This is a genomic window from Luteimonas yanweni (assembly GCF_039548475.1).
GTDB lineage: Bacteria > Pseudomonadota > Gammaproteobacteria > Xanthomonadales > Xanthomonadaceae > Luteimonas.
The window spans coordinates 220,218-276,002 of record NZ_JBCLVC010000014.1; the positions used below are offsets into that span (position 1 = coordinate 220,218).

General features: G+C 71.6%; 52 protein-coding genes and 1 pseudogene (2 of these 53 running past the window's edge). 40 read left to right on the plus strand and 13 right to left on the minus strand.

Translation table 11 applies throughout. The features are described 5' to 3' along the window. The 10 genes from WCE39_RS11195 to WCE39_RS11240 form a co-directional block, all read left to right on the plus strand. Positions 1-178 carry the 3' portion of a DUF58 domain-containing protein gene (locus WCE39_RS11195; RefSeq protein ID WP_452299594.1) on the plus strand. It extends 800 nt beyond the left edge of the window, so only the last 178 of its 978 coding nucleotides appear in the window; the start codon falls outside the window, past its left edge; its stop codon occupies positions 176-178. Beyond that, entirely contained in the window at positions 178-633 is a 456-nt protein-coding gene (locus WCE39_RS11200) for a DUF4381 family protein (RefSeq protein ID WP_343276755.1), read from the plus strand. The genes WCE39_RS11195 and WCE39_RS11200 overlap by 1 nt, the downstream gene beginning before the upstream one ends. Continuing rightward, positions 630-1,643 carry a vWA domain-containing protein gene (locus WCE39_RS11205; RefSeq protein ID WP_343276756.1) on the plus strand — a complete coding sequence of 338 codons (1,014 nt, stop codon included), beginning with the start codon at positions 630-632 and terminating at the stop codon, positions 1,641-1,643. Before WCE39_RS11200 ends, WCE39_RS11205 begins: the two co-directional genes overlap by 4 nt. Further along, complete coding sequence (locus WCE39_RS11210) at positions 1,640-3,442, plus strand: VWA domain-containing protein (RefSeq protein ID WP_343276757.1); 1,803 nt, start codon at positions 1,640-1,642, stop codon at positions 3,440-3,442. The genes WCE39_RS11205 and WCE39_RS11210 overlap by 4 nt, the downstream gene beginning before the upstream one ends. 4 nt (positions 3,443-3,446) lie before the next feature. Then, complete coding sequence (locus WCE39_RS11215) at positions 3,447-5,123, plus strand: BatD family protein (protein WP_343276758.1); 1,677 nt, start codon at positions 3,447-3,449, stop codon at positions 5,121-5,123. Between the two features lie 60 nt (positions 5,124-5,183). Further along, positions 5,184-6,521: a dicarboxylate/amino acid:cation symporter gene (locus tag WCE39_RS11220; protein WP_343276759.1), complete on the plus strand. Its 1,338-nt coding sequence runs from the start codon at positions 5,184-5,186 to the stop codon at positions 6,519-6,521. Positions 6,522-6,765: 244 nt separating this feature from the next. Beyond that, complete coding sequence (gene tkt / locus WCE39_RS11225) at positions 6,766-8,754, plus strand: transketolase (protein WP_343276760.1); 1,989 nt, start codon at positions 6,766-6,768, stop codon at positions 8,752-8,754. 22 nt (positions 8,755-8,776) lie between these two features. Next, on the plus strand, positions 8,777-9,883 hold the full coding sequence (locus WCE39_RS11230) for a PLP-dependent cysteine synthase family protein (RefSeq protein WP_343276761.1): 1,107 nt from the start codon (positions 8,777-8,779) through the stop codon (positions 9,881-9,883). Between the two features lie 150 nt (positions 9,884-10,033). After that, positions 10,034-10,402 (plus strand): BlaI/MecI/CopY family transcriptional regulator, encoded by a 369-nt coding sequence (locus tag WCE39_RS11235; RefSeq protein WP_343276762.1) that lies wholly within the window; start codon positions 10,034-10,036, stop codon positions 10,400-10,402. Beyond that, positions 10,392-11,777 (plus strand): TonB family protein, encoded by a 1,386-nt coding sequence (locus WCE39_RS11240; protein WP_343276763.1) that lies wholly within the window; start codon positions 10,392-10,394, stop codon positions 11,775-11,777. The genes WCE39_RS11235 and WCE39_RS11240 overlap by 11 nt, the downstream gene beginning before the upstream one ends. Before the next feature lie 102 nt (positions 11,778-11,879). On the opposite strand, the gene modC is transcribed toward WCE39_RS11240, so the two are convergent. The 5 genes from modC to WCE39_RS11265 form a co-directional block, all read right to left on the minus strand. Continuing rightward, positions 11,880-12,500: a molybdenum ABC transporter ATP-binding protein gene (gene modC / locus WCE39_RS11245; protein ID WP_343276764.1), complete on the minus strand. Its 621-nt coding sequence runs from the start codon at positions 12,498-12,500 to the stop codon at positions 11,880-11,882. A gap of 91 nt (positions 12,501-12,591) precedes the next feature. Beyond that, positions 12,592-13,296 (minus strand): molybdate ABC transporter permease subunit, encoded by a 705-nt coding sequence (modB, locus tag WCE39_RS11250; RefSeq protein WP_343276765.1) that lies wholly within the window; start codon positions 13,294-13,296, stop codon positions 12,592-12,594. Between the two features lie 31 nt (positions 13,297-13,327). Next, positions 13,328-14,116 carry a molybdate ABC transporter substrate-binding protein gene (modA, locus tag WCE39_RS11255; RefSeq protein WP_452299586.1) on the minus strand — a complete coding sequence of 263 codons (789 nt, stop codon included), beginning with the start codon at positions 14,114-14,116 and terminating at the stop codon, positions 13,328-13,330. Between the two features lie 94 nt (positions 14,117-14,210). Continuing rightward, positions 14,211-15,026 (minus strand): S1/P1 nuclease, encoded by an 816-nt coding sequence (locus tag WCE39_RS11260; protein WP_343276766.1) that lies wholly within the window; start codon positions 15,024-15,026, stop codon positions 14,211-14,213. A gap of 69 nt (positions 15,027-15,095) precedes the next feature. Beyond that, positions 15,096-15,734, minus strand: a complete 639-nt coding sequence (locus WCE39_RS11265; protein ID WP_343276767.1) for an OmpW/AlkL family protein — start codon at positions 15,732-15,734, stop codon at positions 15,096-15,098. A gap of 170 nt (positions 15,735-15,904) precedes the next feature. Here WCE39_RS11265 and gap point away from each other — a divergent pair, with 170 nt between their 5' ends. Further along, positions 15,905-16,909, plus strand: a complete 1,005-nt coding sequence (gap, locus tag WCE39_RS11270; protein WP_343276768.1) for a type I glyceraldehyde-3-phosphate dehydrogenase — start codon at positions 15,905-15,907, stop codon at positions 16,907-16,909. Positions 16,910-17,240: 331 nt separating this feature from the next. Then, the gene (locus tag WCE39_RS11275; RefSeq protein ID WP_343276769.1) at positions 17,241-20,000 is read left to right on the plus strand and encodes a DUF2339 domain-containing protein; all 2,760 of its coding nucleotides are present in this window, start codon (positions 17,241-17,243) and stop codon (positions 19,998-20,000) included. Positions 20,001-20,052: 52 nt separating this feature from the next. Here the strand turns inward: WCE39_RS11275 and WCE39_RS11280 are convergent, their stop codons facing one another. Further along, a complete protein-coding gene (locus WCE39_RS11280; RefSeq protein WP_343276770.1) occupies positions 20,053-20,742 on the minus strand; it encodes a DsbA family oxidoreductase in 690 nt (229 codons plus the stop codon). Positions 20,743-20,747: 5 nt separating this feature from the next. Then, positions 20,748-21,251 (minus strand): RDD family protein, encoded by a 504-nt coding sequence (locus tag WCE39_RS11285; RefSeq protein ID WP_343276771.1) that lies wholly within the window; start codon positions 21,249-21,251, stop codon positions 20,748-20,750. A 46-nt stretch (positions 21,252-21,297) separates the two neighbouring features. Between WCE39_RS11285 and xerD the strand changes: the two genes are divergently transcribed. The 3 genes from xerD to purL all read left to right on the plus strand — a co-directional run bounded on the left by xerD (position 21,298) and on the right by purL (position 27,413). Next, positions 21,298-22,266, plus strand: a complete 969-nt coding sequence (gene xerD, locus WCE39_RS11290) for a site-specific tyrosine recombinase XerD (RefSeq protein ID WP_343276772.1) — start codon at positions 21,298-21,300, stop codon at positions 22,264-22,266. A 179-nt stretch (positions 22,267-22,445) separates the two neighbouring features. Further along, positions 22,446-23,306, plus strand: a complete 861-nt coding sequence (locus WCE39_RS11295) for a DsbC family protein (protein ID WP_343276773.1) — start codon at positions 22,446-22,448, stop codon at positions 23,304-23,306. Positions 23,307-23,393: 87 nt separating this feature from the next. Next, a complete protein-coding gene (gene purL, locus WCE39_RS11300) occupies positions 23,394-27,413 on the plus strand; it encodes a phosphoribosylformylglycinamidine synthase (RefSeq protein WP_343276774.1) in 4,020 nt (1,339 codons plus the stop codon). A gap of 98 nt (positions 27,414-27,511) precedes the next feature. On the opposite strand, the gene WCE39_RS11305 is transcribed toward purL, so the two are convergent. After that, a complete protein-coding gene (locus tag WCE39_RS11305) occupies positions 27,512-28,039 on the minus strand; it encodes a hypothetical protein (protein WP_343276775.1) in 528 nt (175 codons plus the stop codon). Between the two features lie 173 nt (positions 28,040-28,212). Here WCE39_RS11305 and gspE point away from each other — a divergent pair, with 173 nt between their 5' ends. The 14 genes and pseudogenes from gspE to pncB all read left to right on the plus strand — a co-directional run bounded on the left by gspE (position 28,213) and on the right by pncB (position 41,929). After that, positions 28,213-29,919: a type II secretion system ATPase GspE gene (gene gspE, locus WCE39_RS11310; protein ID WP_343276776.1), complete on the plus strand. Its 1,707-nt coding sequence runs from the start codon at positions 28,213-28,215 to the stop codon at positions 29,917-29,919. 2 nt (positions 29,920-29,921) lie between these two features. Then, entirely contained in the window at positions 29,922-31,139 is a 1,218-nt protein-coding gene (xpsF, locus tag WCE39_RS11315; protein WP_343276777.1) for a type II secretion system protein XpsF, read from the plus strand. A 49-nt stretch (positions 31,140-31,188) separates the two neighbouring features. Next, on the plus strand, positions 31,189-31,617 hold the full coding sequence (gene gspG / locus WCE39_RS11320) for a type II secretion system major pseudopilin GspG (RefSeq protein WP_343276778.1): 429 nt from the start codon (positions 31,189-31,191) through the stop codon (positions 31,615-31,617). A gap of 12 nt (positions 31,618-31,629) precedes the next feature. Then, complete coding sequence (xpsH, locus tag WCE39_RS11325) at positions 31,630-32,103, plus strand: type II secretion system protein XpsH (RefSeq protein WP_343276779.1); 474 nt, start codon at positions 31,630-31,632, stop codon at positions 32,101-32,103. Next, positions 32,100-32,537 (plus strand): type II secretion system protein XpsI, encoded by a 438-nt coding sequence (xpsI, locus tag WCE39_RS11330; protein ID WP_343276780.1) that lies wholly within the window; start codon positions 32,100-32,102, stop codon positions 32,535-32,537. Before xpsH ends, xpsI begins: the two co-directional genes overlap by 4 nt. Beyond that, positions 32,534-33,151 (plus strand): annotated as a pseudogene (locus WCE39_RS11335) (prepilin-type N-terminal cleavage/methylation domain-containing protein); the annotation flags it as partial. The gene xpsI and the pseudogene WCE39_RS11335, both read left to right, overlap by 4 nt. A gap of 134 nt (positions 33,152-33,285) precedes the next feature. After that, entirely contained in the window at positions 33,286-34,134 is an 849-nt protein-coding gene (locus WCE39_RS11340; RefSeq protein WP_343276781.1) for a type II secretion system minor pseudopilin, read from the plus strand. Then, a complete protein-coding gene (locus tag WCE39_RS11345) occupies positions 34,134-35,306 on the plus strand; it encodes a PilN domain-containing protein (RefSeq protein ID WP_343276782.1) in 1,173 nt (390 codons plus the stop codon). Before WCE39_RS11340 ends, WCE39_RS11345 begins: the two co-directional genes overlap by 1 nt. Next, the gene (gspM, locus tag WCE39_RS11350; RefSeq protein ID WP_343276783.1) at positions 35,287-35,916 is read left to right on the plus strand and encodes a type II secretion system protein GspM; all 630 of its coding nucleotides are present in this window, start codon (positions 35,287-35,289) and stop codon (positions 35,914-35,916) included. The genes WCE39_RS11345 and gspM overlap by 20 nt, the downstream gene beginning before the upstream one ends. Next, positions 35,906-36,718 carry a hypothetical protein gene (locus WCE39_RS11355; protein ID WP_343276784.1) on the plus strand — a complete coding sequence of 271 codons (813 nt, stop codon included), beginning with the start codon at positions 35,906-35,908 and terminating at the stop codon, positions 36,716-36,718. Before gspM ends, WCE39_RS11355 begins: the two co-directional genes overlap by 11 nt. Positions 36,719-36,745: 27 nt before the next feature. Continuing rightward, positions 36,746-38,971, plus strand: coding sequence for a type II secretion system secretin GspD (gene gspD / locus WCE39_RS11360; protein ID WP_343276983.1), 2,226 nt, complete (start codon positions 36,746-36,748; stop codon positions 38,969-38,971). Between the two features lie 2 nt (positions 38,972-38,973). Then, on the plus strand, positions 38,974-39,861 hold the full coding sequence (locus tag WCE39_RS11365) for a glycosyltransferase (RefSeq protein ID WP_343276785.1): 888 nt from the start codon (positions 38,974-38,976) through the stop codon (positions 39,859-39,861). 20 nt (positions 39,862-39,881) lie between these two features. After that, positions 39,882-40,751 (plus strand): glycosyltransferase family 2 protein, encoded by an 870-nt coding sequence (locus tag WCE39_RS11370; RefSeq protein WP_343276984.1) that lies wholly within the window; start codon positions 39,882-39,884, stop codon positions 40,749-40,751. Continuing rightward, positions 40,748-41,929: a nicotinate phosphoribosyltransferase gene (gene pncB, locus WCE39_RS11375; RefSeq protein WP_343276786.1), complete on the plus strand. Its 1,182-nt coding sequence runs from the start codon at positions 40,748-40,750 to the stop codon at positions 41,927-41,929. Before WCE39_RS11370 ends, pncB begins: the two co-directional genes overlap by 4 nt. Positions 41,930-41,956: 27 nt before the next feature. Here the strand turns inward: pncB and WCE39_RS11380 are convergent, their stop codons facing one another. The 3 genes from WCE39_RS11380 to ettA form a co-directional block, all read right to left on the minus strand. Next, positions 41,957-42,619, minus strand: coding sequence for an RAD23 family protein (locus tag WCE39_RS11380; RefSeq protein WP_343276787.1), 663 nt, complete (start codon positions 42,617-42,619; stop codon positions 41,957-41,959). An 82-nt stretch (positions 42,620-42,701) separates the two neighbouring features. Continuing rightward, entirely contained in the window at positions 42,702-43,520 is an 819-nt protein-coding gene (gene pyrF, locus WCE39_RS11385; RefSeq protein WP_343276788.1) for an orotidine-5'-phosphate decarboxylase, read from the minus strand. Positions 43,521-43,538: 18 nt separating this feature from the next. Further along, complete coding sequence (gene ettA / locus WCE39_RS11390) at positions 43,539-45,200, minus strand: energy-dependent translational throttle protein EttA (RefSeq protein WP_343276789.1); 1,662 nt, start codon at positions 45,198-45,200, stop codon at positions 43,539-43,541. 214 nt (positions 45,201-45,414) lie between these two features. Between ettA and WCE39_RS14305 the strand changes: the two genes are divergently transcribed. From WCE39_RS14305 to WCE39_RS11450, 11 genes are all read left to right on the plus strand, one after another. After that, positions 45,415-45,897, plus strand: a complete 483-nt coding sequence (locus tag WCE39_RS14305) for an RcnB family protein (protein WP_452299587.1) — start codon at positions 45,415-45,417, stop codon at positions 45,895-45,897. Between the two features lie 87 nt (positions 45,898-45,984). Beyond that, positions 45,985-47,268, plus strand: a complete 1,284-nt coding sequence (gene glyA, locus WCE39_RS11405) for a serine hydroxymethyltransferase (RefSeq protein WP_343276792.1) — start codon at positions 45,985-45,987, stop codon at positions 47,266-47,268. Positions 47,269-47,351: 83 nt separating this feature from the next. After that, the gene (nrdR, locus tag WCE39_RS11410; protein ID WP_343276793.1) at positions 47,352-47,885 is read left to right on the plus strand and encodes a transcriptional regulator NrdR; all 534 of its coding nucleotides are present in this window, start codon (positions 47,352-47,354) and stop codon (positions 47,883-47,885) included. Between the two features lie 56 nt (positions 47,886-47,941). Then, positions 47,942-48,610, plus strand: coding sequence for a DUF4272 domain-containing protein (locus WCE39_RS11415; protein ID WP_343276794.1), 669 nt, complete (start codon positions 47,942-47,944; stop codon positions 48,608-48,610). Beyond that, positions 48,610-49,728 carry a bifunctional diaminohydroxyphosphoribosylaminopyrimidine deaminase/5-amino-6-(5-phosphoribosylamino)uracil reductase RibD gene (gene ribD / locus WCE39_RS11420; protein WP_343276795.1) on the plus strand — a complete coding sequence of 373 codons (1,119 nt, stop codon included), beginning with the start codon at positions 48,610-48,612 and terminating at the stop codon, positions 49,726-49,728. The genes WCE39_RS11415 and ribD overlap by 1 nt, the downstream gene beginning before the upstream one ends. 10 nt (positions 49,729-49,738) lie before the next feature. Then, the gene (locus tag WCE39_RS11425) at positions 49,739-50,332 is read left to right on the plus strand and encodes a riboflavin synthase (protein WP_343276796.1); all 594 of its coding nucleotides are present in this window, start codon (positions 49,739-49,741) and stop codon (positions 50,330-50,332) included. A 118-nt stretch (positions 50,333-50,450) separates the two neighbouring features. After that, positions 50,451-51,587: a 3,4-dihydroxy-2-butanone-4-phosphate synthase gene (gene ribB / locus WCE39_RS11430; RefSeq protein ID WP_343276797.1), complete on the plus strand. Its 1,137-nt coding sequence runs from the start codon at positions 50,451-50,453 to the stop codon at positions 51,585-51,587. 106 nt (positions 51,588-51,693) lie between these two features. After that, on the plus strand, positions 51,694-52,161 hold the full coding sequence (gene ribH, locus WCE39_RS11435) for a 6,7-dimethyl-8-ribityllumazine synthase (protein ID WP_343276798.1): 468 nt from the start codon (positions 51,694-51,696) through the stop codon (positions 52,159-52,161). Then, positions 52,158-52,637 (plus strand): transcription antitermination factor NusB, encoded by a 480-nt coding sequence (gene nusB / locus WCE39_RS11440; RefSeq protein WP_343276799.1) that lies wholly within the window; start codon positions 52,158-52,160, stop codon positions 52,635-52,637. The genes ribH and nusB overlap by 4 nt, the downstream gene beginning before the upstream one ends. Before the next feature lie 16 nt (positions 52,638-52,653). Beyond that, a complete protein-coding gene (thiL, locus tag WCE39_RS11445) occupies positions 52,654-53,613 on the plus strand; it encodes a thiamine-phosphate kinase (protein ID WP_343276800.1) in 960 nt (319 codons plus the stop codon). Between the two features lie 36 nt (positions 53,614-53,649). After that, positions 53,650-54,735 (plus strand): phytanoyl-CoA dioxygenase family protein, encoded by a 1,086-nt coding sequence (locus WCE39_RS11450; protein ID WP_343276801.1) that lies wholly within the window; start codon positions 53,650-53,652, stop codon positions 54,733-54,735. Here WCE39_RS11450 and WCE39_RS11455 read toward each other — a convergent pair. Both WCE39_RS11455 and WCE39_RS11460 read right to left on the minus strand, forming a co-directional pair. Beyond that, positions 54,732-55,100 (minus strand): YraN family protein, encoded by a 369-nt coding sequence (locus WCE39_RS11455; protein ID WP_343276802.1) that lies wholly within the window; start codon positions 55,098-55,100, stop codon positions 54,732-54,734. The genes WCE39_RS11450 and WCE39_RS11455 overlap by 4 nt on opposite strands. Further along, positions 55,097-55,785: the 3' portion of a penicillin-binding protein activator gene (locus WCE39_RS11460; RefSeq protein ID WP_343276803.1), read on the minus strand. Its footprint extends 493 nt past the window's final position; 689 of the gene's 1,182 nt are visible here — the last part of the coding sequence; the start codon falls outside the window, past its right edge; it ends in the stop codon at positions 55,097-55,099. The genes WCE39_RS11455 and WCE39_RS11460 overlap by 4 nt, the downstream gene beginning before the upstream one ends.

The following is a 55,785-nucleotide window of genomic DNA, read 5'->3' on the forward strand; positions in this document are numbered from 1 at the left end:
GGACCTGGCGGCCGATGTCCAGCGCAGGCGATGGCAGGAGGCGTTCACCGGTGGCGTTTCCGCCACGATCGCGAACCTGGCGGCGCGCGGGGTGCACGCGGTGCCGCTGTCCTCCGACGCCCCCAGCGACGCCTGGCTCGCGGGACCGGGCACGATAACGGGCGCAGGGCGCGGCTGATGGACGACGGCCTGGTCCTGCGCGACATCCACCTGTCGACGGCACCCCCCTGGTGGCCCCCGGCACCGGGATGGTGGCTGCTGGCGGTGGCGCTGCTGCTCGGGCTTGCCGCGCTTGTCGGCTGGCGCTGGTGGCGGGCCAGCCGTCGCCGCCGGCTGCAGATCCTGTTCGATACCGAAGTGGACGCCGCGCAAGGCCCCGCCGGCTCGGTCGCGGCGATCTCGGCCCTGCTGCGCCGCGCGGCGCGGTTGCGCGATCCCGCGGCGGATCGCCTGCAGGGCCAAGCCTGGATCGCATTCCTGGATGCCGGCCGCGACGCCCCGCGTTTTGACGCGTCACGCGCGGAGCTTCTGCTTGAAGGCCCGTTCCGCCGTGATGCCGACCCCGTCGCGGTAGCCGGGCTCCGCCAGGCCGCCCGGGAGCGCTTCGTCGAATGGATGGAGGAGCGCAGGTGAATGCCGCGGCCGCCACCTGGCCGACGTTCGCCGGCTTCGCCTGGCCTTGGCTGTTGCTTGCGCTGCCGCTGCCCCTGCTGCTGCGCGCCGTCCTGCCACCGCTGCGCGATGCGGGCCCCGCGCTGCGCGTGCCCTGGGCCTCGCGGCTGGCCTCGATCGTCGCCCCGTCCGGTCTGCGCCCCAGTGCGGCGGGGCAGCCCTGGCTGGCCTGGATCGGCTGGGCGCTGCTGTGCCTGGCCGCGGCCCGCCCTTTGGCCTGGGGCGAGGTCGTTCAGCCACCGCACGCCGCACGCGAGCTGATGCTTGCCGTCGATCTCTCCGCGAGCATGGGCGAACGCGACATGCTGCTCGGCAACGAGGTGGTCGACCGGCTGGCCGCGGCCAAGGCCGTGATCGCCGATTTCCTGGACCGGCGCGAGGGCGACCGCGTCGGCCTGCTGGTGTTTGGTCGCGGCGCCTACGTGCTGGCGCCGGCCACGGCCGACCTCGATACGGTACGCGAACAGCTGCTCGCGACCGAGGTCTCGCTGGCGGGCCGTGAAACCGCCATCGGCGATGCGATCGGGCTCGGGGTCAAGCGCCTGCAGGCCCAGCGCGACGGCGACCGCGTGCTGGTGCTGCTGACCGATGGCGTCAACACCGCCGGCGCCCTGGATCCGCTGAAGGCCGCCGAAATCGCCCGCGATGAGGGCGTGCGCGTCCACACCATCGCTTTTGGCGGCAGTGGAGAGCAGCTGTCGGTGTTCGGCTTCCGGATGCCCTCGGGCGGAAGCGAGATCGACGAGGAGTCGCTGGCACGGATCGCGGAGATGACCGGCGGGCGCAGCTTCCGTGCCCGCGACACGGACGCGCTGGCCGGCATCTACGCCGAAATCGACCGCATCGAACCGGTCGAGGCGCCGGGCGAGGCGATGCGCCCGCGGCTGGAGCGCTATCACTGGCCGCTGGCCCTGGCGCTGCTCGCCGGCCTGCTTGCAGCGGCGCTCGCCTGGCGCAGGGACGGACGATGACCCTGCCGATCGCCGACCTCCAGTTCCTGCGCCCGGCCTGGCTGCTGGCGCTGCTGCTCCTGCCGCTGCTGGCCTGGGCCTGGAAGCAGCGCGCGCGCCGCCGCAGCGGCTGGCGCACGGCGGTCGATGCGCACCTGCTGCCCCACCTGCTTGATGCGCGCAGCGGCGGGCGCGGCCACTCGCTCGCCGGCGCCGCCACGCTCGCGGGCCTCGCCCTGGCGATCGTCGCCCTGGCCGGACCCGGCTGGCGCGACGTGCCGCAGCCCCTGCAGGAAGGAGGTGGTGCCCTGGTCATCGTCCTCGACCTGTCCAGCGCAAGCCTGGCCAACGACCTGCAGCCGTCGCGCCTGGCGCAGGCCCGCGCCAGGATCGACGCCCTGCTGCATGCGCACGCCGGCGAGGTTGCGCTGGTGGCCTACGCCGACGATGCCTTCGTGGTGTCGCCGGTCACGTCAGATCCCGACAACGTCGCCGTTTTCCTGGATGCGCTCGCGCCGGACGTCATGCCCGTGGATGGCCAGCGGGCCGGGCGCGGCATCGACCGCGCGCGCGAGCTGCTGGCCCGGGCTGGCCATGCCCGCGGCGACATCCTGCTGCTGGCTCCCGGGGCCGGTCGCGACGCGGTGCGCGCGGCCACCCGCGCCGCCGCGGAGGGCTACCGCGTCTCGGCGCTGGCGATGGGCACTGAAGCCGGTGCCGGCTATCGCGGCCGCGACGGCGAGATCCACCGCAGCGCGCTCGATCCCGGGTCCCTGCGCGCGCTGGCGGCGGCCGGGGGCGGCGGCATCCATGCCTGGAACGAACCACCGGCCCGGCTCGTCGCCACGCTGGACGGTGGCGGTGCCGCGGGTGCCGGCGCGGGCACCACGGCCGCCAATGCGTCGCGTGGCCTGGTGCGCGAGGACGGCGGCTACTGGCTGCTCCCCCTGGCGATGGTTCTGTTGCTGGCCGCCTTCCGGCGCGGTAGCGTGCTCGCGGTGCTGGCGCTGTGCATGGTGCTGCCGACGCAACCCGGCTTCGCGGCCGGCGCGGGACCGCCCGTGGCCGATGCCTGGCGCCGTGCGGACCAGGCCGCGCATGCGCGCAGCGTTGAAGCCGAAGCCGCCTATCGCGAAGGCGATTTCGCGGCCGCCGCCCGAGGCTTCGAGGGACTCCCCGGCGCCGACGCCGCGTACAACCGCGGCAACGCCCTCGCCCGCGCGGGCCGCTATGAAGAGGCGATCGCCGCCTACGACAAAGCCCTGGGTGAAGCCCCGGGCATGCCCGATGCGCTGGCCAACCGCGCCGCCGTCGAAGCGGTGCTGGCCCGCGACCCGCCCGGCGGGGGTGCCGGCGGCGGCGAAATGCCTCCCGATGGAGGCGAGGGCGGTCGTGGCGCCGGCGACGCGGCGGGCGACCGGGGCGACGATGGACGCGCGCCGCCGGATGCCGATGCGGGGAAGGAGGCTGGCGAGGACCCGCCTTCGCCCCCGCCGCAGCCGCCGGAACCCGGTGACGACGCCGGCCCGCCGCCCGCGGCCGACCAGGCCGGCGACGCCGGGGCCCGGGCCCGCCAGCAGGCCGCGGACGAGGCCCAACGCGAGGCGATGCAGCGCGCCATCGATGCCGGGGCCGCGCGGGACGGTGGCAGCGAGCCCGGTGACGCACGCGATGCGTCCGAGCGCACGGATTCCACCGCCGCCGCCGAACGCGAGCAGGCCAACGCCGCATGGCTGCGCCGCGTGCCCGACGACCCCGGGGCGCTGCTGCGTGCCCGCTTCCGCAACGAACACCTGCGCCGCCGCGCCGGGGAGCGCTGAACGCATGTCCACCCTGTCCAACGCCTTCCACCGGCCGCTCGCGGTTCTCCTGCTGCTGGCCATGCTCGTCCCGGGCCTTGCCCGCGGCGAGGTCCGCGCCTGGCTGGACCGCGACCGCATCGAGCTCGGCGAAACCGTCACCCTCAACGTCGAGACCGACGGCGGCGGCCGCCCCGACTACGCGCCGCTCGAGGACGACTTCCGCATTGAGCAGCGCAGCAGCCGCCAGTCCTTCGGGCAGCAGGGCGGACAGGCGGTGGCGCGCACGCTGTACGCGGTGGCGTTGCAGCCGGACCGCGAGGGCAGGATCACGATTCCGCCGCTGCGGGTCGGCAGCGAACGCACCGCGCCCATCGTGCTCACGGTCACCGCCGCGCGGACGGCGCCGGTGCGCGCCCGCGGACCCGCCTACATCGAAGCCGAGGTCGACGACTCCACGCCCTACGTCCAGCAGGCCGTGGGGCTGCGCCTGCGCCTCTACTACTCGGCCCAGCTGGTGTCCGGACAGCTGGATCAACCGAAGCCCGATGGTGCCGCCCTGCAGCGCGTCGGCAGCGACCTGCAGTACACGCGCGAGGTCGACGGCCGCCGCTTCCACGTGGTCGAACGCAACTACCTGCTGGTGCCCGAGCGCAGCGGCCGGATCGAACTGCCGCCGGCGCGCTTCCGCGGCCGCGGCGTGGGCGGCTGGCTCGACGACCTGTTCGGCGACGGGCAGCGTGCACTGTCCGCGGACGGTCCCGCGATCGCGCTGGACACGAAGCCGGTTCCCGACGCCGCTGCACGTCCCTGGCTGCCGCTGCACGGGCTGCGGCTGCGCTGGCTGGAGACGCCCACCGCCGCGCGCGCGGGCGATGCGTTCACGGTCGAGCTCGAGCTCGTCGCCGACGGCGCCATCGCCGCCCAGATCGAGCCGCCGGTGCTCGGCGTCGACCAGGGCGCACAGGTCTTCCCCGAGCCCGCCCAGCACGACGAGACCGTCGAGGACGGGCGGCCACGCGTGCGCATGGTGCGCCGCTTCTCGATCCTGCCTGCGCGCGATGGTCGCGTCCGTATCGAGGCGCCGCGCCTGCAGTGGTGGGACGTGGATGCAGATCGCGCCCGCGTCGCGACGTTGCCGCCGCTGGAGCTCGATGTCGCTGCATCGGCATCGGCATCGGCAGTCGGCGGTGGCGTCACCACCGCGTCGCCGCGCGACGGGGGATGGATGCGCGTGCCCGGTGTGCAGGGCGAAGTGCGCACCTGGGCGCTGGCGACGGTGGCGTTCGCCCTGTTGTGGCTGCTGACCCTTGGTTGGGCGCTGCATTGGCGGCAGCGCGCCATCAGCGGCGGCGCGGATGCGGGAAGCCGAGCGGCCGTCGGCGACGCCCCGTCCCGCCGTTCGGCGCCATCGCCGGCCCTGCGCAAGGCGCTCGACACCGGGGACCTCGGCGACGTCGCCACCGCCCTGTGTGCCCTTGCATCGCCGCCCGCCGAAGACCTGGACGCGCTGTCGCGAAAGCTGGCGGCCGGCCCGCAGCGCGACGCGGTCGCCGGGCTGCAGCGCGCGCGCTGGGGCCAGGGCGAAGGCATGGCGGCGCAGGCCCGCGCCGCGGTGCGCGAGGCCTTCGCGCGCGGACCCGACTGGCTGGCGCAAGACCCCGGCGCCGATGGCCCGCTGCCACCGCTCTATCCGCGCTGAGCTTCCGGGGCGGGCCGCTTTGCTAAGCTCCGCCGTCCACACCGTTCCGGGGAACACCGCATGACCGAGCCGAACGCGTCCAGCCGCCAGCGCATGCCGCTGCACTGGAAGATCGCCATCGGCTTCGTTGCCGGCCTGGTCCTGGGGCTGTTCGTGCACTACGTCGCCGGCGCCGATGCCGGCTGGGTGCAGGGCCTGACGCGCTACGTGACCCAACCGCTGTCGACCCTGTTCCTCAGCCTGATCTTCATGATGATCGTGCCGCTATTGTTCTCCGCGCTGGTGGTCGGCGTGTCGGAGATGGGCGACGTCAAGTCGCTGGGCCGCATCGGCTGGCGCATCCTGGTCTGCACCGTGGTGTTCTCCGGCATCGCCGTGCTGTTGGGCCTCGTCATGGTGAACGTGTTCAAGCCCGGCGTCGGCGTGGACCCGGTGCTGGCGCAGCAGCTGCTGGCCGATGGCGCCGAGCGCGCCGCGGCCATCGTCCGCGACAGCGGCGAGCAGCCTTCGGGCATGCAGATGCTGCTCGACATCGTGCCGCAGAACGTGGTCGGGGCCGCGGCGAACAACGCCAATATCCTGGCGCTGATGTTCTTTGCGCTGATGTTCGGCATTGGCGTCGTGATGAGCCCGGACACCGCGGCGATCCGTACGTTGCGCCGCGGCATCGAGGGTATCTTCGAGATATCGATGACGCTGATCGGGTTGATCATCCGCATGGCACCGCTGGCGGTGTTCTGCTTCATGTTCAACCTCGCCGTGCTGTTCGGCTGGGACCTGCTGCTGCGCCTTGGCGCCTTCGTGCTGGTGGTGGTCGGGGCGCTGTTCCTGCACATGGTGGTGACCTATTCGCTGGCACTGAAGTTCATCGGCGGCTACTCGCCGGTGAAGTTCTTCAAGGGCGTGCAGGAGGCGATGCTGATGGCCTTCTCCACCGCGTCCAGCAATGCCACGCTGCCCACGGCGCTCAAGGTGGCGGACCAGGATCTCCATCTCCCGTCGAAGGTGTCGCGCTTCGTGCTCACCATCGGCGCGACCGCGAACCAGAACGGCACCGCACTGTTCGAGGGCGTGACGGTGATCTTCCTGGCGCAGTTCTTCGGCGTGGATCTGACGCTGGGCCAGCAGTTCATGGTGATGCTGGTCTGCATCCTGGGCGGCATCGGCACCGCCGGCGTGCCCTCGGGCTCGCTGCCGGTGGTGGCGCTGATCTGCGCGATGGTGGGTGTCCCGCCGGAAGGCATCGGTCTGATCCTGGGCGTGAACCACTTCCTCGACATGTGCCGGACGACGGTCAACGTGACCGGGGACCTCGGGATCGCGGCGATCGTGTCGAAGGGCGAGGTGGATACGCCGACCGGGCTGGCGGCGGACAGCCCCAACGCCATCTCTCCGTAGGAGCCGCGATAGCTGCGACCGGACCAACCGGCGGAGCCAGATCCGTGCCTGGTGGGGTCCCCGATCGACCCTGTAGGAGCAGCTATCGCTGCTCCTGCGGAGGGGGGCGCTCCGGGTGGAGCGAGGCGGGGGCAGCGGGCAATGGGCAACGGGCAGCGAGCCGGTGGGACGTCCGCGGGAGACTCGGGCGGCAGGGGATGGGACAATGGCGGCTTCGCCCGCCGTCCCAGCCGCCCGAGACCCCATGACCAGCCCCAGCCGCCGCGAACTCGCCAATGCCATCCGCATCCTCGCCATGGACGCCGTCCAGGCGGCCAACTCCGGCCATCCCGGCATGCCCATGGGCATGGCCGATATCGCCGAGGTGCTGTGGAACGACTACCTGAACCACAACCCGGGCAACCCGAAGTGGTTCAACCGCGACCGCTTCGTGCTGTCCAACGGCCACGGGTCGATGCTGCAGTACGCGCTGCTGCACCTCTCGGGCTATGACCTGCCGATCGAGGAACTCAGGAACTTCCGCCAGCTCGGCCACCGTACGCCGGGGCATCCGGAGAACTTCGTTACCGACGGCGTCGAAACGACCACCGGGCCGCTGGGACAGGGCTTCGCCAACGCGGTCGGCTTCGCGCTGGCCGAGAAGCTGATGGCGCAGCGCTTCAACCGCCCCGAGCACGCGGTCGTCGACCACCGCACCTGGGTGTTCATGGGCGACGGCTGCCTGATGGAGGGCATCAGCCACGAGGCCGCCTCGCTCGCCGGCACCTGGGGCCTGGGCAAGCTGGTGGCGTTCTGGGACGACAACCACATCTCGATTGACGGCGATACCGCCGGCTGGTTTACCGACGACACTCCCGCGCGCTTCGAGGCCTACGGCTGGCGCGTGATCCGCGACGTCGACGGCCACGATGCGGATTCGATCAAGGCCGCGATCGACAAGGCGATGCAGCACGACGACAAGCCCGTGCTGGTCTGCTGCCGCACCACGATCGGCTTCGGCTCGCCGGCCAAGGCCGGCAGCGAATCCTCGCACGGCGCGCCGCTGGGCAAGGACGAGATCATCGCCACGCGCAAGGCGCTGGGCTGGGAGCACGGCGACTTCGAGATCCCGCAGGCGATCCGCGACGGCTGGCGCGCGAACAATGCCGGTACCGTGCGCGAGGACCAGTGGAACCGCATGTTCGATGCCTACGCGCAGCGCCACCCGGAGCTGGCCGCCGAGTTGACCCGCCGCTCGCACGGCGATCTTCCGGAAGGTTTCACGGCCGAGGCTGACGCGTACATCGCCAGGCTGCAGGCCGAGAGCCCCAAGGTCGCTTCCCGCAAGGCCTCGCAGATGGCGATCGAGGCCTTCGCGCCGATGCTCCCTGAGCTCATCGGTGGCTCGGCCGACCTTGCCGGCTCCAACCTCACCTTGTGGAGTGGCAGCAAGTCGGTGGCTGGTGACGATCCGGACGCCAACTACATCTATTACGGCGTGCGCGAGTTCGCGATGACCGCGATCTCGAACGGTCTTGCAGTGCACGGCGGCTTCATCCCTTACGACGCCACCTTCCTGGTGTTCAGCGACTACGCCCGCAACGCCGTGCGCATGAGCGCGCTGATGGGCGCGCACGCGATCCACGTCTACACCCACGACTCCATCGGCCTGGGCGAGGACGGCCCGACGCACCAGCCGATCGAACACATGGCGAGCCTCCGCTACATCCCCGGCAACGACGTCTGGCGCCCCTGTGACGCGGTCGAGTCCGCGGTGTGCTGGAAGGCGGCGATCGAGCGTCGCGACGGCCCGAGCTGCCTGGTGTTCTCGCGCCAGAACCTGGGGCCACAGCAGCGCGACGCCGCCCAGGTCGCGGCGATCGCGCGCGGTGGCTACGTGCTGAAGGATTCGGTCGGCGCGCCGGAGATCATCCTGATCGCCACCGGCTCGGAAGTGGGCCTGGCGATGGACGCCGCCGCGCAGCTCGGCGACTCGGTGCGCGTGGTGTCGATGCCCTGCAGCGATGTCTTCGATCGCCAGGACGCCGCCTGGCGCGAGTCCGTGCTGCCGAACGCATGCCGCAGGCGCGTCGCCGTCGAAGCCGGCGTGTCCGACTTCTGGCGAAAGTACGTGGGCCTGGACGGCGCGGTGATCGGCATCGACCGCTTCGGTGCCAGCGCACCGGCCGAAGTGCTGTTCCCGCACTTCGGCTTCACGGTCGAGGCGGTGGTCGACGCCGCGCGCGCGCTGTAAGGCGCGCGGGGAGCACGGCGACATGGCACAGCGGGACTGGGTGGCGCGCGCCATCCACACCATCGAGGCCGACTTCAACCGGTCGGCCGACACCCACCTGATCCCGATGCCGCTGCCCGGCTATCCGGGCATCGATGTCTACCTGAAGGACGAGTCCAGCCACCCCACCGGCAGCCTGAAGCACCGGCTGGCGCGCTCGCTGTTCCTGTACGCGCTGGCCAACGGCTGGCTGCGCGAGGGCCGGCCGGTGGTCGAGGCGTCCAGCGGCTCGACCGCGGTCTCGGAGGCGTATTTTGCGCGCCTGCTGGGCCTGCCCTTCATCGCCGTGATCCCGGCCTCGACCTCGCCGGAGAAGATCGCCGCGATCGAGTTCCACGGCGGCCGCTGCCGGCTGGTCGACACCGCCTGCGGCCTGGACGCCGAGTCGCACCGCGTGGCGCAGGAAACCGGCGGTCATTTCATGGACCAGTTCACCTACGCCGAGCGCGCGACCGACTGGCGCGCCAACAACAACATCGCCGAATCGATCTTCCGCCAGATGGCCGAGGAGCCGCACCCGGTGCCGGCCTGGATCGTGTGCAGCCCGGGCACCGGTGGCACCGCGGCCACGCTGGGCCGCTACGCGCGCTACCGCCGCCACGACACCCGCGTGCTGTGTGCGGACCCGCAGGAGTCGGTGTTCCACCAGGCCTACCGCGCGGCGCTGGCCGACGAACCATGGCGCGACTTCACCCATCCCTGCGGCTCGCGCGTGGAAGGCATCGGCCGGCCGCGCGTGGAGGCGAGCTTCATTCCAAGCTGCATCGACGGCATGGTCAAGGTGCCCGATGCACTGGCGCTGGCCGGGATGCGCCACGTCAGCGCGACGCTGGGCCGGCGCGTGGGCGGCTCCACCGGCACCAACTTCGTCGGCGTGCTGCACGCGGCGCGGCGCATGCGCGAGGAAGGGCGCGACGGATCCATCGTCACCATCCTCTGCGATGCCGGCGACCGTTACGCCCACAGCTATTACGCGCCAGACTGGTACACCGCCAACGGCATCGACGTCGAGGGAGCGGACGCCATCATTGCCGCCGCTGTTGCAGGCGCGGGCGGGGTCGACGGCCTGGTGCCATTAGGCGAGGCCTGAGGACGTCAGTCGCGGGGTTGTGGCTTTCAAGGCGTCATCCGCGGCAGGCTTGTGCCTTCGACAGCCCGGGCCAGCGCGTTCCGCAGTGCGACTTGACAGCGGCAATTGTTTACGCGTGTAATCGTTTCTGGATTTACACATGTAATCGATATGTCGATCAGCGATTCCGAAGCCGTGGTCATGGAGGTCCTCTGGGGCGAGTGCCCGCTCGCCGCCGAAGACGTGGTGGCGCGCCTGGCCGGGCGCAGCGACTGGGCCGAACCGACCATCAAGACCCTGCTCAACCGTCTGCTCAAGAAGGGCGCGGTGCGCGCCGAGCGCGATGGCCGGCGCTACCTGTACTCGCCGGTGCTGGGCCGGGAGGCATGGGTCGCGCAGCAGAGCGAAGGCGTTCTGGATCGCCTGTTCGGCGGCCGCGTGGCGCCGCTGGTGGCGCACTTCAGCGAGCGCGGCAAGCTCAGCCAGACCGATATCGATGAGCTGCGCCGGCTGGTCGAGGAGCTTGATGATGGGCGGTGACACGCTCTTGCGCTGGCTCGTCGACGGCAGCCTGGCCGCCACGGCGGCCGTCCTGCTGGTGCTGGCGCTGCGGCGCCCGCTGCGCCGCGCCTTTGGTGTTCGCGTGGCGTACGGGGCATGGGCGCTGGTGCCGCTGTCGCTGTTCGCGGCCGCGCTGCCGCGGCCCGGCGTGGGCCAGGGGCTGGCTCCGGATCTGGTGGCCCTGCATCCGGGCGTGCTGGTGGTGGCGTCGGCGGATGCGTCGCGGGCCATGGCCGGGGTCCAGGGCATCGACTGGGCGCTGCTGCTGGCCGCTGCGTGGCTGTCCGGCGCGGTGCTGGCGGCATGGCGAATTGCGCGCCAGCAGCGGCGCTTCGTTGCCGGTCTGGGCGCGCTGGAGCGCGATGCCGCAGGCCATTGGCGCGGCGAGCGCGTGCATGGCCCCGCGGTGGTGGGCGCGCTGCGCCCGCGCATCGTGCTGCCCGTGGACTTCGAGGCCCGCCACGCGGCGGAGGAGGCCGCGCTGGTCATCGCCCATGAGCGCGCCCATCTGGCGCGCGGCGATACCCGCGCCAACCTGGCGGCCGTGGCGCTGCGCTGCCTGCAGTGGTTCAACCCGCTCATGCACCTGGCCGAACGGAGCTTCCGCCTCGACCAGGAACTGGCCTGCGACGCCACCGTGCTCGCCCGCCACCCCCACGCCCGCCGCCGCTACGCGGACGCGATGTTGAACGTGCAGCTGGCCGTCCCTGGACTGCCGGTCGGCTGCCATTGGCAGTCCAGCCAATCCCTGAAGGAGCGAATCCTCATGTTGAAGCGACCACAACCCGGCTCCGGCCGTCGACGCACCGGCCTCGTGGCCCTGGGCCTCGTCCTGTCGGCCTGCAGCTACGCGGCCTGGGCCGTGCGCCCGGCGGCGGACCCCGACGCCCCGCCTGCACCGCCGCCGCCCGTCACCGCGCAGCCACCGGCACCGCCGGACGCGCCTCCCGCGCCCCCGGCGGCGGCCGGGTCCGCCGATGTGCCATCACCGCCCGCGGCACCCGCGCCCCCGGCGGCCGTCGTGCCCGCCGCTGCGCCGCCACCGCCCGCGCCGCCCGCACCCCCGGTGATGCCGCCGCCGCGCTACCCGGCCGACGCCGCTGCGGCAGGGCAGGACGGTCGCGTGGTGCTGAAGCTGCTGGTTGACGTCGAGGGCCGCGTCAAGGATGTCGTCGTGGAGCAGTCCGAGCCCGCGGGCGTGTTCGATGCCGTCACCGTGGAAGCCGCCAGGCACTGGGTGCTGCAGCCGGCGATCGAGGATGGCAGGCCCGTGGAGGGCTGGGTGCGCGTCCCGGTCGATTTCGAGGCGCCCGACCACGTTCCCGTGCCCGCGGACGAGGCGAAGGCGCAATAGGCAGCCGGTCTGAGGCAGGCGGGTCTGCAGGACGGTGACGCGCTTCCACCGAGTGTGGCGCCGCGGCCAGGGCGACCGGGCTCGCCCTGGTCGCGGCGCGCGTCAGTCGAGTCGGTGCACGGCCTCGGCCAGCCGACGGACCTCGTCGGGATGGTGGCTGACGTACAGCATCGGCAGCCGCACTTCGTCGCGCACGCGCTGCAAGTATGGAATCAACTCTTCGCGACGCGCCTGGTCCAGCGCCGACAGCGGTTCGTCGAACAGCAGGATCGCCGGCTGCGACAGCAGCGCCCGCCCGATGGCGACGCGCTGCGCCTCGCCGCCGGAGAGGTTCGCGGTCCGCCGTGGCAGCAGCGATTCGATGCCGAGCAGGGCGACTACGGCGTCGAGTTCGAAGCGCCTGCCGGTTCCCGCCACCGCGTGGCGGCCATAGAGCAGGTTGCCGCGCACGTCGAGGTGCGGGAACAGGCGCGCATCCTGGAACACGTAGCCCACGCGGCGCCGGTGCACGGGCAGGTTGATCCGGCGCGCGCTGTCGAACAGCACGCGGCCGTCGACCTCGATGCGCCCGGCACGCGGCGTTACCAGCCCGGCGATGGCATTGAGCACCGTGGTCTTGCCCGAGCCGGATGGCCCGACCAGCGCGACCACGCGCGCGCCGTCCTCGATCCGGACATGGCGCTGGAAACGGCCGCGGCGAAGCTCGATGTCCAGGCTCAGCATCGGCCGGCTTCCTGCCCTGTACCGCGCGCTGCGGCCGCAGCTGTCCGGCGTGGCTGTCGAAGGCAGTGCCCGGAAGCCAGGCATGGGGTGCTCATGCCTCGTCCCCATCGTCGCGACGCCCGTGCTGCCGCTGCACCAGCCATTCCGAGGCCAGCAGCGCCAGCAGCGAGATCGCCACGGCCACCACCGCCATGCGCCAGATTCCCAGCTCGCCGCCGGGGACCTGCATCAGCTCGTAGATCGCCGACGAGATCGTCTGGGTCTCGCCCGGGATGTTGGATACGAAGGTGATGGTGGCGCCGAATTCGCCCAGCGCCTTGGCGAAGGCCAGCACGCCGCCGGCGACGATGCCCGGCCAGGCCAGCGGCAGGGTGACGGTGGCGAAGACGCGCCAGGGGCTGGCGCCGAGCGTGGCCGCGGCGTGCTCCAGCCGGCGGTCCACCGACTCGATCGACAAGCGGATCGCACGCACCATCAGCGGGAACCCCATGATCGCGCTGGCCAGCGCCGCGCCCGTCCAGCGGAACGCGAAAGTGATTCCGAAGTGCTCGGCAAGGAAGGCGCCCACCGCCCCCTGGCTGCCGAACACCACCAGCAAGGCGTAGCCGACCACCACCGGCGGCAACACCAGCGGCAGGTGCACCAGGGCGTCGAGCAGGGCCTTGCCGGGGAAGCGCCGGCGCGCCAGCAGCCAGGCCACCGCGATCCCGAAGGGCAGGCTGGCCAGCGCCGCCACGCAGGCCACTTTCAGGCTGAGCGCGATGGCGGCGAGTTCGGCGGGGCTGAAATCGGGCATGGCAGGTGCGGCGCGCCGGGTCGGTCGGGCGTCAGCGCAGGCTGAAGCCGTGGCGGACGAAGATCGTGCGCGCTGCGGGCTCCTGCAGCCAACGCAGGAAGCCGCGCGCGTGCGGATGCCTGCTCGCGGCCACCCGAGCCGCCGGATAGACGATCTGCGGATGCGAATCCGCGGGGAAGGTCGCCAGCACGCGCACCCTCGGCTCGGCGCGCGCGTCGCTGGCATAGACCACGCCCAGCGGCGCTTCGCCGCGCGCGACCAGCATCAGCGCGGCGCGCACGTTTTCGGCGCCGGCCACGCGCGGCGCAAGCATGTCCCACATGCCCAGCGATTCGAAGCCGGCCCTGGCGTACTTGCCGGCGGGCACGCTGTCGACCATGCCCAGCGCGATGCGTCCGCGTTCGCCCAGGAGCGGGCGCAGGTCCAGCCCCGGCCGCAGCGTGAAGGGCGCCGCGCCGGCTGCCGCGGGCGCCACCAGCACCAGGGTGTTGCCGAGCAGTTCGCTGCGGGTGGCGCTGTCCACCAGGCCCTGGTCCTGCAGCGTGTCCATCCACTCGAGGTCGGCGGAGACGAAGACATCGGCCGGCGCGCCCTGGGCGATCTGCCGCGCCAGTGCGGAGCTTGCGGCGTAGGACACGCGCACCGGCTGTCCGGTGGCAGCGGTGTACGCCGCGGCCGCGTCGTCCATCGACTCCTTGAGGCTGGCGGCGGCGAACACGGTCAGCGGTGTGCCGGCAGCCTGGACGGCGGGCGCCAGGCACAGCGCGGCGACGGCGGCGAGGCCGCACAGGGCGATCATGGCGCGTCGGGGAATCAGCATGGCCCGTGACGCCCCGCACGCGTCCGCCGCCAGGCCACGCCGCGCCGGCAGCCGCCATGCCGGAGCGGGGCGACGGCAACGGGCGCGGCGCTGGTCATGGGACGTTCTTGGGTCGCGCCAACGCGTAATTGAGCATCATCGCAAGGCGGTAGCCGGCTTCGCGCAGGCGCTGTTCGGCAAGCGGGAGCTGCGCGTCGAGGAAGGCCTCGTCGATCACGTGCGTGCCCTCGGCCGGATAGAGATTGCCGGCCTCCACCAGGCGGCAGGATTCCAGCGCCCATTCCAGGGTCGGCCGGTCGGAAGACAGGGTCGGGTCGTGGGGCAGGGGCTGCTGCAGCAGCTCGGTGGCGTAGGCCTCCGCCCCCAGCGCGCGGCGCTCGATGATGGTCCCGTCCCAGATGCGGTGCATGTTGCTGCCTTCACCGCCCAGGTTCACCTGGTAGTCGTTGCCGCCCTTGTCGTCGCGCATGCTGGCGTGCATCGGCTGGTGCAGGTCGCCGATGAGGTGCACGAGCCACTTCAGCGCAGCGGTGCGCGAGGCGTCGTCCTTGTCGCGGTTGGCCAGGACGCCGAACATCAGGTTGGCCTGGGTGACCACGCAGTTGTTGCCCGGACAGTCCTTCGGCGGCTCGAAACCGCAGCGGCCATCGAAGTTGATGTAGTGCCACTTGGCCGTGCGTTTGGCGATCCCGGGCTGGGTATCGCGCAGCTCGTCGGCCCAGGTGGAGATGCCGGCCAGGGTCGGATCGGACTCGGCGGCGAGCAGGCGGTCGACCTCGGCGCGGGCCGCGGGCGTGAGGCCGGCCTCGGCGATGCGGGCGACGATGCGGTGGCCGTCGGCGCTCCAGGCCAGGGCGTCGCCGGCGAACAGGGCGCCGGCAAGCACGAGGAAGGAGAGGTATCGGTGCATTCGGGGGACTCGGTTCGGGCGCATGCAGCGATTCTAGCCGCATGCGCCCGGTGATCCCGCCGGGGTGGATCAGAAGCGCATGACGTAGGCGGCGCCGTATACCAGCGGGTCGATCTTGGCGCTGCCCAGCTTCACGCCGTCGAGCTTGACGTCGCTGTCGATGTCCATCCAGCGCACGTCGACCCGGATCGCGCCCTTTTCGCCGACCTTGAAGTCGACGCCGGCGTGCAGCGCCAGGCCGAAGGAGTCGTCAAGCTCGAGCTTCGAACCCGCAAGCGCGCCGCGGGCGTCTTCGCTGAAGAAGGTGGTGTAGTTCAGGCCCACGCCCAGCAGCGGCGAGATCGTGCCCTGGCCGTTGAAGTGGTACTGCAGGCTGACGGTCGGCGGCAGGTGCCTGGTGCTGCCCACGCGGCCGAGGCCGTCGATGCTGATGTCGTGCTGGAACGGCAGTGCGGCCAGCACTTCCAAGCCCAGGTTGTCGCGCACGAAATACTCGACGGCGATGGTCGGGCGCGTGCTTGAGCCGATGTCCAGCGGCAGGGTGCCGGCGGCAAGCTTGCCGTTGTCGGAATCCGGGTTGACCTGGTGCGCGCCGACGGCGACGGTCCAGTCGCCGGCGGACTGTGCGAAGGCGGCCGGGGCGGCGAGGGTGCCGGCGACGGCAAGGGCGAGCAGCGGAAGGGAGAGGGAGCGGATGTGGCGGGCCATCGAGGCACCTGTTCTCTGTGGAGGATGCCGCCATGGTCCGCTGTCCCATACGGCGCCGCATTGATCGTGGTCAAGTCCGGGGCCGGACCCGTCCGGGCCTGCTAAAATAGGCGTTCTGCGTGTTCCACCCATCCCTGCCGCGGCGCACGGCACTACGGAGTCAGCATTCCATGGCGATCAAGGTAGGCATCAACGGTTTCGGCCGCATCGGGCGCAACGTCCTGCGTTCGGCGGTGGAGAATTTCGGCAGCGACATCGAGATCGTGGCCATCAACGACCTGCTTGAGCCGGACTACCTGGCCTACATGCTGAAGTACGACTCGGTCCACGGCCGTTTCGACGGCGAAGTCTCGGTGGACGGCGACACCCTGGTGGTCAACGGCAAGCGCATCCGCCTGACCCAGGAGCGCGACCCGGCCAACCTGAAGTGGGACGAGGTCGGCGCCGAGGTGGTGATCGAGTCCACCGGCCTGTTCCTGGACAAGACCACCGCCCAGAAGCACCTGGATGCCGGCGCGAAGAAGGTGATCCTGTCGGCGCCGTCGAAGGACGACACGCCGATGTTCGTTTACGGCGTGAACCATGAAAAGTACGCCGGCGAGGCGATCGTCTCCAACGCGTCCTGCACCACCAACTGCCTTGCGCCGATCGCCAAGGTGCTGCACGACAAATGGGGCATCAAGCGCGGCCTGATGACCACCGTGCATGCCGCCACCGCCAGCCAGAAGGTAGTCGACGGCCCGTCCAACAAGGACTGGCGCGGCGGCCGCGGCATCCTCGAGAACATCATTCCGTCGAGCACCGGCGCGGCCAAGGCCGTGGGCAAGGTGATCCCGGAGCTCAACGGCAAGCTCACCGGCATGTCGTTCCGCATCCCGACCTCAGACGTCTCCGTGGTCGACCTGACCGTCGAGCTGGAGAAGGGCGCGAGCTACGAAGAGATCAAGGCCGAGATGAAGGCGCAGTCGGAAGGCGCGCTCAAGGGCATCCTCGGCTATACCGAGGACAAGGTGGTCGCCACCGATTTCCGCGGCGACACCCGCACCTCGATCTTCGACGCCGAAGCCGGCATCCAGCTCGACGACACCTTCGTGAAGATCGTGTCCTGGTACGACAACGAGTGGGGCTATTCCACGAAGTGCCTGGAGCTGGTGCGCGTGGTGGCGGCGAAGTAAGCGCGCGACGCCAAGGAAATATCCGAAGCCCCGCCCAGTGCGGGGCTTCTTTTTGGTCCTTCTCTGAATCGCGGGAGGTATAGAAGGCGTGCGCTCCGTTGGGGCGTGCGCCGCCCGCTGCGGACGCAGGGGGGGATGCCCAGCCGGAATATGCGCTTCCTGCTCCCAGCGCCGGCGCAGCACACCCCCTGTGCGCGGGACGGGCAGCGCACACCCACAACGGAGCGTTAGGGCGTACCCCGCGCGCGGGACGGGCAGCGCGCACGACAACGGAGTCGTCGGTTAATGTTCCGGCCGGGGCCGCGGATGCGGCGGAGGCGGGATCCGGGGAATGGAATCGATGCTCATGCTGTTGGCGCTCGCCGTATTGGCGGTGCCCGTGCTGCTGGTCGTGGTGCTGGTGGCGCTCGGCAACCTGAAGCGACGTGTCGGCGAGCTGGAGGGTGAGCTGGGGCGGCTGCGCGCGGCGGAATGGACGGATCTGGCGGCGCAGCGTGCGCCGGCACGGGCCGGGGCCGCGGCTGGCGCGCCCGCAGCAGCCGTCAGGACGACGGAGCCGCCGCTGCCCGGGTCGAACCCGGCCCACGCCGGCGCTGCGCGATCGACCGCTGAACCGGCGGCTGCTCCGGTGTCGAGGCCGCCCGCCGCGCCGGCAACCATCGGGACGCCGAAGCTGCCGGCCGCACCGGGACGCGCCGTGCCGCCGCCGCGGCCGCGGCCGCGCATCGAACCGGTTCCCGGGACGGCATGGCCCGTGGCCGGGGCTCCGGCCATGTTGGATCGCCTGGCCACGATGGCCAGGCGCTGGTTCACCGAGGGCAACGTGCCGGTGAAGGTCGGTGTGCTGGTGCTGCTGGCCGGCGTGGCGGCGCTGCTCAAGTACGCCAGCGACCAGGGCTGGCTGACGCTGCCCATCGGCATGCGCCTGGCGGCCATTGCGCTGGCGGCACTGGCCGCGCTGGCGTTCGCGTGGCGCAAGCGTGAAAGCCACCGCAGCTTCGCGCTGGCGGTGCAGGGCGGTGCGATCGGCGTGCTGCTGCTGGTGGTGTTCGCCGCGTTCAAGCTCTATGGAATGCTGCCGGCGGCCGCCGCGTTCGCGCTCAGCGTGGGGCTGGTGGTGGCACTGGGCGTGCTGGCGGTGCTGCAGGGGTCGCGCACGATGGCGGTGCTCGGCATCCTGGCCGGCTTCCTGGCGCCGATCTGGCTGTCCACCGGCAGCGGCAACCACGTGGTGCTGTTCTCGTACTACGCGCTGCTCAACGCCGCGATCTTCGCGATCGCCTGGCTGCGCCCGTGGCGCGAGCTCAACCTGCTGGGCTGGGTCTTCACCTGGGGCATCGGCGTGGCCTGGGGCGTGCTTGCCTACGACCCGGAAAAGTACGCCAGCACGCAGCCCTTCCTGCTGCTGTTCTTCGCCTTCTACCTGCTGCTGCCGATCCTCTACGCGCGCAAGCGTGCGCCGGGCCGGCGCGACGTGGTCGACGGCTGCATGCTGTTCGGCACGCCGCTGGTGGCGTTCAGCCTGCAGGCGGCGCTGCTTGAAGGCGAGCGCATGCCCTTGGCGCTGTGTGCCCTGGCGCTGGCGGCCATCTATGGGGCGTTCGCGTGGTGGCACCGGCGCGGCCCGCATCCGCTGCTCGGCGAATCCTACGTGCTGCTCGCAGCGGGCTTTGCCACATTGGCGGTGCCGCTGGCGCTCTCGGCACGTGCGACGGCGGCGGTGTTCGCGATTGAAGGCGCGGCGCTGATCTGGCTGGGCCTGCGCCAGGAACGTCGGCTGCCGCAATGGACCGGCGCCGGTCTCCAGATCGCAGCGGCAGTGGCGTTTTTCATCGGCGTGGCCGACCTGCCCCGGCCTGCGCTCGCGCTCGCCAATCCGGTGTTCACCGGCGCCCTGCTGCTGGCGCTGGCAGGCTTTGCCAGTGCGTGGTGGTATCGCGGCGCCGGGCGATCACCGGCCGCGGCGGCGTTCTATTGCTGGGGCCTGGCCTGGTGGTGCGGCAACGTACTGCACGAGGTGGGCGCGCATGTCGCGTACGCACTGCGCGCCGACGTGCTGCTGGCTGCATTGGCGGTGACCGCCGTACTGGCGGCGCTGGTGCATCGTCGTCGTCCTGCGACGGCGCTGGCGCTGACCGTGCTCGGCACCTTCGTGCTGGCGGCCCCGCTGGCATTCGCCCAGATCGGGATTCGTGGCCAGCCGCTCGCAGGCTGGGGCGCGGCGGCCTGGTTGCTCTTCGCCGCCTGCGGGGTGCAAGCCCTGGTGTGCCTGCGCGAAAGCGGCGGGCGCGTGGCGGTCGCGGCGCAGTTCGCCTGGTGGCTGTTGTGGCCGGTGGTGCTTTCGCTGGCGGCGGGTGAGTGGGCGCGTGCGCAGGCCTTGGGCGGCGGCTGGCAGCTGGCGCTGCCGGCCCTGCCATGGCTGGCGCTGCTGGCGCTGCTGCAGTTCCGCTGGCGCTGGCTGCGGCAGCCGCTGGGTGCGGGTTTCGATGCATCGCGCGGCGCGCTGCTCGGCGTGTCCCTGGCGGTGGTGGGCCTGGGCTGGCTGCGCGCCCTGCGCGATGCCGGCGACAGTGCGCCGCTGCCTTGGCTGCCACTGCTCAACCCGCTGGATCTTGCCCAGCTCGTGGCGCTGGGGCTGTTCGCATGCTGGCTGTGGTCGGCGCTGGCACCGCTGGAGTTCGTCCGGCGCCGGATCGCCCTGCTGTCGGCGGCCGGTTTCGTGCTGGCGACCTGCGTGACCCTGCGCGCGGTGCATCACTGGGGCGGCGCGCCCTGGGGCGAGGCGCTGTGGTCAAGCGGTCTGGCGCAGACCGCGCTCACCGTGGTCTGGAGCGTGCTCGGGGTCGGCGGCTGGATCGCGGGATCGCGGCGCGGCCAGCGCACGCTGTGGCTCGCGGGCGCGGTGCTGATGGCGCTGGTGCTGGCCAAGCTGGTGCTTGTCGATCGCCAGCACCTGGGCAACCTGCTGGGCATCGGCTCGTTCATGGCTTACGGCCTGCTGTGCACGCTGGTCGGCTGGTTCGCGCCGGCGCCGCCGCGCGCAGGCGCCGACCCGGACGCTGCCGGGGCGGAGGCTCCGGCAGGCGTCTGAGCAACCCGGGCAGGGACACGCAGCGTCGTGGGTTCCGCCGCGGGACGGGCGCTCAGGCGTTGCGGCCTTCCGGGCCGCATGCGCCGCCGTCGGTACCGCTACCGACGGCGGGCGTCGGCGCCAGCTTCCGCAGCGCTTCCGCAAGTGCTTCCGGAGGATGCGCGCCCTGGATGCCGTGTTCGCCATCGATGACGAAGGTCGGCACCGCACGGATGCCCATCGCCCGCGCGCGGCCGAGTCCAGCCTGGACCTCCGCCAAGCCTTCGTCGGACGCGAGCATCGCGCGCACGCGGGCCGCGTCGAGGCCGCCGGCGGATCCCGCCGCCACCAGAACCACGGGGTCCGCCAGGTTGCGACCTTCGGCGAAATGGGCGTGAAACAGCGCTTCGGAGACCGCATCGGCATCGCCTTCGCGCGCCGCCAGCCACATCAGGCGGTGCGCGGGCAGGGTGGTGACCCGCACCTGGCCGCGCTCGAAGTCCATCGGCAGGCCTTCGGCGCGCGCGGTGCCCTGGGTGCGGGCAAGCATCTGCGCCGCCTGCTCCGCACCGCCGAACTTGGCGGCATAGGCTTGGCGCAGCGGCACCGGCGTGGCGTCGGCGTCGGGATCGAGCAGGTAGGGATGCCAATGCACTTCGACCGCGGGCGCATCCTCGCCCAGCAGAGCGAGCGCGCGCTGCAGGCGGTGCTTGCCGATCCAGCACCAGGGGCAGACCAGGTCGGACCAGATGTCGATGCGCATGGGACTCACCTCTGCGGTCCGGGTTGGTGGACGACGCGCGTGCCGGCCGCACGGTCATGCCAGGTCAGGCGGTCACGGTCGATCCACGCCCACCAGAAGCCGAGTCCGGCAGCGGCCAGTGACAGGGTGGCCACGGCGTAGCGCAGCCACATCGCGGGCCACGCCGGCATGCCGCCGTCGGCGGTGACCACGCGCAGCCGCCAGGGCCGCATGCCCAGGGTCTGCCCGCCGCGGCGCCAGCTCACGGTGGCGTAGCCCCCGGTAATCGCCCAGCAGCACAGCCACAGCAGCCACTGCAGCAGGCTCCACGGCTCGATGTTCTCGCGGGTTCCGTGCCCGGCCAGGGTGTAGCCCAGCGCGAACAGGAAGCCGAGCAGGAACCATAGCGCCAGCACCGGAAGCAGGTCGTACAGCATGGACAGCATGCGCCGGCCGATGAACGCGCCGTGCCGGGCGCTGGCGCTGGCGGGCACGCCTGGCGTGGCGTCGGAGTGGGGGGCGGAGGACATCGCCACAGGATAGCCGGCGCGGCCCGCGCACCGCTAAGCTGTGGCGATGACCGCGTCCACGCCCGCCGAGCGCCGCACGCGCGCGATGCGGCTGCCGCCGCTGCGCGACGCCGACGCGCGGGCCATCGATGCCTTCATCGATGCCTGGTGGGCCGAGTCCGGCGCCGCCCGCCAGACCCTGGACAGCTACCGCCGCGACCTGGGCGGCTTCGCGCGCTGGCGCGACCGTGGCGACATCGCCGACGCCGGCCGCGGCGACCTCTTCGACTACCTGGCGTGGCGCAGCCATGGCGGCTGGTCGCCGCGCAGCAACGCGCGCCTGCTTTCGGCCCTGCGCGCCTTCTACCGCTGGCGCGTGCGCCAGGGCCTGCGCGCGGACGACCCGACCGCGCTGCTGGAGCCGCCGAAGCTGCCGCGGCTGCTGCCCAAGGCCCTGTCCGAGGGCGAGATCGACCGCCTGCTGGCCGCGCCCGAAGTCGACAGCGCCGATGGGCTGCGCGATCGCGCCATGCTCGAGCTGATGTACGCCTGCGGCCTGCGGGTGAGCGAGCTGGTGGGGATCGCGGCCAACGGCGTCAACCTGCGCCAGGGCGTGCTGCGGGTGTCGGGCAAGGGCGGCAGGGACCGGGTGGTGCCGCTGGGCGAGGAGGCGCGGCACTGGCTGGAGCGCTACCTGGCCGATGCGCGCCCGGTGCTGGCCGGCGGCCGCGCGATCCCGGTGGACGACAGTGGCGAAGCGCCGTTGTTCATCGGCCGCGGCCTGGCGCCGCCCAGCCGGCAGGCGTTCTGGGCCACGGTGAAGCGCCACGCGGCGGCCGCCGGCATCGATCCGGGGCGCGTGAGCCCGCACGGCCTGCGCCACAGCTTCGCCACCCACCTGCTCAACCACGGTGCCGACCTGCGTTCGCTGCAGATGCTGCTCGGCCACAGCTCGCTGTCCACTACCCAGATCTACACCCTTGTAGCGCGCGAGCAGCTCAAGCGGCTGCACGCGAAGCACCATCCGCGTGCATGAGGCCGCACGCGCATTGTCCGCGCGCACGTGAAGCCCGCGCGGCGCCGGCACCCGACGCGCGCCGCTGCCTGAAAGGCGGCGCAACGCCGGGCGTCGACCGGGCCATCCGCGCCGGGGTGCGTGCGAGAATGGCCAGCCAGCCGCCGGACCCGGGCGGCACCGTCGAGTCGAGACCGCGAATGAAGTCCTTGCTGCCCCTCCTCCTGTGTGCCGCCAGCCTCACCGCCTGCGCCCAGTCGCCGGGCGATGCCCCGGCAGGCGAAGTGTCGCCGGACGCGGCCACGGCCGGCGGCCAGGGACTTGCCAGCGCCGCGGCCGGGTCGGCCGAGGAGCGCGCGATCCAGGCGCTGCAGTCGATCAATCCACGGATCGAGGTCGACCACGTCGGCGCGGCGCCGCTGCCGGGCTTCCGCGAAGCGGTGGTGGGCGGGCAGATGGTCTACATCAGCGATGACGGCCGCTACCTGCTGCAGGGCGCGCTGTTCGACGTCCGCGAAAAGAAGGACCTCAGCCAGGCCGGCATGGCCGAGGTGCGGCGCGAGCTGCTGGCGACGATCCCGGCTTCGGAGCGCATCGTGTTCGCGCCGGCCAATCCCGAGTACACGGTCAGCGTGTTCACCGACGTGGAGTGCGGCTACTGCCAGAAGCTCCATGAGGACATCGAGGAATACAACCGCCTCGGCATCGCCATCGAATACCTGGCCTTCCCGCGCATGGGACCCGCCAGCGAGGACTTCGGCAAGATGGTGTCGGTGTGGTGCGCGTCCGACCGCCGCGCGGCGCTCTCGGCCGCCAAGCAGGGCCGGAAGGTGCCCGCGAGCGACTGCACCAACCCGGTCGCCAGGCACTACGATATCGGCCGCCGCGTGGGCCTGACCGGCACGCCGATGATCGTCACCGCCGATGGCACGCAGATGCCGGGCTACATGCCGCCTGCGGACCTTCGCGCCGCGCTGGACCGGCTCACCACCGACGCCGGTGCTACGGTGCCGGCCGCAGCCCCGGAAGCGGCCGTCCCGGGCGCCGCCGGCAGCCGCTGAGCCGCCGCTGAGCCGCCGGGCCGTACGCCGGCAGCGCCGCGGCTTCGCTACAATGGCCGGCCCGTTCCATCACGGTCGAATCCGGTCATGATCGTCCTCGAAGGCGCTCCCGCGCTGCCGCCGTTCCGGCGCGAACGCCTCCAGGCCCGCCTGCAGTCCATCGATCCCGGCATCCGCATCAGCGGGGCCTGGCATGTGTACTGGGTGCTCGCCGACGCCGACGCCGGCGCCGCGATCGACCGGCCGGCCCTGCACCGCATCCTCAAGGCCTCCGACGCCGCTGCGCCGGTGGAGCCGGGCGCCACCACGCGCTATGTCTCGCCGCGCCTGGGCACGCTGTCGCCGTGGGCGAGCAAGGCCGCCGAGCTGCTGCGCGGGGCCCGCCTGCCGGTGGCGCGCGTGGAACGCGGAACCCGGCTCGACATCGTCGGCTGGCCGGCCGATCCCGCCGCCGCCGCTGCGCTGGCACAGGCGCTGCACGACCCGATGACCCAGTCGCTGCTGGCCTCACACGAGGACGCCGGGGCGCTGTTCACCGTGCCGCCGCGCGGCGCCGTCGAAGTCATTCCGCTGGCCGGCCTGGAAGCCGCCAACCAGCGCCTGGGCCTGGCGCTGGCCGAGGACGAGATCGCCTACCTGCGCGAGCGCTACGGCGCGCTGGGCCGCGACCCGCACGACGTTGAACTGATGATGTTCGCGCAGGCCAATTCCGAGCACTGCCGGCACAAGATCTTCAATGCCTCGTGGACCATCGACGGCGAGGACATGCTGGCCAGGGGGAGCGCCGCCAGCGGTAGCCCGCAGTCGCTGTTCGGGATGATCCGCCACACCCACGCGCAAACCCCGGAGCACACGCTCTCGGCCTACAGCGACAACGCCGCGGTGGTCGAAGGCTATCCGGCGCGGCGCTTCCAGCCCGACCCGGAAAGTGCCGTGTACCGCGCCGGGCCGGAGCGCGACAGCGCGTTCTGCATCAAGGTCGAGACCCACAACCACCCGACCGCGATCTCGCCGTTCGCGGGCGCTGCCACCGGCGCCGGCGGCGAGATCCGCGACGAGGGCGCCACCGGCCGCGGCGGCAAGCCCAAGGCGGGGCTGGTCGGCTTCAGCGTCTCGCACCTGCGCATTCCCTCGCTGCCGCAGCCCTGGGAGGCGCCGCGCGCGCTGAATCCGCGCATGGCGCCGGCGCTGGAGATCATGACCGAGGGTCCGCTGGGCGCGGCCGCGTTCAACAACGAGTTCGGCCGGCCCAGCCTGGCGGGCTACTTCCGCAGCTTCGAGCTTGCCGAGGGCGAGGGCCTGGTGCGCGCCTACGACAAGCCGATCATGCTTGCCGGCGGCCTTGGGGCGATCGATCGCGACCAGGTCGCGAAGCTGCGGCTGTCGCCGGGCGACGCGGTGGTGGTGCTGGGCGGCCCGGCGATGCTGATCGGCCTGGGCGGCGGTGCGGCAAGCTCGGTGGCCTCGGGCGAAAGCGCCGAAGCGCTCGACTTCGCCAGCGTCCAGCGCGACAACCCGGAAATGGAGCGCCGCTGCCAGGAGGTCCTCGACCGCTGCACTGCGCTGGGCGAAGCCGGCAATCCGATCAAATGGTGCCACGACGTCGGCGCCGGCGGCCTGTCCAACGCCATCCCGGAGCTGCTGCACGACTCCGGCGTGGGCGGCGTGATCGACCTCGGCCGCGTGCCCAGCGACGATCCCTCGCTGTCGCCGATGCAGCTGTGGTGCAACGAATCGCAGGAGCGCTACGTGCTCGGCATCGCTCCCGGGCGGATCGCGGAGTTCGCGGCGCTGTGCGAGCGCGAGCGCTGCCCGTTCGCGGTGGTGGGCTATGCGACCGCGGAGGAACGGCTGGTGGTCGGTTACGGCGTGCTGCCGGCGCCGGCAGCGGCGGAGCACCTCGAGACCGTGACGCCCGCTGCCACGTTCGACGGCGCGGGGCAGGGCGCGGGCGATCCCGCCGCGCGGCCAGTGCAGCCGATCGACTTGCCGATGGACCTGATCTTCGGCAAGCCGCCGAAGATGCACCGCGACACCGGGCGTACCACGCCGTACCGCTGGCCACAGCTCAACGCCGTCGCCCTGGCCGCCGCCGGCCGCCCCGGCGAGGCCCTGCACGAAGCCGGCCTGCGCGTGCTCGCGCACCCGACGGTCGCGGCAAAGCAGTTCCTGGTCACCATCGGCGACCGCAGCGTGGGCGGCCTGACCGCGCGCGACCAGATGGTCGGGCCCTGGCAACTGCCTGTGGCCGACTGCGCGATCACCCTGGCCGGCTTCCACGGTCATTCCGGCGAAGCGATGGCGATCGGTGAACGCACGCCGCTGGCCCTGATCGACGCCGCCGCCAGCGCGCGCATGGCCGTGGGCGAGGCGATCACCAACCTCTGCGCGGCGCCGGTGGAATCGCTGGCCCGCACCAAGCTGTCCGCCAACTGGATGGCCGCCGCCGGGCACCCCGGCGAGGATGCGCGCCTGTTCGATGCCGTGCACGCCGTCGGCATGGAGCTGTGCCCGGAGATCGAACTGTCGATTCCGGTCGGCAAGGATTCGCTGTCGATGCAGGCGCAGTGGCAGGCCGATGGCGAAGCGCAGGCGTCGGTGTCGCCGGTGTCGCTGGTGGTCACCGCGTTCGCGCCGGTGGCCGACGTGCGCGCGCAGCTCACGCCGCTGCTGGTGCACGAGCCCGGTACCGAGCTCTGGCTGATCGGGCTGGGCGCCGGCAAGCAGCGCCTGGGCGGCTCGATCCTGTCGCAGGTGCACGGTGCCTTTGGCGGTGCCTGTCCGGATCTCGACGAACCGCGGCGCCTGCGCGCCTTCTTCGAGCTGATCCGCGACGCGCGCGAGGCCGGGCTGCTGATGGCCTACCACGACCGCTCCGACGGCGGCGTGTTCGCCACCCTGTGCGAAATGGCCTTCTGTTCACGCGTCGGCATGGACATCGACCTCGACACCTGGGGCGACGACCGCACCGAGAACGTGTTCCGCACCCTGTTCAACGAAGAGCTGGGCGCGGTGGTGCAGATCGCCGCCGGGGACCGCGTCGAGTTCGTCGACCTCATCGAGCGCCATGGCCTGGTCGAGTGCGCGCAGCGCATCGCACGCCCCACGACGGCCTCTTCGGTGCGCGTGCTCGACGACGGCGAGGTGGTTGCCGAGTGGGCCTGGCAGGACCTGATGGCTGCCTGGTGGTCGGTCAGCCACGCCATGCAGCGCCAGCGGGACAACCCCGACTGCGCCGATGCCGAGCGCGACACCGCGCTGCGCTTCGACGCGCCGGGCCTGCAGCCCGATCTCACCTTCGACCCGGGCGAGGACATCGCCGCGCCCTATGTCGCCAGGAGCGCGTCGCCGCGGGTCGCGATCCTGCGCGAGCAGGGCGTCAACGGCCAGGTGGAGATGGGCGCAGCGTTCACGCTCGCCGGCTTCGAAGCCGTCGACGTGCACATGAGCGACCTGATCGAAGGCCGCGCGCGGCTGGACGGTTTCGCCGGCCTCGCCGCCTGCGGTGGTTTCAGCTACGGCGACGTGCTGGGCGCCGGCCGCGGCTGGGCGACCTCGATTCTCGAGCGCGACATGCTGCGCGAGATGTTCACGCGCTTTTTCGCCCGTGGCGACAGCTTCGCGCTGGGCGTCTGCAATGGCTGCCAGATGCTCTCGCAGCTCAAGGACATCGTGCCCGGCGCTGCCCACTGGCCGGGCTTCCAGCGCAACCTGAGCGAGCAGTTCGAGGCGCGCCTGTCGATGCTGGAAGTGGTGGAATCGCCCTCGCTGTTCCTGCGTGGCATGGCCGGCTCGCGCATCCCGGTGGTGGTCTCGCACGGCGAGGGCCGCGCGGAGTTCGCCGATGACGCGGCCCGCGCCGCCGCCCGCATCGCCCTGCGCTACGTCGACGGCGACGGCCGCCCGGCACTGGCGTATCCCGCCAATCCGAACGGATCCGATGCCGCGGTCGCCGGACTCACCAGTGTCGACGGCCGGGTGACGCTGATGATGCCGCACCCGGAGCGCACCCTGGCCACGGCCAACTTCAGTTGGGCGCCGGCGGCATGGCCGGCCGGATCGCCGTGGCTCAGGATGTTCCGCAACGCACGGGCCGCCCTGGACTGACGGGCCACCGGGCGCCGGACACGTGGTCCCGGCGCCCTTCTCCCGCTGCCCATGCCATCCGGACGTCCGGATGGCGCGGGCCCGCGCATGCCAGCGTGTTACAGCGTGCCGATTTCCTCGGGGAACTGGTAGGCCGTCGCGGTGATGCCGGTACCCGGCGGCAGCGCGCAGCTGATCGAGGGATAGACAAACGCCGAGCCTCCGTTGTCCGACGCGTCCCAGGCGATCAGCGACGAGCTGCTGGATGCCGGCAGCGTGACCGACCGCGGCACGTACACCGGGGTGTTGAAGCTGTCGCCTGCATCGACGAAGGTGCAGTCCACGGAGATGTCGGCATCGGTGTTGTTGCGCAGGAACAGGCCGGCAAGCGTGACCAGCGGTGCCGCCGCGTTGGCGCCCATGAGCCCGCAGGTGACGAAGGTCGGCGAGGTGCCTTCGTTCTGGTAGCCGAGGGGCCGCTTGCGGATCGCCGTGTCGAACACGGGCAGCGCCGCCTGGCAGTTGTGCGTGGGCATGATGAATTCGGTGCGGACGATGGTGTCGGCGTTCGCGCTGCCGGCGAAGCCGGCGCCGGCGATCACCGCGGCGAGTGCGACAGGCAGGATTCGTGTGTTGTGGATGGCCATGTGCTGATGTCCTCGAAGGGTTGTGGCGGTCGGGTCGGGGCGTCGTTGGATGGAAGGAAACCCCTTTGGCCCAAACGGAGAATCCCACAAAAACCGGACACCGGCCCGCCGGACCCGGGCACCCGCGGCCGTCTGCTAAAGTCGGCCACCGCCTGGAATCACCTCCGAGACGAGTGAACAGCACCGACACGATCCACGTCTCCGCCGACGAACGCATTGTCGCCGCCCTGCTTGAAAGGGGCCGTCTGAAGGATGCCGACCTCGGCCGTGCGCGGCGCCTGCAGGAGGAAACCGGCGGCAGCCTGCTGTCGCTGCTCGGGCGCCTCGGGCTGGTGTCCGAGCGCGACCATGCCGAGGCCTGCGCGCAGGTGCTCGGCCTGCCGCTGGCCAGCGCCAAGGACCTGCCGGAGATGCCGCCGGACGGCACGCCGCTGACCGCGCGCTTCATGACCCAGTTCCACGTCGTGCCCGTGGGCGAGGACGACCGCGTCGTCGATGTGCTGGCCGCCGACCCGCAGGATCCGTACGCGCTCGACGCCGTGCGCCTGGCCACGGGCAAGGCCGTGCGCGCCAGCGTCGCCCTGCGCTCGGAAATCGCCGGACTGGTCGAGCGCTGGCACGGCCAGGGCCGCAGCGCGATGGGCGCCATCGTGGAAAGCGCCGAAGGCGACGGCGGCGACATGGACGACGTCGAGCACCTGCGCGACCTGGCCAGCGAAGCGCCGGTGATCCGGCTGGTGAACCTGGTGATCCAGCGCGCGGTGGAGCTGCGCGCCTCCGACATCCACGTCGAGCCCTTCGAGAACCGGCTGAAGGTCCGCTACCGCGTCGACGGCGTGCTGGAGGAGGGCGAGAGCCCGCCCACCAACCTCACCGCCGCCGTGATCAGCCGCATCAAGATCATGGCCAAGCTCAACATCGCCGAGCGCCGCCTGCCGCAGGACGGCCGCATCATGCTGCGCGTGCAGGGCAAGGAGCTCGACCTGCGCGTCAGCACCGTGCCCACCGCGCACGGCGAAAGCGTGGTGATGCGCCTGCTCGACCGCGAGACGGTGGTGTTCGACTTCCACCGCCTGGGCTTCACCGACGAGTTCCTGCCGCGCTTCGAACAGGTGCTGCAGCAGCCGCACGGCATCCTGCTGGTTACCGGCCCCACCGGCTCGGGCAAGACCACCACGCTGTATACGGCGCTGTCGAAGCTCAACACCTCCGACGTCAAGATCATCACCGTCGAGGATCCGGTCGAGTACCAGATCGAGGGCATCAACCAGATCCAGGCCAAGCCGCAGATCGGTCTGGACTTCGCCAATGCCCTGCGCTCGATCGTGCGCCAGGACCCCGACATCATCATGATCGGCGAGATGCGCGACCTCGAAACCGCGCGCATCGCGATCCAGTCCGCGCTCACCGGCCACCTGGTGCTCAGCACGCTGCACACCAACAACGCCGCCGGCGGCATCACCCGCATGCTCGACATGGGGGTCGAGGACTACCTGCTGACGTCCACCATCAACGGCATCCTCGCCCAGCGCCTGGTGCGCAAACTGGAGCCAACCCACGCCGAGCGCTATCCGGCCTCTCCGGAAGAGATCGCGAAGTTCGATCTGCGCCGCTTCCAGCCCGAGGGCGAGATCGCACTGTACCGTCCGCGCGGCTCGGCGATCGCGCCGACCGGCTACCTCGGCCGCACCACCATCGTCGAGTTCCTGGTGATGAACGACGCCCTGCGCCGCGCGGTCATGCGCCATGCCGGAATGGGCGAACTGGAGCAGCTCGCGCGCGAGTCGGGCATGCAGACCATGTACGAGGACGGCATCCGCAAGGCCCTGGCCGGGCAGACCACGATCGAGGAAGTGCTGCGCGTCACCGAGGACGCCTGAGCATGGCGCTGTACCGCTACAAGGCCCTCAACAGCCGCGGCGAGACCCTGGACGGCCAGATGGAGGCCGCGAGCGACGCCGAGGTGGTGCTGCGCCTGCAGGAGCAGGGCCACCTGCCGGTGGAGGCGCGGCTGGCCAGCGAGGGCGGCGGCGAGGGCACGCTCAAGGCGCTGTTCAAGCCCAAGCCGTTCTCGGGCGAGCGCCTGGTGCAGTTCACCCAGCAGTTGGCGACCCTGCTCGGCGCCGGCCAACCGCTCGACCGCGCCCTGACCATCCTCCTGGACCTGCCCGAGGACGAGGCCGCCAAGCGCACCATCACCGACGTCCGCGACCAGGTGCGCGGCGGCACCGCGCTGTCGACCGCGCTGGAGCGCCAGCACGGCAGCTTCTCGCGCCTGTACATCAACATGGTCCGCGCCGGCGAGGCCGGTGGCACCCTGCAGGACACCCTGCAGCGCCTGGCCGACTACCTGGAGCGCTCGCGCGCGCTGCGCGGCCGGGTGATGAACGCGCTGATCTACCCGGTGATCCTGGTGGTGATGGTGGGCCTGGCGCTCCTGTTCCTGCTGGGCTATGTCGTGCCGCAGTTCGGCGTGATGTACGAGAGCCTGGACGCCGAGCTGCCGTTCTTCACCCGGGTGGTCCTTGGCCTGGGCGAGCTGGTGCGCGACTGGTGGATCATCCTGTTGGCCGTGCCCGCGCTGGCGGCGCTGTGGTTCGACCGGCGGCTGCGCGATCCGGCGTTCCGCGCACGTTTCGATGAATGGCTGCTGGGGCGGAAGTTCATCGGTGGCCTGGTGGCGCGGATCGAGACCGCGCGCCTGATGCGCACCCTGGGCACCCTGCTGAAGAACGGCGTGCCCCTGATCGCGGCCCTGGGCATCGGCCGCAACGTGCTCGGGAACCGCGCGCTCGCCGCCGATGTCGAAGCCGCGGGCGACGAGGTCAAGAACGGCGTCGCGCTGTCCACCGCGCTGGCCCGGGGCAAGCGCTTCCCGAGGCTGGCGCTGCAGATGGTGCAGGTCGGCGAGGAGTCCGGCGCGTTGGACACGATGCTGCTCAAGACCGCCGACACCTTCGAGGCCGAAACCGGCCAGGCGCTGGACCGCATGCTCGCGGCCCTGGTCCCGGTGATCACCCTGCTGCTGGCGGTGGTGGTCATGGTGGTGATCCTGGCGGTGCTGGTGCCGATCTACGACCTCACCAATGTCATAGGCTAGGGGCCTGCCCGGCCCCGGGCGCCCGACTCAACCATTACAGGCAGGTTCCATGCACAAGCGTTCCCCCACCCGTTCCCCCCGTCCCTCGCAGGGCGGCTTCAGCCTAATCGAGATCATCGTGGTGGTGATGCTCATGGGCGGCATCGTCGCGTTCGCGGCCTCGCGCATCATCGGCGGCGGCGACCGCGCCAAGGTCCGCCTGGCCGAAGCCCAGGTGCAGACCCTGGCCGAGAAGGTCAGCCAGTTCGAGATGGACACCGGCACCCTGCCCAACGCGTTGTCGGAGCTGGTCAATTCGCCCGGCGGCACCGCGGGCTGGCTGGGTCCGTACGCCAAGGCCTCCGAACTCAACGACCCCTGGAACACGCCCTACGAGTACCGCACGCCGGGCGATGCCGGTCCCTATGACATTGTCAGCTACGGTGCCGACCGCAAGCCCGGCGGCGAAAGCGTGGACGCGGACATCCGCTACGAATAGGGAGCCGCGGGAATGAACGCCGGGTGCGGCGGGGCGCGCCGCTGCGGCGGCTTCTCCCTGCTCGAACTGCTGCTGGTGGTGGTGCTGATCGCCGCCACCGGCGTGCTGGCCGCGGGCGTGGTCGGTGGCGGTTTCGCGCGCATGGAGCTGCGCAGCCACACCAGCGACGTCGCCACCCAGCTGCGCTTCACCCGCGCCCGCGCGCTGGACACCGGCTCGCCGCAGACCTTCAGCATCGATCCACGCGGGCACCGCTGGCAGGCCGCGGACGGACGCAGCGGCGAGGTGCCGGCGTCGCTGGGCATCCACTTCACCGGCGCGCGCGAACTGCAGCCGGCCGAAGGCGTCGGCGCGATCATGTTCTTCGGCGACGGCGCGTCCACCGGCGGGCGCGTGCAGCTCAGCCGCGGCGAGGCCGCGTTCGACATCGACGTGGCCTGGCTGACGGGCGAAGTGACCGTGCACCGGGCCGAGGCCCTGCGATGACGCGCGGCGCGCCCGATGCACGGCGGCAGCGCGGCTACACCTTGCTCGAGGTGCTGGTGGCCTTCGTGGTGCTCGCGCTGGCGCTGACATTCCTGCTTGGCACCCTGTCCGGCGGCACGCGCCAGGTGCGCTGGTCGGCCGACGCCGGGCGCGCCGCGCTGCACGCGCAGTCGCTGCTGGCCGATGTCGGCGTCGGCGAGGCGCTCCGCCCGGGGCGCGAGGAGGGCGACCTGGAGGACGGCCGCTACCGTTGGCAGATCGAGGTGGCGCCCTGGGTCGATCCACTGCGCCCGGGCGGCGCGCCGCAGGATCCGTTCGCCGCGCAGCTCATGCAGCTGCGCCTCGAAATTGCCTGGGGCGATGGCACGCGCGGCCAGCGGCTGGTGGTCGATTCGCTGCGCCTGGTGCAGCCGGCACCGGGGGACGCGCCGTGAGCCGCACGCGCGCCGGAGGCTTCACCCTGATCGAGGTCCTGCTGGCCACCGCACTGCTGGCCAGCGGCCTGGCGCTGGGCTTCGCCACCCTGCGCGCCGCCACCGCCACCGTGGACCGCGGCGAGACCATGGCCGCGCGCAGCGAGCGCATGCGCGCGGTGGAGGGCTTCCTGCGCCGGCGCCTCGCCGCGGCCCAGCCCATCGCCTTCGGCCAGGACCCGGACAACGGCGGCGCGCTGCGCTTCATCGGCGAGCCCGAACGCATCCGCTTCGTCGCCGACCTGCCGAGCTACCTCGGCCGCGGTGGCCCCCACCTGCATGACATCGCCGTGTACGGGCAGGGCGACGACGCGACGCTGGCGGTGTCGTTCGCCATGGCGCTGGCCGGTGAAACCGTCGAGGAAGACCAGCCGCGCGATCCGGAGCCGCTGGTCGAGGGCCTGACCGGGCTGCGCATCTTCTATCGCGGCCTCGATGCCGACGGCGGCCTGACCGACTGGCTGGATGCGTGGGACTCGTATGAATCGCTGCCGCTGCAGGTGTCGATCGAAATCGAGAGCGCCGACGGCGGCGCCTGGCCGCCTCTGGTGGTGGCCCTGCCGCAGGCCGCGAGCACGCCGCAGATGGGCGGTGGCCGTTCGCGCCTGGGGCCGTCGCAGCGCGGCGTGCAGCGCCCCAGCCAGCGGCCGGCGCGCGACGGCCGTTCCGATCGCATGCGCGGTCGCGGCCTGCGGCCGGGGAGGCGCTGATGACGAACCAGCGGGGCGCAGCCCTGATCTTGGTGATGTGGCTGGTGGCGCTGTTGACGGCGCTCATCGGTGCCTATGCGGCCACCGCGCGCATCGAATACATGCAGGGGCGGGGCCTGCACGGCGCGGTCGTGGCGGAATCGGCTGCGCGCGCCGGGCTGGAGTACGCCCTGGTGAAGGTGCAGTCGCCGGAGCCGGACTACGCCTGGATGCCCGATGGCCGCCCGCATCGCTGGAGCTTCGGCGCGGCGACGCTGGAGGTCCGGATCGTGGACGAGTCCGGAAAGATCGACCTCAACGCCGCGGACGCGGGCCTGCTGTCGTCGCTGTTCCGCGCGCTGGACATCGAGCAGGATCGGGCCGACGCGGTCGCGGCGGCCATCGTCGACTGGCGCGACGTCGATGACCTCACCCAGCCCATGGGAGGCGCCGAGGCGCCGCAGTACGCCCAGGCCGGACGGCCGTACGGCGCGAAGAACGCGACGTTCGACACCGTGGCCGAGGTCGAGCAGGTGCTGGGCATGGACCGGACCCTGTTCGAGGCCGCGGCGCCATACCTCACCGTGTTCAGCGGCCTGCCGCACCCGGACCAGCGCTTCGCCGGTGGTCCGGTGCTGCAGGCGCTTGGCGTCGACCCGCAGGCGGCCCTGATGCAGCGCGGCGCGGACGATGCATTCACGCCCGATCTCGTGGGCGGCGGCAGCGGCACGTATAGTATCGACAGCCGCGCACGGCTCGCCGATGGTCGCCAGGCCGTGCTGCGCGCCGTGGTTCGCGCAGGAGGGGGCGGATTGCCGGGTGCGGCGTACGTCCCGCTGCAATGGGAAGAGGGAGCCACGCCGCGCTGATGGCAGTCGCAAACGACACCGCTGCTGTAACACCGCGTCGCCAGGCGCTCGGCCGCCTGGGCGGGTCGCTGCGTCCGCGGGTGTCCGGCTTCTGGCGCTGGTGGACGCAGGCGCTCGCCACCTGGCTGCCGCTGCGCCTGCGCGAGATGTTCGGGCTGGCGCGCGAGCGCCTGCTGCTGCAGGTGACCGCCGACGGCCTTCGCCTCTCGATCGACGGCGGCGCCGGCACGCGGACCCTGGGCGACCTGCCGCCGCTGCCGGAAGGCGTCGACGACCCGCTGGCCTCGCTGCTGGCCCAGCGCGTGGCCAAGCTTCCGCGCTGGCTGCTGCTGCCCGAAGCGGCCGCGCTGCGCCGGCGCATGCCGCTGCCGGCGGCGGCCAGTGCGCGCCTGCACGAGGTCCTCGGCTTCGAGATCGAGCGCCAGACGCCATTCCCCGCCGCCGAGGTCGAGTACGACGCGCGCCTGGTGGGCCATCGCGCCGACGGCCAGGTCGAAGCCGAACTCGTGGTGGTCCCGCGGCATGCGCTCGAGGCGCGGCTGGCCGCGCTCGGGCCGCTGGCCACCACCCTGACCGGCGTCGACGTGGATGCCGGCGACGGCGCGGGCCTGGGCGTGAACCTGCTGCCCGGCGCGCGCCGCCACCGCCGCGTCGATCCATGGATGAGCTGGAATCTGGCCCTGGGCCTGGTGGCCGTGGTCGCCACCGCCGCCGCGCTGTGGCAGCTGCTGGACAACCGCCGCGCCGCCGCCGACGCCTTCGAAGCCGAGGTCGCGCAGGCCGCGACCCGCGCCCGCGGCGCCTCCACGCAGCGCCAGGCCCTGGTGGACCTGGTCGAAGGCATGGCCTTCCTGCAGGCCACCCGCGCCGCGCGCCCGACCACGGTGGAAGTGATGGACGAACTGTCGCGGCGCCTGCCGGACTCGACCTACCTGGAAAAACTGTCCGTCGAGGACACGCGGATCCTGCTGATCGGCCTGAGCAACGAGGCACCCTCGCTGGTGCAGCGGCTGGAGGGGTCGCCGCTGTGGCGTTCGCCGGCGCTGGCCGGGGCGCTGCAACCGGATCCACGCAGCGGCCGCGACCGCTTCACCCTGACCGCCGAACTGGTGGTGGCGCCGGCCGCGGCCGCGCAGGACCGGGAGCCCGCGCGTGCGCGAAGCAATCCCTGACCGCGACCGCTGGCTGGCGCTGGCGATCCTTGCCGGCGCGCTGGCCGTGGCCTACCTGGTGCTGGTGCACCCGTGGTGGACCGCGCCCATGCTCGAGGTCGGCGAGCGCATCGAAAGCCTGCAGCAGCGGGACCTGCGCGTGCGCATGGAGCTCGCGCAGGCGCCGCGCGTCGAGGACCGCATGGCCGAGGTGCAGGAGATCGCCGCGCGCGTGCCCGGCTTCATGGACGAGGGCAGCACGGAGCTCGCCACCGCGGCGCTGATCGCGCGCCTGGAAACCGCCGTGCTCGAAGCGAGTCCGGGCAACCGCAGCTGTGCCATCCGCAACCGCTCTCCGATGACCGAGCCGCGCCAGGGCCGCTTCCCGCGCGCCGTGGTCCAGGTGCGCCTGCACTGCGGCAATCCCGAGCTTGCCGCGGTGCTGCACTCGCTGGAGGGCGGCTCGCCGCGGCTGTTCGTCGACAACCTCAACGTGCTGGCCCCGCGCCAGGTCTTCGGCCGCGCCGGCAGCGGCGCCCAGGGCGCGGGGCTGGACATCACCTTCGACCTCTACGGCTACCTGCGGCCGGCGCCCGCCGTCCCCGGCCAGGGAGGCAGTGATGCGCGCTGAGGTCCCGGGCGCGCGCACCTGGGTGCTCGGCGCCGTGGCGCTGTGGGCGCTCGCGACCTGGGCGCTGGGCCTGTTCGGGCTCGGCGGCCGCGTTGACCGCCTGCCACCCGATCCCGAGCTGGTGCAGGCCCTGCCCGCGGCCATCCAGCCCGGCGACGAGCGCCTTGGCCCGCTGGCGCAGTACGCCGAACTGGGTGACCGGCCGATGTTCACCACCGACCGCCGGCCGCAGCCCTTCTTCATCAATCCGGAAGGCGAGGAAGCGCCGGCGGAGTTCGAGTACGTGCTGACCAGCGTCCTGCTGACGCCGGGCCTCCAGGTGGCGATCGTGCAGCCCGTCGTCGGCGGTGAATCGCTGCGCCTCAAGGTCGGCGAAAGCGCGGCGGGCGCGCCGGGCTGGCAGCTGGCGTCGATGACCCCGCGCAGCGCCGTGTTCGACGGCCCCGAGGGCCAGCGCACGCTGGAGCTGCGGGTGTTCGACGGCGTTGGCGGCGAAGCCCCGACCGCGATGTCCACGCCGTCCGCCCCCTCCGCCCCCCGGGATGCGCCGGCGCGTGGCCGTCTGGCCACCGGCGAAGGCGCGGATGCCGGCGACGAGGCCGGCAACCGTCCGGTGGTGGTGACGACCTCGAGCTCGCCCGCGCCCACCGAAGTCGAGGTTCCAGCGGCCGGACAGGCGCCCGCCGCCGACGCCTCCGCGGGCGCCTCCCCCGAAGACCAGGTCAATGCGATCCGCCAGCGCATCGAGGCCCGGCGCGCGCGGCAGCGCGAGCAGGCCCAGCAGGACGCGCAGAGCCAGTGACCGGCCGGAATCCATAGAATGCCCACGATGACCCCGACCAAGACCTTCAAGCCGGCGCTCGCCGCACTCCTTGCCACCCTGCTGGCCGCCTGCGCCTCGGTGCCGACGCCCGAGGTGCGCCGCGAGGCACGCACTCCGGCGCCGGTGATCCAGGTCGACGGCGTCCCGCGCGACGCCAGCGCGCCCTTTGGGGCCGGCGACGGCATCCTCGAGCAGGCGCTCCCCGCGGGACCGGTCGCGCAGAAGCACCGCGGCGACGGCCGCGTGATCAACGAATCGCTGGCGGCCTCGCCCCCGCCCAACCTCGCCGGCACCACGGGCGAGGCGACGTTCAATTTCGAAGGCGAATCGCTGCACGCCGTGGTCAAGGTGATCCTGGGCGACATGCTTGGCCAGAACTACGTGATCGCGCCGGGCGTGCAGGGCACCGTGACCCTGGCCACGCCGAAGACGGTCAGCCCGGCGCAGGCGTTGAGCCTGCTGGAGATGGTGCTGGGCTGGAACAACGCCCGCATGATCTATGCCGATGGCCGCTACAACATCGTGCCCGCCGAGGGCGCGGTGGCCAGCGGCGCGGTCGCGGCGCGCACCGGCACCGCCACCGGCGCACGCGGCTTCGAAACACGCGTGGTGCCGCTGCAGTACATCTCCGCGGTGGAGATGGAGAAGGTGCTGCAGCCGTATGCGCGCGCCAACGCCATCGTCGGCGTCGATGCCGGCCGCAACGTCATCACCGTCGCCGGCTCGCGCCAGGAGCTCGAGAACTACCTGCGCACGATCCGGATCTTCGACGTCGACTGGCTTTCGGGCATGTCGGTGGGCGTGTTCCCGCTGGTCGCCGGCCGCGCGCCGCAGGTGGTCGCGGACCTGGAGAAGGTCTTCGGCGCGGAGAGCAGTTCGCCGGTGGCCGGCATGTTCCGCTTCATGCCGCTGGAAGGCGCCAACTCGGTGCTGGTGATCACCTCGCAGCCGTCCTACCTCGACCAGATCGAGCAGTGGATCGCGCGCATCGACGGCGCCGGCGGCGGCGTGCAGCTGTTCTCGTACGAGCTGAAGTACGTCACCGCCAAGGACCTGGCGCAGCGCCTGTCCGAGGTCTACGGCAGCAGTGGCGGGCGCCCCGGTGGCGGCAGCCGCGGCGGTGCCTCGCTGATGCCGGGCCTGGAGGCGACCGAGATCAGCGACGGCGGCATGGACGGCGGCATGAGCAGCGCCACCATCGGCGGGCGCGATGGCGGCATGGGTGGCGGTGGCAGCGGCGGCCTGGGCGGCGGTTCGCTGTCCCTGGGCGAGCGCCAGGGCGGAAATGCGTCGGTGACGCTGGAGGTCGACGGCGCGGAGGTCGGCGTGTCCGCGGTCGACGAGACCAACACGCTGCTGGTGCGCTCCACCGGCCAGGCCTGGCGCTCGATCCGCGAAGTCATCGAGCGCCTGGACGTGATGCCGCTGCAGGTGCACATCGAGGCCCAGGTGGTGCGCGTCAACCTCAGCGGCGACCTGAGCTACGGGGTCAACTGGTTCTTCGAGCGCGCGGTGACCGATGCCGGCCTGCCCAGCGCCGTGAACCGCGACACGTGGAGCGCGATCGCCGGCAACGTCACCGGCACCACCACCGGTGGCGTCGGGCCCGGACTCGCCTGGACCTTCCTTGGCCGCAACGCGGCGGCGATCATCAGCGCCCTGGACTCGGTCAGCGACGTGCAGATGCTGCAGACACCGTCGATCCTGGTGCGCAACAACTACGAAGCAACGCTGAACGTCGGCGACCGCATCCCGATCACCTCGATCAGCTACAACCCCGGTTTCGGCGGCGGCGAGACGGTGGGCCAGGTCCAGTACCTCGACACCGGCACCATCCTCAAGGTGCGTCCGCGCGTGACCAGGGACGGCACCGTGTTCCTCGACATCGTGCAGGAAGTCAGCAACCCGACCGACACCGACGCCAACGGCAACCGCACCATCAACACCAACCGGATGAAGACCAACGCCGTGGTCCAGAGCGGCGACACGGTGATGCTGGCAGGCCTGATCACCGATGGCACCGAGCGCGGTTCGAACGGCTTTCCGGGGCTGAGCCGGATCCCCGTGCTCGGCGGCCTGTTCGGCCAGCAGAGTTCGGTCACCAGGCGCAGCGAGATCGTGGTGCTGATCACGCCCACGCTGATCCGCAACCAGCAGGACGCGCGCGACCTGACCGACGAATACGGCCGCCGCTTCCGCGCGCTGGAGCCGCTGCACCGGACCACCGACTGAGCATGGCCGGCGGGCGGGGCGCCGGCGGGCCCGGGCCGCGGAGCGAGGTCCCGGGCGAGCTTCCGATCGTGCTGCTGCCGGTGGCGGTGGACGACGGCGTGCTGGACGCCTGCCTGGCCGCGCTCGACGCCGGCACGCCCGCGGGCACGCGGATCTGGTTGGCCGATGACGCCCAGGCCGGGCCGCGGGGCCTGGCCATCATCGAGCATTGGCTGCAGCGCACGCCGCTGCGCGCGGAATACACCCGGCGCCAGCGCCGCCTGGGCGAAGTCGCGCACCTGGACGAGGCCCTGGCCGCCTGCGGCGACGCCGACGTGATCGTGCTGGCCGCCGATGCGACTCCAGGCCCGGGCTGGGCCGCGAGGTTGGCCGCGTGCGCCGCGGGCGACGGCGCCATTGCCACCGCTACGCCCTGGTGCAACGCCGGCGAGACCGCTGGCTGGCCCGCCTGCGGCGAAGTGTCGCCGCAGCCCGACGGGACCGGGCTCGCGCGCCTGGCGCGGGCCGCCGCGGACATGCCGATGACCTCTCCGGAGCTGCCCTCCGCCATCGACCATGCAGTGTTCATCCGCGGCCGCGCGCGTGCGAAGGCGGGTGGCCTGGATGCCGCCAGCTACGCCTCCTGGTACGCGGCCCTGATCGACCTGTCGTTGCGCATGGCCGGGCTCGGGTGGCGCAACGTGCTGTGTGAAACGGCCTTCGTCGCCCGCGGTGGCGAAGGCGGCCCGGCCGGGGGCGACCTGGACGCGCTGGCCGCGCGCTGGCCGGGCTGGCATCCACGGCTTGCCGAATTCCTCATGCACGACCCGATCAGCGACCGCCGCCGGGCGCTGGCGCACCGTCTCGACACCCTCGAGCCCCCTGCGCAGCACGAGCTGTTCACGCCGTGAGCGCGCTGCCCGGCGCCGTCGTGGACGCATTCCCCATCGCCGCCGTCGTCGTCAGCCACCAGAGCGCGGCCAGCATCGATGCCTGCCTGTCGCGGCTGCGCGGCGCCGCCGGCGTTGCCGAGATCCGCGTGGTCGACAATGCCTCCGCCGATGCCACGCTGGCGGTGGTGCAGCGCCACGCCCTGGCCGATGCCCGCCTGCGCTTCATCGCCAACCCCGACAACCCGGGCTTCGCCGCCGCCTGCAACCAGGGCGCGGCGGACAGCACGGCGCCGTGGCTGGCCTTCGTCAATCCCGACTGCATGGTCGAGGTCGACACCCTGGAGCGCATGCTGCGCCACGCTGACGCAGCCGATGGCGAGTTGCTGCTGGGTGCGGATCTTGTCGACGCGGCCGGAGTTCGCGACGGCGCGGCGCGGCGCAACGATCCCGATTTCGCGGCCATGCTGCGCGGGCCGCTGCGCGCGGGTCGTGGCCGGCCGCTGGACGTGGAGGCAGATGACGCCGTGGCGCTGCAGCCGGTGCAGGCGGTCTCGGGTGCGCTGATGCTGCTGCCGCGGGCGCTGTTCGATCGCATCGGCGGCTTCGATGCCGGCTACCGGCTGCACGCCGAGGACCTCGATCTGTGCCGCCGCGCCCGCGAGGCCGGCGCCGCGATCGCGGTGGCCAACGACGTGCGCGTGCTGCACCTGCGCGGCGTGTCCGCGCGCTCGCGGCCGTTCTTCGTCGAGTGGCACAAGCATCGCGGGCTGTGGCGCTACTTCAGCCGCTTCGAGGCCCCGACGCACGGCCCGCTGCTGCGCGCCGGCGTGTGGCTGGCGGTCTGGATGCACTGGCTCGCGGGCCTTCCGCGCACGCTGCTCGAGTCGATGCGGGAGGATGCCCCATGATCACCTCGCTGCTCGACACCGACCTCTACAAGTTCACGATGATGCAGGCGGTACTGCACCGCTATCCGGCGGCGCACGCCGAATATCGTTTCCGCTGCCGCACGCCGGGTGTCGACCTGGCGCGGCATATCGGCGCGATCTCGGACGCCATCGACGCCCTGTGCACACTGCGCCTGTCCAGTGATGAACTCGACTACCTGCGCGGCCTGCGCTTCATCAAGCCCGACTTCGTCGATTTCCTCGGCCTGTTCCAGCTCGACCGCAAGCATGTGCGCCTGGAGCGCTCGGATGATGAGCCGGGCGGGATCTCGCTGACGCTGTCGGGTCCCTGGCTGCATACCATCCTGTTCGAAGTGCCGCTGCTGGCGATCGTCAGCGAGGCCTGGATGGTGGGCGAGCACGGGCCGGCCGACGAGGCCGAAGGCCTGCGCCGGCTGCAGGCCAAGGTCGACCGCCTCGACGCCGCGGTCGGCTACGAAGACTGCCGGATCACCGATTTCGGCACCCGCCGCCGCTATTCCGGGAGCTGGCAGGACCTGCTGGTGCCACGCGTGGCTGGCCTGCTGGGACCGACGTTCGCCGGCACCAGCAACGTCGACATCGCCCGCCGACACGGCCTGGTTCCGCAGGGGACGATGGCGCATGAATGGCTGCAGGCGCACCAGGCGCTGGGGCCGCGGCTGCGCGACTCGCAGGTCGCCGCGTTCGAGGCCTGGGCACAGGAGTACCGCGGCGACCTCGGCATCGCGCTCACCGACGTGATCGGAATGGACGCGTTCCTGCGCGATTTCGATCTCTACTTCTGCAAGTTGTTCGACGGCATGCGCCACGATTCGGGCGATCCGGTGGAGTGGGGCGAGCGCATGCTGGCGCACCTGGTAGCGCTGCGGGTGGACCCGCGCACCAAGACCCTGGTCTTCAGCGACGGCCTGGACATGGAGCAGGTGATGCGCCTGTATGCGCATTTCCGCGGCCGCTGCCGGATGTCCTTCGGCATCGGCACCAACCTCACCAACGACACCGGCCCCAAGGCGCTGCAGATCGTGCTGAAAATGGTCGCCTGCAACGGCCAGCCGGTGGCCAAGCTGAGTGATTCGCCGGGCAAGACCATGGTCGACGACGAGGGCTACCTGCGCTACCTCCGCCAGGTATTCGAAGTCCCGCAGCCCGCTCCCTGAATCCAGCCATGGCCGCTCCCACGGGACTCAGCGCGAAGGAATCCCGGCGCGGTGGGGTTCGAACAGGCTGTCGCCCTCTGGGCTCACGACCACGACGCCCGGTTCGAGCGCACTGATCGTGGCGTTGCCGACGAGCTTGGTGCCGAGCGGGAAGTCCGCCACCGCCTTCCATGCGCCGTCGACCTCGCGCAGCACATAGCCGCCGCGGTCGTAGTAGTTCCCGCCGCCGCAGCCTTCCATGGTGTACAGCAGCAGCGCCTCGTCGCCGGGCTGGTTGTCGAGGTCGAGCACGAACAGGCGCTCGCCTTCCGGATAGGTCCCGCATTCGCGCTCACGGCCGGTGTCGTCGACCAGGCGGCGCGCGGCGTCGCGCAGCGCCGGCGGGGCGGGGCGCGCCTCGCTGCGGACGCGGTCCAGGGCCGCGCCGCTGAAGTCGAAGTACTGGGTGTCTTCGGCAGTGCTGCCGGGCGTGGCGGCCACTTCGTCGGTGGCAGGCTCCGCCGCGGTGGTCGGCGCGCCGGTGCCGGCGATCAGGTCGGGCGTTGGCGAGGGCGTTGCGATCGACGCGGCGCCGGGGTCGGTTGCCGGGCCTGGTGCAGCGGCCGCGCCCGCGGATGCGGCGGGCGCGGGGGCCTGGCCGCAGGCGGCGAGGACCAGGGACAGCGTGGAGGCGAGGGCGAAGCGGGTCATCGTCATCCTTCCGGTGCGTGGCAGTGGCGCCTGCAGCGAGGATATCCGGGCCGCGTGATGCCTGCGGCAAGCGGCGGCGCGCTCAGCCCCGGCGCGCGGCGTCGAGCGTGTCGCGCAAGGCGCGCGCGGCGCGCGCGGCCGATTCAGCGTAGTCGTCATCCGCGGATGCGTAGAGGATCGCCCGCGACGAGCTCACCATCAGCCCGGTGCCATCGCTGCTGCGGGCATTGCGCACCACGGCCTCGGCGTCACCGCCCTGCGCGCCGACGCCGGGTACCAGCAGCGGCATCTCGCCGACGATGGTCCGCACCTCGCGCAGCTGCTCCGGCCAGGTCGCACCGACCACCAGCGCCACGTTCCCGTTCGCGTTCCACTCCGTCGCCGCCTTCGCCGCCACGTGCTGGTAAAGCGGCCTGCCGTCGACCAGCAGGTCCTGCAGGTCGGCAGCGCCGGGATTGGACGTGCGGCAAAGGATCACCACGCCGCGGTCGGCGCGGTCGAGATACGGCTGGAGGGAGTCGCCACCCAGGTAGGGGTTGGCCGTGACCGCATCCGCGCCGTAGCGATCGAAGGCCTCTTCCGCATAACGCCGCGCGGTCGAGCCGATGTCGCCGCGCTTGGCATCCAGGATCACCGGGATTCCGGGATGTGCCGCGTGGATATGCGCCACCAGCCGCTCCAGCGCATCCTCGGCGCCCAGCGCCGCGAAGTGCGCGATCTGCGGCTTGAACGCGCACGCGAACCCGGCCGTGGCATCCACGATGTCCCGGCAGAACCCGAACACCGCATCCGGATCGCCCGCGAACCGCGCCGGAAACTTCGCCGGCTCCGGATCCAGCCCGACGCAGACCAGCGAACCCGATGTCTGCCAGCGTTGGCGCAGCTGCTGCATGAAATGCATTGAAGTGGCCAAATCGCTTTACTTGAGCGCCTTGAAGCGCAGCCGCTTCGGACCTGCGTCGTCGCCCATGCGGCGCTTCTTGTCTTCCTCGTACTCGCGATAGTTGCCCTGGAAGAACTCCACGTGCGAGTCGCCTTCGAACGCCAGGATGTGGGTCGCGATGCGGTCCAGGAACCAGCGGTCATGGCTGATCACGAAGGTATTGCCCGGGAACTCCAGCAGCGCGTCTTCCAGCGCCCGCAGGGTTTCGATGTCGAGGTCGTTGGACGGTTCGTCCAGCAGCAGCACGTTGCCGCCCTGCAGCAGCGTCTTGGCCATGTGCAGCCGGCCGCGCTCGCCGCCCGACAGCGTGCCGACCATCTTCTGCTGGTCCTGGCCCTTGAAGTTGAAGCGGCCGATATAGGCGCGCGACTGGATCTCGATGCCGTTGATGTTGAGGATGTCGGCGCCGCCGGAAATCTCCTGGAAGACGTTGTGGTCGCCCTCCAGCTTGTCGCGGCTCTGGTCGACGTAGGCGATGTCGACCGTCGGGCCCATCTCGATCGAACCGGAGTCCGGCTTCTCCAGCCCGGTGATCATCTTGAACAGCGTCGACTTGCCGGCGCCGTTGGGGCCGATGATGCCGATGATCGCGCCCGGCGGCACGATGAAGCTCAGGTCGTCGATCAGCAGGCGGTCGCCGAAGCGCTTGGAGACGTTCTTGAACTCCATCACCTTGCTGCCCAGGCGCTCGCCCGGCGGAATGAAGATCTCGTTGGTCTCCTGGCGCTTCTGGTAGTCGACCGACTGCAGCTCCTCGATGCGCGCCAGGCGCGCCTTGCCCTTGGATCGGCCGCCCTTGGCATTGCTGCGCGCCCACTCGAGCTCCTTCTGGATCGCCTTCTGGCGCGCCTTTTCCGAGGATTCCTCGCGCTTGAGACGGTCTTCCTTCTGCTCAAGCCACTGGGTGTAGTTGCCCTTCCACGGAATGCCGCGGCCGCGGTCGAGCTCCAGGATCCACTCGGCGGCGTTGTCCAGGAAGTAGCGGTCATGGGTGACCGCCACCACGGTGCCGGTGTAGCGGGCCAGGAACTGCTCCAGCCATTCCACCGACTCGGCGTCGAGGTGGTTGGTGGGTTCGTCGAGCAGCAGCATGTCGGGCTTCTGCAGCAACAGGCGGCACAGCGCCACGCGGCGCTTCTCGCCGCCCGACAGCTTGCCGATCACCGCGTCCCACGGCGGCAGGCGCAGCGCATCGGCGGCCACTTCCAGCTGGTTTTCCAGGGTGTGCGCGTCGCCGGCGGCAAGGATCGCCTCCAGGCGCTCCTGTTCCTTGGCCAGGGCGTCGAAGTCCGCGCCTTCCTCGGCATAGGCGTTGTAGACCTCGTCCAGTCGCTTCTGCGCCTGCAGCACCTCGCCCACGCCTTCCTCCACCGCTTCGCGCACGGTGTGCTCCGGATCCAGCTCCGGCTCCTGCGCCAGGTAGCCGACCTTGATCCCGGCCTGCGGACGCGCCTCGCCGCTGAAATCGGTGTCGACGCCGGCCATGATCCGCAGCACGGTGGACTTGCCGGAACCGTTCAGGCCCAGCAGGCCGATCTTGGCGCCCGGGAAGAAGGACAGCGAGATGTCCTTGATGATCTGGCGCTTCGGCGGCACGGTCTTGCTGACGCCGTTCATGGTGTAGATGTATTGCGACATGGGGGGCTCCGGTGCAGCGTGGCCGCCGCCCGGGCTGTGGCCAACGGGCGGAAACGGCGATGGGGATGGCGCCGATTATAAGGCCTGCGGCCGTGCTCCGAGGCCCTGCGCGGGCTGGAGGATGAACCGGTCGCGCCCCACTGCGGCCCGGTAACGCGACGGTTCAGCCGGTGCCCGGGATAGTCAGGTGACGCCCTTCCACCGGAGTGCCGTGATGCAGTCGATCAAAACCCTCGGGGTCGCAGCCCTTGCGCTGGTGCTGGGAGTCGCGTTTGCGGCCCCGGCGGACGCCCGTGACAACCACCGCCGCGGTCACGATCGCGGCCATTCGGGCCAGGACTGGCGCCGCGGCCATGACCGCCGCGCGGACCATCGCCGCGATCACCGCCGCGATCACCGCCGCGATCACCGCCGTGACGATCGCCGTCGCGACCACCGCCGCGACGTCCGCGTGATCCACGTCCCGCGCCCGGTCGTGGTGCACCATCCCAGCGCCTATCGCGGCCCGCCGCCGTGGGCCCGCGGCCGGCACTACGGCCATCGCGGCTACGCCCCGACCTACGTGGTCAACGATTACGGGCATTACGGGCTGCGCCACCCGCCGCGCGGCTACCACTGGCGCCGCAGCGACACCGGTGACTTCCTGATGGTGGCGATCGCGACCGGGATCATCGCCGACATCATCCTGGGACGTTGAGGGAGGACTGACCGTTCCGCCAGCCGGGCGTCGCCCGGCCGGCCGCGGGCTACAATGGCCTGATCCCACCGGCCCCCTGGAGCGACCATGTTCCCGCGCGACGCACGCATCGAAGGCTACGACCCCGAACTGGCCGCGGCGATCGCCGCCGAGAACCAGCGCCAAGAAGACCACGTGGAGCTGATCGCCAGCGAAAACTACGCCAGCCCCCGGGTCATGGAGGCCCAGGGCAGCCAGCTCACCAACAAATACGCCGAGGGCTATCCAGGCAAGCGCTATTACGGCGGCTGCGAGCACGTCGACGTGGCCGAGCAGCTGGCCATCGACCGGGTGAAGGAGCTGTTCGGGGCGGGCTCCACCGACGGGATGTACGCCAACGTCCAGCCGCACTCCGGCTCGCAGGCCAACCAGGCGGTTTATTTCGCCCTGCTCAAGCCCGGCGACACCATCCTCGGCATGAGCCTGGCGCACGGCGGCCATCTGACCCATGGCGCCAAGGTCAACCTCAGCGGCAAGCTGTTCAACGCCGTGCAGTACGGCGTCAACGACCAGGGCCTGATCGACTACGACGAGGTCGAGCGCCTGGCCGTGGAGCACAAGCCGAAGATGCTGGTGGGCGGTTTCAGCGCCTATTCCCAGGAAATCGACTGGGCGCGCTTCCGCGCCATCGCCGACAAGGTGGGTGCGATCCTGTTCGTCGACATGGCGCACGTCGCCGGCCTGGTGGCGGCGGGCGTGTACCCGAACCCCGTGCCGCACGCGCACGTCGTGACCTCGACCACCCACAAGACGCTCCGCGGCCCGCGCGGTGGCATCATCGTCGCCAGCCGCAAGGCCATGGGTGATCGCGCCGACGACATGGTCAAGAAGCTGCAGTCGATCGTGTTCCCGGGGATCCAGGGCGGTCCGCTGATGCACGTGATCGCGGCCAAGGCCGTGGCCTTCAAGGAAGCGCTGGAGCCGGAGTTCAAGGCCTACCAGCAGCAGGTGGTGAAGAACGCGCAGGCGATGGCCAGGGTGATCATCGACCGCGGCTACAAGATCGTCTCCGGCGGCACGATGAACCACCTGATGCTGGTCGACATGATCGGCAAGGGCGTCACCGGCAAGGCCGCGGAAGAAGCGCTTGGCCGCGCCCACATCACCGTCAACAAGAACGCGGTGCCCAACGACCCGCAGAAGCCCTTCGTCACCTCCGGGCTGCGCCTGGGGACGCCCGCGGTGACCACGCGCGGCTATGTCGAACAGGACTGCATCGAGCTTGCCGGCTGGATCTGCGACGTCCTCGACGCACCCGCCGACGAATCGGTGATCGAAGCGGTGCGGGCGAAGGTCGAGGCCCAGTGCCGCCGGCTGCCGGTGTACGGCTGATGGCAGGGCAGGCGGAGCGCGCGGGACCGGCGGCCGCTGCCCGCCCGCGCTGCACGCAAGGCGCCTGACGGCGCCGCGCGACGATGCATTGCCCCTTCTGCCAGCACGTGGATACCCGGGTCATCGATTCCCGGGTGAGCGACGACGGCGCGACCATCCGCCGCCGGCGCGAATGCGAAGCCTGCGGCGAGCGCTTCTCGACGATCGAGACCATCGAGCTCAAGCTGCCGGCGATCATCAAGACCGACGGCCGCCGCGAGCACTTCGACGCGCGCAAGCTGCGGCAGAGCTTCGACCGCGCCGTGCACAAGCGCCCGGTCTCCGAAGAGCAGATCGAGTCGGCCGTGCGCGCGGTGATCCACCAGCTGCGCATGACCACCGAACGCGAGCTGGCCTCGCGCCGGGTGGGCGAATTCGTGATGGCCGAGCTGCGCAAGATCGACCACGTCGCCTACGTGCGCTTCGCCTCCGTCTACCGGTCCTTCCAGGACGTGGCCGATTTCCGCGAGGAGCTTGACCGCCTGGAGCGCGAGCTGCCGGGAGAAGGCCAGCTGCCGCTGCTCGGCGGCGAGGTGGTCGCCTTCGATCCCCGGCCCGGCAAGGGCCGGAAGCGCTGAGCGCGGTGGGCGGTCCCGGCGGACCAGGGCGCTATCCGAGGCCACGGGCGGCGCACGTGCTGCGCCGCGCGCTGGCCCTGGCCAGCGTGGTCGCCCGCGCCGGGCTTGAGGCACGGGCAGGCGAGGCCGAGGCCGGGGCCATGCACCGCCGCATGCGCGACTGGCTGCGCGCGACGGGCCTGGACGCGGCGCTGGAGCCGGCGGAAGCCGAACTGGTCAACGCACCGCTGGGCAGCCTGCCCGAGCCAGCGGTCGTGGATGCGAGCTGGCGCGCCGAAGGGATCTACGTGCTGGCCTGGGCGCTGGACCGGCACCCGCCGCTGGCCCACGACCGCATGGTGGATCCCGACGACATCGCCTGGGCGCTGGGCTTCCTGGATGACGCCGCCCCGGCGCTGCTGCAGGACGCCGTGCTGCGCAGCGAGCGCGGCATCGACACGTTCCTCGCCCGCCAGCTCGCGCTGCACTGGCGGCTGCGCGAATACGCGCTGCGCCCGGGGCCGATGGATTTCGCCGCCGTGGTCGCCAACGGCGGCTGGGCGCGCCTGGACATCGATGCCACCGACCTCGTCGACGACGACCTCGCCATCGACGGCGTCCGCATCGACCGCGCCGACGCCGCCCAGCTGGCGCGCTGCACCAGCATCGCCGGTGAGCGCCACCGCGCGGCCAACTGGCTGGCCGGCGCCGATCCCGTCTATTCCAGCGTGGAGAACATCACCTGATGCAGGGCCATTCCGACATCGATCACCTGATGATGGCGCGCGCGCTGCGCCTGGCCGAGCGAGGCGCCTGGACCACGCGCCCCAACCCGATGGTCGGCTGCGTGCTGGCGCGGGACGGCGAGGTGGTGGGCGAGGGCTGGCACCAGCGACCGGGCGGCCCGCACGCCGAGGTCCTGGCGATCGAGGCCGCCGGCGAGCGTGCCCGCGGAGCCACCGCCTACGTCAGCCTGGAACCCTGCGCGCACACCGGGCGCACCGGCCCCTGCGCCGACGCGCTGGTCGCGGCCGGCGTGTCGCGCGTGGTCGCGGCGATGCGCGACCCGTTCCCGCAGGTGGACGGCAGCGGCTTCGAGCGCCTGCGCGACGCCGGCATCGAGGTCGAGCAGGGGTTGATGGAGGCCGCGGCGCAGGAGCTCAACCGCGGCTACGTTTCGCGCCTGGTGCGCGGGCGGCCCTGGTTGCGCGTGAAGCTGGCCATGAGCCTGGACGGCCACACCGCACTTGAAAGCGGCGAGTCGAAGTGGATCAGCGGCGAGGCCTCGCGCCGCGACGTGATGCGCTGGCGCGCGCGCAGCGGCGCGCTGCTGACCGGCTCGGGCACGGTGATGGCCGATGATCCGCAGCTGACCGTGCGCCTGGACGACGACGCAGAATTCTCGCCGCCGCTGCGCGTGGTGCTGGATCCGGGCCTGGCGACCATCGCCCGCGGCCGCATCCGCGAGGGCGACGCGCCCACGCTGTACGTGCACGCCGCCAACGCCAAGCCGCCGCGCGAGCTCGGCAGCGAGCGCGTCGCGGTGCCTGCCTCCGGCAATGCGCTGGATCTCGCAGCCGTGCTGCGGGTGCTGGCCGACCGGGGCATCAACGAGGTGCAGGTGGAGGCGGGCGCGACGCTGGCCGGCGCCTTCATGCGCGCGGGGCTGGTGGACGAGGTGCTGCTGTACGTGGCGCCGGTGCTGCTGGGCACCCAGGCGCGGCCGCTGTTTGCCGGCCTGCAGATCCAGGACATGGCCGAGCGCATGGCGCTGCGGATCGTCGACAACGTCAGCGTGGGCGATGACCTGCGGCTGCGCCTGGTCCCCGGGCGCGCGGTTGGCGACGCCGGTGCGGTGGGCTGAGGAGATACGCATGTTCACCGGAATCATCGAAGCCGTCGGCAGCCTGCTTGCGCGCGAAGCACGCGGCGGCGACGTCCGCCTGCGGATCGCCGTGGGCGCGCTGCCGTTCGCCGATGCGAAGCTGGGCGAAAGCGTCGCCGTCAACGGCGTCTGCCTGACCGTGGTCGCCTTCGACGCCGGCCATTTCGAGGCCGACGCCAGCAACGAAACCCTCGCCCTGACCACGCTCGGCGGGCTCGGCGAGGGCGCGCCGCTGAACCTCGAGCGCGCGATGCGCCCGACCGACCGCCTGGGTGGGCACCTGGTCAGTGGCCACGTCGACGGCGTCGGCCGCGTGCTCGATGTGCGCGGGGATGGGCGCGCCCAGCGCTGGCGCTTCGCCATGCCGCAGGCGCTGGCGAAGTACGTCGCGCAGAAGGGATCGATCTGCGTCGACGGCGTCAGCCTCACCGTCAATGCCGCCGAAGCAGAGGCCTTCGAAGTCGCCCTTGTCCCGCACACCGTCGCCAACACCGCGTTCGCGTCGACCGTCCCCGGCGATCCGGTCAACCTCGAAGTCGATCTCGTCGCACGCTATCTGGAGCGCCTCCGCAGCGTTCCTTGAAATCCGGGATCCCATCCCCGCTGTTGTGGGAGCGGCTACAGCCGCGATGGATCCACCCCGGTACGAATCGCGGCCATGGCCGCTCCCAGAAATGAAAGACAACAGGTCGCAGCCCGCCATGCCCTTTGCTCCCATCCCTGAACTCCTCGAAGAACTCCGCGCCGGCCGCATGGTCGTCATCGTCGACGACGAGGACCGCGAGAACGAAGGTGACCTGATCATGGCCGCCGAACTCGTGCGCCCGGCGGACATCAACTTCATGGTCACCCACGCGCGCGGCCTGGTCTGCCTGTCGCTGACCCGCGAGCGCTGCGCGCAGCTGGGCCTGCCGCCGATGGTCCAGTCCAACACCTCCTCGCACCACACCAATTTCACCGTCTCGATCGAGGCCGCCGAGGGCGTGACCACCGGCATCTCGGCCTATGACCGCGCGCACACCGTGCGCACCGCGGTGCGGCCGAACGCCGCGCCCTCCGACCTGGCGCAGCCCGGCCACATCTTTCCGCTCACCGCGCAGCCCGGCGGCGTGCTGGCGCGTGCCGGGCACACCGAGGCCGCGGCGGACCTGGCGATGCTGGCCGGCCTGGAGCCCGCGGGCGTGCTGGTTGAGATCCTCAACCCCGACGGCACCATGGCGCGCCGGCCCGAGCTTGAGGTGTTCGCGCGCGTGCATGGCCTGAAGATGGGCTCGATCGAGGCCCTGATCCGCCACCGGCTCGAGACCGAGCACACCGTCGAGTGCGTCGACAGCCGCGACATCGACACCGAGCACGGCCCGTTCCGCCTGCACACCTACCACGACCGCCTGGGCCACGCGCTGCACTTCGCGTTGGTGCGCGGCGAGCCGGACGCGGACACCCCGACGCTGGTGCGCGTGCAGGTGCGCAATGCCCTGGCCGACGTGCTGCGCTGGTGCCGCCCGGACTTCGGTCCCGCCGTGGGCGAGGTGCTGGCGATGATCGCCAAGGAGGGCCGCGGCGCCCTGGTGCTGCTCGACGGCGGCCAGACTCCGGACGCGCTGCTTGAGCGCTTGCGCGCCGAAGATGGCAGGCAGGCGGCCGATGGTGGCGGTGCGCAGCCGGAACACGCGCCTTCGCGCGGCGGGGCGCTGGTCGAATGGCGCCGCAACGGCGCCGGCAGCCAGATCCTGGCCGACCTCGGCCTGGGCAAGCTGCGCGTGCTGGGCACTGCCCGCAAGCAGGTCGGGCTGGCCGGCTTCGGCCTCGAAGTCGTCGAATACCTCGACCCCGCCTGATACCAGCTGCAGCGGCTGCCGCCGGGTGGCGTCGGGCGAAATGTGCCGTTTTCCGGCAGCGCCGCGGCGCAGGGCTTAGAATGCGCGTCCGTCCAAGGAACACGCCATGACCCATCACGAAGGCGACCTGCACGCGCCGGAAGGCGCGCGCTTCGCGATCATCGCCAGCCGCTGGAACCCGCGCATCGTCGACGCGCTGGTGACCGCCGCGCGCGCCACCTTCGAGGGCAACGGCGTGGCCGCCGACGCGGTCGATGTCGTCCGCGTGCCCGGCGCCTGGGAAATCCCGATGGTCGCCGCGCGCCTCGCGCGCGATGGCCGGCACGCGGCGGTGGTCGCTCTGGGCTGCGTGGTCCGGGGCGATACCCGCCACTTCGAGCACGTCGCCGACACCTGCGCCGAGGGCCTGGCGCGCGTCCAGCTCGACCACGGCGTGCCGGTGGCCAATGGCGTGCTTGCGGTCGACGACATGGTCGACGCCGAGAACCGCGCCGGCGGCAGCCATGGCAACAAGGGCGAGGAATGCGCCCTGGTCGCGCTGGAAATGGCCAGCCTGCTGGAGGTGCTGCCGTGAGGCCGCAGCGCGGTGGTGGTGGGGGCGGCCGCAACGCCGGCATCGACACCGTCGGTCGTTCGCGCTCGCGTCGGCGCGCCCTGCAGGCGGTGTACGCGATGCAGCTGTCGGGCGTCGATGCGCGCAACGCGATCGCACAGTTCGCGCACGAGCAGGCGCATGAAGTCGCCGACCTCGAGTATTTCGAAGACCTGGTGCGCGGGGTCGAGACCCACCGCCGCGACCTGGACACGGCCCTCGAACCTTTCCTCGACCGTGCCATCGGCGAGGTGGATCCGATCGAGCGCGCCATGCTGCGGATCGCGGCCTACGAGCTGCGCCACCGCATCGACGTGCCCTACCGGGTGGTGATCGACGAGGCCCTGAAGACGGTCAAGCGCTTCGGCTCCGAGCACGGCCACACCTACGTCAACGGCGTGCTGGACCACGCGGCGGCGGAGTGGCGCGCAGCCGAAGTGCGGGCCGCCCGCGCCTGAGCCCGCGGCCTTCGCGATGGCCGAATTCACGCTGATCCAGCAGATCCGCGCACGCGTCGAGGCGCAGGCCCGGGCGCATCACGACGTCGTGCTCGGCATCGGCGACGACGCCGCCCTTCTGCAGCCGCCGCCAGGCATGCAGCTGGTGGTGACGATGGATACGCTCAACGATGGCGTGCATTTCCCGACCGGCACCGACCCCGACCGGATCGGCTGGAAGGCATTGGCGGTGAACCTGTCGGATCTCGCCGCGATGGGTGCGGACCCGGCCTGGTGCACGCTGTCGCTGTCGTTGCCCGCTGACGATCCAGCCTGGGTGGATGCGTTCATGGATGGATTCCTTGCGCTGGCGGGCGCACACCGGGTCGCACTTGTCGGCGGTGATACCACCCGCGGCCCGTTGGCGGTGTCGGTCACCGCGCACGGCCTGGTTTCGCCCGGCCAGGCCTTGCGCCGCGACGGCGCCGTCCCGGGCGACGACGTGTGGATCAGCGGCACCCTGGGCGACGCAGCCGGTGCGCTGGACATCCTGCAGCGCGGAGGAGCAGGCGACGCGGCGCTGTCCGAGCGGCTGGATCGGCCGCAGCCGCGGCTGCGTCTTGGCGCTACGCTGCGTGGCATTGCCAGCGCGTGCATCGACGTGTCCGATGGCCTCCTGGCCGACCTCGGCCACATCTGCATCGCCAGCGGCGTAGCGGCCACCGTGGACGCCGATGACCTGCCCGCGTCAGCGGCGCTGCGCCGCCGCTTCACTCGCGAACTGCTGCATGCCCTGCAGCTGGCCGGGGGCGACGATTACGAACTGTGCTTTACCGCCCCGGCGGCGGCGAGTGCGGCAATCGAGCGCGCAGGGCGGGAAACAGACACGCCAGTGACGCGGATCGGTGCGATCGCGGCCGGCGCGGGCGCCACCGTGCGCGGCGCAAGGATGCCTGCGCGCACCGGCTACCAGCACTTTCCCGCAAGCGCCGGCTGATAAACTCGGCGCTCCCGACGACAGGAGCGCGCAGCCATGTGGAACAACCCCTTGCCCGGCGTGCCGTCGGTGGAGTCGCCGTTCTTCGACCAGATCGCGCAGGCTGAAGGCTGGGACGAAGAAACGCTGAGGGTGGCGCGCGATCTGCGCGACAAGGGCTATGCCATCATCGACTTCCCCACCGAAGATATCGACGCACTCGCCGCCGGTATCGTTGGCGAGCTGACCCCGCGCTACGATTTCGAAGGCTGGCGTCGCGAGGGCCACGGCAAACGCGAAGGCCTGCGTGTCCAGGACGCATGGCAAACCAGCGCCTTGGTGCGCGGGGTGGCCGCCGAACCGCGAATCCTGGACCTGCTGTCGCGCCTGTACGGCCGGCGTGCCTTTCCGTTCCAGACCCTGAACTTTCCTGTCGGCACGCAGCAGGACGCGCACAGTGACAGCATGCATTTCAGCTCGGTGCCGGAGCGCTTCATGTGCGGCGTCTGGCTTGCGCTGGAGGACATCGACGCCGATAACGGCTCCCTGGAGTACTACCCGGGATCGCACAAGCTCCCGATTTACACGAACGAGCACATCGGGGTGTGTGCCGCGGTGTCAAAAAACAAGGTCGCGCATTACAAAGCCTACCTGTCGCTGTGGCAGCGCCTGGCCGAAGCGCATGGCCTGGAGAAGGAAACCTTCCATGCCCGCAAGGGCCAAGCGCTGATCTGGAGCGCCAACCTGCTGCACGGCGGCGGCGTCCACCTGGACCTGCAGCGCACGCGCTGGAGCCAAGTCACGCATTACTATTTCGAGGGCTGCAGCTACTACACCCCGCTGACCTCGGATCCCTTCTTCGGCAGCATCGAGTACCGCAAGCTGACCGACATCGCCACCGGCGAGCCGCGCGAGAACATGTACGCCGGGCTGAAGGTGCCCGAGGAGACAGTGGACCGCGCCTTGTACAACATGGACGCCTACGCCTTCAGTGCCGAAGACCGTCCGCTGCCGCTGGGCTTCAGCGCCAGCGACTACCTGGTGGCCAATCCCGACGTGGCCGCGGCCGGCGTGGATGCCGCCGAACACTGGCGCGCGTTTGGTTACGCCGAAGGACGCAAGCTGCGCGCCGGCAGCCCCTAGTCGTCCAGCCGGAACGCGTCGCGGTGCCAGGTGAAGTCGGCGGCTTCGGGATCACCCGTGGCATCGATCACGTCGAAGCGGCAGTACTCCTCCGCCAGCGCCGGGTGCTGCAGCAGGAACAGCTGCGCCGCGCGCGCGATGCGACTGCGCTTGCCGCGGTCGACCGACTCCGCGCCGCCGCCGTAATCGGCGCTGGCGCGATAGCGCACCTCCACGAAAACCACGGTGTCGCCGTCGCGCATCACCAGGTCCAGCTCGCCAAGCCGGTAGCCGGCATTGGCGGCGATCGGCTGCAGGCCGGCGCGCAGCAGGTGCGTGCGCGCCGCGGCCTCAACGCCGGCGCCGCGGCGCCGGGTTTCGCTCAATTCGAGGCGCCCGCCAGCGGCACCACGTGGCCGCCGTTGAAGGTCGACCAGGCCGGCATGCGCTGGACGTGGCCGTCGGGGCTCATGCGCAGCACGCCGCTTGCGCTCGAGACCGAAGCCTCGCCGCTGGTCGCCAGGTGCCCCAGGTAGGCCGAGAGCAGCCACGCGTCATAGCCGAATGCGAACAGGCGCGCCGCCGGGCCGCGCGCGGTGGGCAGGGCGTCGGCCACGCTGCGCGCGGGCGGCAGGCCGGGGATCCCGGACACGGTCCAGGCATCGCTGGGGAAGGCGATGCCGTCGAGCGCCGCGTCCTCGTCGGGCTTGCCGGTGCCCGCCAGCAGCTGCGAGGTCGCCACCCGCGGGCGGCCCGCGAGGCCGGCGGCCGACACCTGTGCCGCGACCAGCCGCGCCTGCGGCCCGCGCAGGGCGAGGAAGATCGCGTCCACGCCGCCCTCGCGCTGCACGGCGGCCTGCATCGGGGCGATCAGGTCCGGGGGGGTGTCCCCGACCACCGCCATCTGCTCCACGATCCCGCCGCCAAGCTCCTGCAGGCGCGTACCCAGCGCCGCGATGCTGCGGCGCGCGGTGTCGTCGCCCGCGCTCAGGACCAGCACCCGCCGTGCATTGCGCGCGGCAAGGAAGTTGGCCGCGGCCACGCCCTCGTCCTCCGGCGCGAGCGCATAGC

What these genes read in the sequence shown, in the direction of transcription:
- ribH (WP_343276798.1), top strand. Translation starts at nt 51,694, where the DNA reads ATGACCCATCACGAAGGCGACCTGCACGCGCCGGAAGGCGCGCGCTTC.
- WCE39_RS11425 (WP_343276796.1), top strand. Translation starts at nt 49,739, where the DNA reads ATGTTCACCGGAATCATCGAAGCCGTCGGCAGCCTGCTTGCGCGCGAA.
- WCE39_RS11305 (WP_343276775.1), bottom strand. Translation starts at nt 28,039, where the DNA reads ATGGCCATCCACAACACACGAATCCTGCCTGTCGCACTCGCCGCGGTG.
- glyA (WP_343276792.1), top strand. Translation starts at nt 45,985, where the DNA reads ATGTTCCCGCGCGACGCACGCATCGAAGGCTACGACCCCGAACTGGCC.
- modB (WP_343276765.1), bottom strand. Translation starts at nt 13,296, where the DNA reads ATGCCCGATTTCAGCCCCGCCGAACTCGCCGCCATCGCGCTCAGCCTG.
- WCE39_RS11275 (WP_343276769.1), top strand. Translation starts at nt 17,241, where the DNA reads ATGGAATCGATGCTCATGCTGTTGGCGCTCGCCGTATTGGCGGTGCCC.
- WCE39_RS11365 (WP_343276785.1), top strand. Translation starts at nt 38,974, where the DNA reads ATGGCCGGCGGGCGGGGCGCCGGCGGGCCCGGGCCGCGGAGCGAGGTC.
- xerD (WP_343276772.1), top strand. Translation starts at nt 21,298, where the DNA reads ATGACCGCGTCCACGCCCGCCGAGCGCCGCACGCGCGCGATGCGGCTG.
- nrdR (WP_343276793.1), top strand. Translation starts at nt 47,352, where the DNA reads ATGCATTGCCCCTTCTGCCAGCACGTGGATACCCGGGTCATCGATTCC.
- WCE39_RS11200 (WP_343276755.1), top strand. Translation starts at nt 178, where the DNA reads ATGGACGACGGCCTGGTCCTGCGCGACATCCACCTGTCGACGGCACCC.
- ribB (WP_343276797.1), top strand. Translation starts at nt 50,451, where the DNA reads ATGCCCTTTGCTCCCATCCCTGAACTCCTCGAAGAACTCCGCGCCGGC.
- WCE39_RS11220 (WP_343276759.1), top strand. Translation starts at nt 5,184, where the DNA reads ATGACCGAGCCGAACGCGTCCAGCCGCCAGCGCATGCCGCTGCACTGG.
- WCE39_RS11265 (WP_343276767.1), bottom strand. Translation starts at nt 15,734, where the DNA reads ATGGCCCGCCACATCCGCTCCCTCTCCCTTCCGCTGCTCGCCCTTGCC.
- WCE39_RS11380 (WP_343276787.1), bottom strand. Translation starts at nt 42,619, where the DNA reads ATGACCCGCTTCGCCCTCGCCTCCACGCTGTCCCTGGTCCTCGCCGCC.
- WCE39_RS11285 (WP_343276771.1), bottom strand. Translation starts at nt 21,251, where the DNA reads ATGTCCTCCGCCCCCCACTCCGACGCCACGCCAGGCGTGCCCGCCAGC.
- purL (WP_343276774.1), top strand. Translation starts at nt 23,394, where the DNA reads ATGATCGTCCTCGAAGGCGCTCCCGCGCTGCCGCCGTTCCGGCGCGAA.
- WCE39_RS11235 (WP_343276762.1), top strand. Translation starts at nt 10,034, where the DNA reads ATGTCGATCAGCGATTCCGAAGCCGTGGTCATGGAGGTCCTCTGGGGC.
- WCE39_RS11260 (WP_343276766.1), bottom strand. Translation starts at nt 15,026, where the DNA reads ATGCACCGATACCTCTCCTTCCTCGTGCTTGCCGGCGCCCTGTTCGCC.
- WCE39_RS11240 (WP_343276763.1), top strand. Translation starts at nt 10,392, where the DNA reads ATGGGCGGTGACACGCTCTTGCGCTGGCTCGTCGACGGCAGCCTGGCC.
- WCE39_RS11230 (WP_343276761.1), top strand. Translation starts at nt 8,777, where the DNA reads ATGGCACAGCGGGACTGGGTGGCGCGCGCCATCCACACCATCGAGGCC.
- modC (WP_343276764.1), bottom strand. Translation starts at nt 12,500, where the DNA reads ATGCTGAGCCTGGACATCGAGCTTCGCCGCGGCCGTTTCCAGCGCCAT.
- WCE39_RS11210 (WP_343276757.1), top strand. Translation starts at nt 1,640, where the DNA reads ATGACCCTGCCGATCGCCGACCTCCAGTTCCTGCGCCCGGCCTGGCTG.
- modA (WP_452299586.1), bottom strand. Translation starts at nt 14,116, where the DNA reads ATGCTGATTCCCCGACGCGCCATGATCGCCCTGTGCGGCCTCGCCGCC.
- xpsI (WP_343276780.1), top strand. Translation starts at nt 32,100, where the DNA reads ATGACGCGCGGCGCGCCCGATGCACGGCGGCAGCGCGGCTACACCTTG.
- ribD (WP_343276795.1), top strand. Translation starts at nt 48,610, where the DNA reads ATGCAGGGCCATTCCGACATCGATCACCTGATGATGGCGCGCGCGCTG.
- WCE39_RS11340 (WP_343276781.1), top strand. Translation starts at nt 33,286, where the DNA reads ATGACGAACCAGCGGGGCGCAGCCCTGATCTTGGTGATGTGGCTGGTG.
- WCE39_RS11295 (WP_343276773.1), top strand. Translation starts at nt 22,446, where the DNA reads ATGAAGTCCTTGCTGCCCCTCCTCCTGTGTGCCGCCAGCCTCACCGCC.
- gspD (WP_343276983.1), top strand. Translation starts at nt 36,746, where the DNA reads ATGACCCCGACCAAGACCTTCAAGCCGGCGCTCGCCGCACTCCTTGCC.
- pncB (WP_343276786.1), top strand. Translation starts at nt 40,748, where the DNA reads ATGATCACCTCGCTGCTCGACACCGACCTCTACAAGTTCACGATGATG.
- xpsH (WP_343276779.1), top strand. Translation starts at nt 31,630, where the DNA reads ATGAACGCCGGGTGCGGCGGGGCGCGCCGCTGCGGCGGCTTCTCCCTG.
- gap (WP_343276768.1), top strand. Translation starts at nt 15,905, where the DNA reads ATGGCGATCAAGGTAGGCATCAACGGTTTCGGCCGCATCGGGCGCAAC.
- WCE39_RS11215 (WP_343276758.1), top strand. Translation starts at nt 3,447, where the DNA reads ATGTCCACCCTGTCCAACGCCTTCCACCGGCCGCTCGCGGTTCTCCTG.
- pyrF (WP_343276788.1), bottom strand. Translation starts at nt 43,520, where the DNA reads ATGCATTTCATGCAGCAGCTGCGCCAACGCTGGCAGACATCGGGTTCG.
- WCE39_RS11450 (WP_343276801.1), top strand. Translation starts at nt 53,650, where the DNA reads ATGTGGAACAACCCCTTGCCCGGCGTGCCGTCGGTGGAGTCGCCGTTC.
- WCE39_RS14305 (WP_452299587.1), top strand. Translation starts at nt 45,415, where the DNA reads ATGCAGTCGATCAAAACCCTCGGGGTCGCAGCCCTTGCGCTGGTGCTG.
- WCE39_RS11355 (WP_343276784.1), top strand. Translation starts at nt 35,906, where the DNA reads ATGCGCGCTGAGGTCCCGGGCGCGCGCACCTGGGTGCTCGGCGCCGTG.
- gspG (WP_343276778.1), top strand. Translation starts at nt 31,189, where the DNA reads ATGCACAAGCGTTCCCCCACCCGTTCCCCCCGTCCCTCGCAGGGCGGC.
- xpsF (WP_343276777.1), top strand. Translation starts at nt 29,922, where the DNA reads ATGGCGCTGTACCGCTACAAGGCCCTCAACAGCCGCGGCGAGACCCTG.
- tkt (WP_343276760.1), top strand. Translation starts at nt 6,766, where the DNA reads ATGACCAGCCCCAGCCGCCGCGAACTCGCCAATGCCATCCGCATCCTC.
- WCE39_RS11345 (WP_343276782.1), top strand. Translation starts at nt 34,134, where the DNA reads ATGGCAGTCGCAAACGACACCGCTGCTGTAACACCGCGTCGCCAGGCG.
- ettA (WP_343276789.1), bottom strand. Translation starts at nt 45,200, where the DNA reads ATGTCGCAATACATCTACACCATGAACGGCGTCAGCAAGACCGTGCCG.
- thiL (WP_343276800.1), top strand. Translation starts at nt 52,654, where the DNA reads ATGGCCGAATTCACGCTGATCCAGCAGATCCGCGCACGCGTCGAGGCG.
- WCE39_RS11280 (WP_343276770.1), bottom strand. Translation starts at nt 20,742, where the DNA reads ATGCGCATCGACATCTGGTCCGACCTGGTCTGCCCCTGGTGCTGGATC.